Annotated in this window: 56 protein-coding genes, 1 tRNA gene and 1 pseudogene (2 of these 58 only partly in view); 20 read left to right on the forward strand and 38 right to left on the reverse strand. The window is 32.4% G+C overall.

Features of this window, described 5'->3' with window-relative positions:
- Positions 1-159 carry the 5' end (the start) of a glutamine synthetase III gene (locus Q0945_RS00885; protein WP_299429840.1) on the reverse strand. The gene continues 2,028 nt to the left of window position 1, outside the view, so the window shows 159 of its 2,187 coding nt (coding positions 1-159); its start codon is at positions 157-159; its stop codon lies off the left edge, out of view.
- Positions 160-364: 205 nt separating this feature from the next.
- Here Q0945_RS00885 and Q0945_RS00890 point away from each other — a divergent pair, with 205 nt between their 5' ends.
- The gene (locus tag Q0945_RS00890; RefSeq protein ID WP_299429842.1) at positions 365-1,387 is read left to right on the forward strand and encodes a glutamine synthetase beta-grasp domain-containing protein; all 1,023 of its coding nucleotides are present in this window, start codon (positions 365-367) and stop codon (positions 1,385-1,387) included.
- Between the two features lie 76 nt (positions 1,388-1,463).
- Here the strand turns inward: Q0945_RS00890 and Q0945_RS00895 are convergent, their stop codons facing one another.
- Complete coding sequence (locus Q0945_RS00895; protein WP_299429843.1) at positions 1,464-2,603, reverse strand: glycerophosphodiester phosphodiesterase; 1,140 nt, start codon at positions 2,601-2,603, stop codon at positions 1,464-1,466.
- 163 nt (positions 2,604-2,766) lie between these two features.
- Positions 2,767-3,708, reverse strand: coding sequence for a calcium/sodium antiporter (locus Q0945_RS00900; protein ID WP_299429844.1), 942 nt, complete (start codon positions 3,706-3,708; stop codon positions 2,767-2,769).
- Positions 3,709-4,412: 704 nt separating this feature from the next.
- Between Q0945_RS00900 and Q0945_RS00905 the strand changes: the two genes are divergently transcribed.
- A complete protein-coding gene (locus Q0945_RS00905) occupies positions 4,413-4,565 on the forward strand; it encodes an SsrA-binding protein (protein ID WP_299429846.1) in 153 nt (50 codons plus the stop codon).
- On the opposite strand, the gene Q0945_RS00910 is transcribed toward Q0945_RS00905, so the two are convergent.
- Both Q0945_RS00910 and Q0945_RS00915 read right to left on the reverse strand, forming a co-directional pair.
- Positions 4,562-5,074, reverse strand: coding sequence for an adenine phosphoribosyltransferase (locus tag Q0945_RS00910; protein WP_299429848.1), 513 nt, complete (start codon positions 5,072-5,074; stop codon positions 4,562-4,564). The genes Q0945_RS00905 and Q0945_RS00910 overlap by 4 nt on opposite strands.
- 3 nt (positions 5,075-5,077) lie before the next feature.
- Positions 5,078-6,073, reverse strand: coding sequence for a LacI family DNA-binding transcriptional regulator (locus tag Q0945_RS00915; RefSeq protein ID WP_299429850.1), 996 nt, complete (start codon positions 6,071-6,073; stop codon positions 5,078-5,080).
- A 233-nt stretch (positions 6,074-6,306) separates the two neighbouring features.
- On the opposite strand from Q0945_RS00915, the gene Q0945_RS00920 reads away from it, so the two are divergent.
- Together Q0945_RS00920 and Q0945_RS00925 are read left to right on the forward strand one after the other, a co-directional pair.
- Positions 6,307-6,380: transfer RNA gene (locus tag Q0945_RS00920), tRNA-Arg, on the forward strand.
- A gap of 234 nt (positions 6,381-6,614) precedes the next feature.
- Positions 6,615-7,865 carry a site-specific integrase gene (locus tag Q0945_RS00925; RefSeq protein WP_298501575.1) on the forward strand — a complete coding sequence of 417 codons (1,251 nt, stop codon included), beginning with the start codon at positions 6,615-6,617 and terminating at the stop codon, positions 7,863-7,865.
- 41 nt (positions 7,866-7,906) lie between these two features.
- Here the strand turns inward: Q0945_RS00925 and Q0945_RS00930 are convergent, their stop codons facing one another.
- The 7 genes from Q0945_RS00930 to Q0945_RS00965 form a co-directional block, all read right to left on the reverse strand.
- Entirely contained in the window at positions 7,907-8,707 is an 801-nt protein-coding gene (locus Q0945_RS00930) for a DUF4138 domain-containing protein (RefSeq protein ID WP_299429852.1), read from the reverse strand.
- Between the two features lie 35 nt (positions 8,708-8,742).
- A complete protein-coding gene (gene traM / locus Q0945_RS00935; RefSeq protein ID WP_299429854.1) occupies positions 8,743-9,729 on the reverse strand; it encodes a conjugative transposon protein TraM in 987 nt (328 codons plus the stop codon).
- Between the two features lie 31 nt (positions 9,730-9,760).
- Complete coding sequence (locus Q0945_RS00940) at positions 9,761-10,375, reverse strand: conjugal transfer protein TraK (RefSeq protein WP_299429856.1); 615 nt, start codon at positions 10,373-10,375, stop codon at positions 9,761-9,763.
- A gap of 43 nt (positions 10,376-10,418) precedes the next feature.
- Positions 10,419-11,261, reverse strand: a complete 843-nt coding sequence (locus Q0945_RS00945; protein ID WP_121068716.1) for a hypothetical protein — start codon at positions 11,259-11,261, stop codon at positions 10,419-10,421.
- A gap of 3 nt (positions 11,262-11,264) precedes the next feature.
- The gene (locus tag Q0945_RS00950; RefSeq protein ID WP_299429859.1) at positions 11,265-11,840 is read right to left on the reverse strand and encodes a conjugal transfer protein; all 576 of its coding nucleotides are present in this window, start codon (positions 11,838-11,840) and stop codon (positions 11,265-11,267) included.
- Between the two features lie 48 nt (positions 11,841-11,888).
- On the reverse strand, positions 11,889-14,294 hold the full coding sequence (locus Q0945_RS00955) for a TraG family conjugative transposon ATPase (RefSeq protein ID WP_299429861.1): 2,406 nt from the start codon (positions 14,292-14,294) through the stop codon (positions 11,889-11,891).
- Between the two features lie 366 nt (positions 14,295-14,660).
- Entirely contained in the window at positions 14,661-14,948 is a 288-nt protein-coding gene (locus Q0945_RS00965; protein ID WP_299429865.1) for a hypothetical protein, read from the reverse strand.
- 177 nt (positions 14,949-15,125) lie between these two features.
- Here Q0945_RS00965 and Q0945_RS00970 point away from each other — a divergent pair, with 177 nt between their 5' ends.
- Positions 15,126-15,758, forward strand: a complete 633-nt coding sequence (locus Q0945_RS00970; RefSeq protein WP_299429867.1) for an N-acetylmuramoyl-L-alanine amidase — start codon at positions 15,126-15,128, stop codon at positions 15,756-15,758.
- A 133-nt stretch (positions 15,759-15,891) separates the two neighbouring features.
- Here Q0945_RS00970 and Q0945_RS00975 read toward each other — a convergent pair whose 3' ends face one another.
- The 14 genes from Q0945_RS00975 to ssb all read right to left on the reverse strand — a co-directional run bounded on the left by Q0945_RS00975 (position 15,892) and on the right by ssb (position 28,431).
- Complete coding sequence (locus Q0945_RS00975; protein WP_299429869.1) at positions 15,892-17,580, reverse strand: hypothetical protein; 1,689 nt, start codon at positions 17,578-17,580, stop codon at positions 15,892-15,894.
- Complete coding sequence (locus Q0945_RS00980; protein ID WP_299429871.1) at positions 17,564-19,150, reverse strand: hypothetical protein; 1,587 nt, start codon at positions 19,148-19,150, stop codon at positions 17,564-17,566. The genes Q0945_RS00975 and Q0945_RS00980 overlap by 17 nt, the downstream gene beginning before the upstream one ends.
- Positions 19,151-19,223: 73 nt before the next feature.
- Positions 19,224-19,931: a hypothetical protein gene (locus Q0945_RS00985; RefSeq protein WP_299429873.1), complete on the reverse strand. Its 708-nt coding sequence runs from the start codon at positions 19,929-19,931 to the stop codon at positions 19,224-19,226.
- Positions 19,928-20,992: an MBL fold metallo-hydrolase gene (locus tag Q0945_RS00990; RefSeq protein ID WP_299429875.1), complete on the reverse strand. Its 1,065-nt coding sequence runs from the start codon at positions 20,990-20,992 to the stop codon at positions 19,928-19,930. Before Q0945_RS00990 ends, Q0945_RS00985 begins: the two co-directional genes overlap by 4 nt.
- A gap of 97 nt (positions 20,993-21,089) precedes the next feature.
- Entirely contained in the window at positions 21,090-21,740 is a 651-nt protein-coding gene (locus Q0945_RS00995) for an ATPase (RefSeq protein WP_299429877.1), read from the reverse strand.
- 57 nt (positions 21,741-21,797) lie between these two features.
- Positions 21,798-22,295 (reverse strand): hypothetical protein, encoded by a 498-nt coding sequence (locus Q0945_RS01000; protein WP_366135582.1) that lies wholly within the window; start codon positions 22,293-22,295, stop codon positions 21,798-21,800.
- A gap of 150 nt (positions 22,296-22,445) precedes the next feature.
- Positions 22,446-22,724 carry a helix-turn-helix domain-containing protein gene (locus Q0945_RS01005; RefSeq protein WP_282117154.1) on the reverse strand — a complete coding sequence of 93 codons (279 nt, stop codon included), beginning with the start codon at positions 22,722-22,724 and terminating at the stop codon, positions 22,446-22,448.
- Positions 22,725-22,975: 251 nt separating this feature from the next.
- Positions 22,976-23,701: an RteC domain-containing protein gene (locus Q0945_RS01010; protein ID WP_299429881.1), complete on the reverse strand. Its 726-nt coding sequence runs from the start codon at positions 23,699-23,701 to the stop codon at positions 22,976-22,978.
- Positions 23,702-23,908: 207 nt separating this feature from the next.
- Complete coding sequence (locus tag Q0945_RS01015; protein WP_299429883.1) at positions 23,909-25,351, reverse strand: type IV secretion system DNA-binding domain-containing protein; 1,443 nt, start codon at positions 25,349-25,351, stop codon at positions 23,909-23,911.
- Positions 25,348-26,376, reverse strand: coding sequence for a MobB family relaxase (mobB, locus tag Q0945_RS01020; RefSeq protein ID WP_299429885.1), 1,029 nt, complete (start codon positions 26,374-26,376; stop codon positions 25,348-25,350). Before mobB ends, Q0945_RS01015 begins: the two co-directional genes overlap by 4 nt.
- A 1-nt stretch (position 26,377) precedes the next feature.
- Positions 26,378-26,905: a BfmA/BtgA family mobilization protein gene (locus Q0945_RS01025; protein ID WP_298501577.1), complete on the reverse strand. Its 528-nt coding sequence runs from the start codon at positions 26,903-26,905 to the stop codon at positions 26,378-26,380.
- Positions 26,906-27,361: 456 nt separating this feature from the next.
- Positions 27,362-27,559 (reverse strand): hypothetical protein, encoded by a 198-nt coding sequence (locus Q0945_RS01030; RefSeq protein WP_299429888.1) that lies wholly within the window; start codon positions 27,557-27,559, stop codon positions 27,362-27,364.
- 11 nt (positions 27,560-27,570) lie between these two features.
- Positions 27,571-28,020: a JAB domain-containing protein gene (locus Q0945_RS01035; RefSeq protein WP_299429890.1), complete on the reverse strand. Its 450-nt coding sequence runs from the start codon at positions 28,018-28,020 to the stop codon at positions 27,571-27,573.
- A 75-nt stretch (positions 28,021-28,095) separates the two neighbouring features.
- Positions 28,096-28,431 carry a single-stranded DNA-binding protein gene (gene ssb, locus Q0945_RS01040; RefSeq protein WP_298501584.1) on the reverse strand — a complete coding sequence of 112 codons (336 nt, stop codon included), beginning with the start codon at positions 28,429-28,431 and terminating at the stop codon, positions 28,096-28,098.
- A 592-nt stretch (positions 28,432-29,023) separates the two neighbouring features.
- Here ssb and Q0945_RS01045 point away from each other — a divergent pair.
- From Q0945_RS01045 to Q0945_RS01075, 6 genes and pseudogenes are all read left to right on the forward strand, one after another.
- On the forward strand, positions 29,024-29,671 hold the full coding sequence (locus tag Q0945_RS01045; protein ID WP_298501586.1) for a hypothetical protein: 648 nt from the start codon (positions 29,024-29,026) through the stop codon (positions 29,669-29,671).
- Between the two features lie 11 nt (positions 29,672-29,682).
- Positions 29,683-30,918, forward strand: coding sequence for a DUF2235 domain-containing protein (locus Q0945_RS01050; RefSeq protein WP_299429892.1), 1,236 nt, complete (start codon positions 29,683-29,685; stop codon positions 30,916-30,918).
- A 61-nt stretch (positions 30,919-30,979) separates the two neighbouring features.
- Positions 30,980-31,639: a hypothetical protein gene (locus Q0945_RS01055; RefSeq protein ID WP_299429894.1), complete on the forward strand. Its 660-nt coding sequence runs from the start codon at positions 30,980-30,982 to the stop codon at positions 31,637-31,639.
- Between the two features lie 6 nt (positions 31,640-31,645).
- The gene (locus Q0945_RS01060) at positions 31,646-32,128 is read left to right on the forward strand and encodes a trypsin-like peptidase domain-containing protein (protein WP_299429896.1); all 483 of its coding nucleotides are present in this window, start codon (positions 31,646-31,648) and stop codon (positions 32,126-32,128) included.
- A gap of 14 nt (positions 32,129-32,142) precedes the next feature.
- Positions 32,143-32,655: pseudogene (locus tag Q0945_RS16095) on the forward strand (trypsin-like serine protease); the annotation flags it as partial.
- Positions 32,656-32,951: 296 nt separating this feature from the next.
- Positions 32,952-33,368, forward strand: a complete 417-nt coding sequence (locus Q0945_RS01075) for a hypothetical protein (RefSeq protein ID WP_299429898.1) — start codon at positions 32,952-32,954, stop codon at positions 33,366-33,368.
- A gap of 477 nt (positions 33,369-33,845) precedes the next feature.
- Here Q0945_RS01075 and Q0945_RS01080 read toward each other — a convergent pair whose 3' ends face one another.
- The 5 genes from Q0945_RS01080 to Q0945_RS01100 all read right to left on the reverse strand — a co-directional run bounded on the left by Q0945_RS01080 (position 33,846) and on the right by Q0945_RS01100 (position 38,403).
- Entirely contained in the window at positions 33,846-34,829 is a 984-nt protein-coding gene (locus Q0945_RS01080; protein ID WP_299429900.1) for a lipid A-modifier LpxR family protein, read from the reverse strand.
- Between the two features lie 38 nt (positions 34,830-34,867).
- Positions 34,868-36,016 carry an acyloxyacyl hydrolase gene (locus Q0945_RS01085; RefSeq protein ID WP_299429902.1) on the reverse strand — a complete coding sequence of 383 codons (1,149 nt, stop codon included), beginning with the start codon at positions 36,014-36,016 and terminating at the stop codon, positions 34,868-34,870.
- A 121-nt stretch (positions 36,017-36,137) separates the two neighbouring features.
- Complete coding sequence (locus tag Q0945_RS01090; RefSeq protein ID WP_299429904.1) at positions 36,138-36,584, reverse strand: META domain-containing protein; 447 nt, start codon at positions 36,582-36,584, stop codon at positions 36,138-36,140.
- A 34-nt stretch (positions 36,585-36,618) separates the two neighbouring features.
- Positions 36,619-37,764 carry a hypothetical protein gene (locus tag Q0945_RS01095; protein WP_299429906.1) on the reverse strand — a complete coding sequence of 382 codons (1,146 nt, stop codon included), beginning with the start codon at positions 37,762-37,764 and terminating at the stop codon, positions 36,619-36,621.
- Between the two features lie 96 nt (positions 37,765-37,860).
- A complete protein-coding gene (locus tag Q0945_RS01100; protein ID WP_299429908.1) occupies positions 37,861-38,403 on the reverse strand; it encodes a DUF4251 domain-containing protein in 543 nt (180 codons plus the stop codon).
- A 342-nt stretch (positions 38,404-38,745) separates the two neighbouring features.
- Between Q0945_RS01100 and Q0945_RS01105 the strand changes: the two genes are divergently transcribed.
- From Q0945_RS01105 to Q0945_RS01120, 4 genes are all read left to right on the forward strand, one after another.
- Positions 38,746-38,961: a hypothetical protein gene (locus tag Q0945_RS01105; RefSeq protein ID WP_299429910.1), complete on the forward strand. Its 216-nt coding sequence runs from the start codon at positions 38,746-38,748 to the stop codon at positions 38,959-38,961.
- Positions 38,962-38,986: 25 nt separating this feature from the next.
- Positions 38,987-39,613 carry a hypothetical protein gene (locus Q0945_RS01110; protein ID WP_299429912.1) on the forward strand — a complete coding sequence of 209 codons (627 nt, stop codon included), beginning with the start codon at positions 38,987-38,989 and terminating at the stop codon, positions 39,611-39,613.
- Positions 39,614-39,831: 218 nt separating this feature from the next.
- Positions 39,832-40,857: a histidine kinase gene (locus Q0945_RS01115; RefSeq protein WP_299429914.1), complete on the forward strand. Its 1,026-nt coding sequence runs from the start codon at positions 39,832-39,834 to the stop codon at positions 40,855-40,857.
- Positions 40,858-40,862: 5 nt separating this feature from the next.
- Entirely contained in the window at positions 40,863-41,624 is a 762-nt protein-coding gene (locus Q0945_RS01120; RefSeq protein ID WP_299429916.1) for a LytTR family DNA-binding domain-containing protein, read from the forward strand.
- Between the two features lie 4 nt (positions 41,625-41,628).
- On the opposite strand, the gene Q0945_RS01125 is transcribed toward Q0945_RS01120, so the two are convergent.
- Both Q0945_RS01125 and Q0945_RS01130 read right to left on the reverse strand, forming a co-directional pair.
- Positions 41,629-42,282, reverse strand: coding sequence for a hypothetical protein (locus Q0945_RS01125; RefSeq protein ID WP_299429918.1), 654 nt, complete (start codon positions 42,280-42,282; stop codon positions 41,629-41,631).
- Between the two features lie 40 nt (positions 42,283-42,322).
- Positions 42,323-43,159, reverse strand: coding sequence for an MBL fold metallo-hydrolase (locus tag Q0945_RS01130; protein ID WP_299429920.1), 837 nt, complete (start codon positions 43,157-43,159; stop codon positions 42,323-42,325).
- A gap of 120 nt (positions 43,160-43,279) precedes the next feature.
- On the opposite strand from Q0945_RS01130, the gene Q0945_RS01135 reads away from it, so the two are divergent.
- The 5 genes from Q0945_RS01135 (at position 43,280) to ccsA (ending at position 50,432) form a co-directional block, all read left to right on the forward strand.
- Positions 43,280-43,945 carry an outer membrane beta-barrel protein gene (locus Q0945_RS01135; RefSeq protein ID WP_299429922.1) on the forward strand — a complete coding sequence of 222 codons (666 nt, stop codon included), beginning with the start codon at positions 43,280-43,282 and terminating at the stop codon, positions 43,943-43,945.
- Positions 43,945-45,060: a BamA/TamA family outer membrane protein gene (locus tag Q0945_RS01140; protein WP_299429923.1), complete on the forward strand. Its 1,116-nt coding sequence runs from the start codon at positions 43,945-43,947 to the stop codon at positions 45,058-45,060. Before Q0945_RS01135 ends, Q0945_RS01140 begins: the two co-directional genes overlap by 1 nt.
- 76 nt (positions 45,061-45,136) lie before the next feature.
- A complete protein-coding gene (gene nrfH, locus Q0945_RS01145; protein WP_299429925.1) occupies positions 45,137-45,730 on the forward strand; it encodes a cytochrome c nitrite reductase small subunit in 594 nt (197 codons plus the stop codon).
- Positions 45,731-45,737: 7 nt separating this feature from the next.
- Positions 45,738-47,237, forward strand: a complete 1,500-nt coding sequence (gene nrfA, locus Q0945_RS01150; protein WP_298501635.1) for an ammonia-forming cytochrome c nitrite reductase — start codon at positions 45,738-45,740, stop codon at positions 47,235-47,237.
- A gap of 48 nt (positions 47,238-47,285) precedes the next feature.
- Positions 47,286-50,432, forward strand: a complete 3,147-nt coding sequence (ccsA, locus tag Q0945_RS01155) for a cytochrome c biogenesis protein CcsA (RefSeq protein ID WP_299429927.1) — start codon at positions 47,286-47,288, stop codon at positions 50,430-50,432.
- Positions 50,433-50,461: 29 nt separating this feature from the next.
- Here ccsA and Q0945_RS01160 read toward each other — a convergent pair whose 3' ends face one another.
- The 5 genes from Q0945_RS01160 to Q0945_RS01180 all read right to left on the reverse strand — a co-directional run.
- The gene (locus tag Q0945_RS01160; protein ID WP_299429929.1) at positions 50,462-50,623 is read right to left on the reverse strand and encodes a hypothetical protein; all 162 of its coding nucleotides are present in this window, start codon (positions 50,621-50,623) and stop codon (positions 50,462-50,464) included.
- A gap of 201 nt (positions 50,624-50,824) precedes the next feature.
- Positions 50,825-51,508 carry an ion channel gene (locus Q0945_RS01165; RefSeq protein WP_299429931.1) on the reverse strand — a complete coding sequence of 228 codons (684 nt, stop codon included), beginning with the start codon at positions 51,506-51,508 and terminating at the stop codon, positions 50,825-50,827.
- Between the two features lie 3 nt (positions 51,509-51,511).
- Positions 51,512-54,622 (reverse strand): efflux RND transporter permease subunit, encoded by a 3,111-nt coding sequence (locus Q0945_RS01170; RefSeq protein ID WP_299429933.1) that lies wholly within the window; start codon positions 54,620-54,622, stop codon positions 51,512-51,514.
- Positions 54,623-54,642: 20 nt separating this feature from the next.
- Entirely contained in the window at positions 54,643-55,728 is a 1,086-nt protein-coding gene (locus Q0945_RS01175; RefSeq protein WP_299429935.1) for an efflux RND transporter periplasmic adaptor subunit, read from the reverse strand.
- Between the two features lie 16 nt (positions 55,729-55,744).
- On the reverse strand, positions 55,745-57,671 hold the 3' portion of the coding sequence (locus Q0945_RS01180; protein WP_299429937.1) for a TolC family protein. It continues 416 nt past the right edge of the window; the window shows 1,927 of its 2,343 coding nt (coding positions 417-2,343); its start codon lies off the right edge, out of view — the gene reads right to left on this strand; its stop codon occupies positions 55,745-55,747.

A 57,671-nucleotide genomic window follows, 5' to 3' on the forward strand; every position in this document is an offset into this window, starting at 1 on the left:
TTGTACACTTTCCAAAGCGTCCTTTGTAAGGTACTGTAACATTTTCTCTGTATTAAAAACATTTACACAAAATAACTCTGAGCGCCTTCCTTTTTCTTCAATAATTCTACTCTCTCTTTGGGCACTTTCTGAAATTGCTTTAAAACGTATTTTAGACATAATTTCTTGTTCTAATAAATAATTCAAATTAAAAATATATCAAAATTACTATCAAAAATTAGATATTTAACAATTTCCCCCATAAAATTCAGGGCAAAAAGAAAAAATGAGACATTTTAACACATTAACCCCCTTTAAATTTAGAAGATAAACACAAAAAACATATTTTTGTTTGAATCTAAAAGAATTAATAATAAATAACATTATGGCCAAAATTAAATTAGAATACCTATGGTTAGATGGGTATTTCCCAACACAGAATTTAAGAAGTAAAACTAAAGTTGAAGAACATGAAGACTTCAAAGGAACTCTTGAGGAGCTTGATAATTGGTCTTTTGATGGATCATCTACTAGACAAGCGGAAGGAGGATCTTCTGACTGTTTATTGAAGCCAGTTGCTATTTACCCAGATCCTGCTCGTATTAATGGATACTTGGTAATGACTGAAGTTTTAAATGCAGATGGTACTGCTCACGTTTCTAACGGTAGAGCTACTATTGATGATGATGACAATGATTTCTGGTTTGGTTTTGAGCAAGAATATTTCATTATGGATACTAGAACACAATTACCTTTAGGATTCCCTGTAGGTGGTTATCCTGGACCACAAGGTATGTACTACTGCTCTGTTGGTGGAAAGAACACTTGGGGTAGAGATTTAGTAGAAGAGCACGCTAATTTATGTATTGATGCTGGTCTTAACTTTGAAGGTATTAACCAAGAAGTTGCTGCTGGTCAATGGGAATTCCAATTATTTGCAAAAGGAGCTAAAAAAGCTGGAGATGAAATTTGGATTGCTCGTTATTTACTAGACCGTTTAACGGAGCAATATGGTTACTATATTGAATACCACCCAAAACCTCTTGGAAAAGACATGGATTGGAATGGTTCTGGTATGCATGCTAACTTCTCTAATACCACTTTAAGAACTTGTGGTTCTAAAGAAACTTACGAGAAAATATGTGAAGCTTTTAGACCTGTAGTTAAAGAGCATATAGCTGTTTATGGTGAGTTTAATGACCAACGTTTAACTGGCCTACATGAAACTGCATCTATTAATGATTTTTCTTATGGAGTTTCTGACCGTGGTGCTTCTATTCGTATTCCTATTATTACAGTAGAAAAAGGATGGAAAGGTTGGTTAGAAGATAGAAGACCAGCTTCTAATGGTGATCCATACAAAATTGCAGGTAGAATTATTAAAACAGTTAAATCTGCTAACATATAATAAGTCAATTATTATTATTTTAAAAAAAGCTCCTTTATTAATAAAGGAGCTTTTTTAATTATTAAACGTTAACACTCTACTTCCAGGTAGACAAAGCTTTTACTGCCTCTCCTGTATAATCTGTAAAAACACCATCTACTCCAGCTTCAAAAAATAGATGATACTCACTTTCATGATTACCATTACTCCACTTTACATCTTCATTCCTAAAAGTATAAGGATGCACTTTTAAGTCATACTTATGAGCTAAATTAATAAAATCAGTTTCTGGTAAAACAGTAATATTTCCTTCAGCATCTTTTGCAAAAGAAATAATAAATGGCTTCCATGGACCAATACCATCTGCATAATTAGCGGTATAACGCATTCCTTCTTCTGTTGTAAAAAATTCATACGTTCTAGTATCTCCATTAGCATAAAAGTCATATGGCGCTGCATAAGAAATAAAATCTCCTGCTGGAACATTAAAATCTAATGAGCCATTTGTATTTACATTATAGGTAGATATTAGTTGTACTAATTTTACAGTAGATTTTGTATTTATATACTGTAAAGGAGCTACTTCAAAACACTGAACAAAAACTGGTGCTTGATAAGAATTCCACCCTGCTTTTTCTAACACTTCTAATAATGCATCTTCAAAATTATAACCTAACTGGCTATGAAAATAAGGGTGTTTCATTTCAGGATAAATACCTACAACTTTCCCAGATGTGGTTTTCCTAGATTTGGCTAAAGCTATTATCTCTTTTATGGTTGGTATAGAATACAAATTATCAAACTGATTAGATCTGTCCGATCTAGCCTGTTTAGCTTTTAAGGTTTTTATTTCTTCCAAAGTAAAATCAGAAACAAACCAATCTGTAATTTCTTTACCATCTAAATTTTTAGTGGTTTTTAAGTGCGCGTATTCTGGTAAATCTGCAACGTTTGTAGTTCCAGAGATAAAAGGCTCATGACGTGCAACTAAAGCCCCATCTTTAGTCATTACTAAATCTGGTTCAATAAAATCTGCTCCCAACTCAATGGCTTTAGCGTAAGCTTCTAAAGTGTGCTCTGGGTAGATAGATTGTGCTCCCCTGTGCGCAATTACTAAAGGTTTATCTTGTTTTTCTCCAGAAGGTCCTCCCCCAACAAAATCTTCCATTTTTTGACAAGAATTTAAACCCAACATAAGGGTTACAATTGATACAGATACTAATTTTAGGTTTTTCATAATAATCATAGTTTTAGATTACCATAAAAAAACAAAACCCATATTAATGAATTTATAAACTAATATTACGCAATTAACACTATTAGGTTTCTTTAATAAATTTTGGAAACCATAAGTTAACTTTACTCGAGAATCAAAATTTAAATACTCTGAAGTTATTTATTTAAGAGACTGTTAAATAAACAAAGGTTATATATATTCCTAAAAGTATTATCCCATCTCTCCAACCTAATCGCAAGCCTTTTGGAACAAAAACTAAAGGGAGGATAAGGAAAGAAATACCCAACATCCAGAAGATATCAAAATCTAACAACCCTTGGTCTACAACTGTAATTGGTGTTATAATAGAGGTAATACCCAATACTGCTAATAAATTAAAAATATTAGACCCTATTAAATTCCCTACTGAAATTGCTTTCTCCTTTTTTAATATTGCAATAATAGAAGCTGCTAACTCTGGAATACTTGTTCCTACAGAAACTACTGTTACACCTATTACACGTTCACTAACCCCATATAATGTTGCTAAACCAACTGCGCCATTTATTAATAATTCTGAACCTCCCCACAAGGCAACACCACCAATACCTAAAAACAGAACTACCTTATATAACTCTAAAGGGGTTTCATCTTCCTCATCAATATCTTCTTCAACAGCTTTCTTTTGAAAACGCAACAAATAAACTAAAAAAGCAAAAAGAAATACTACCATAATAATACCCTCATACTGCTCTATAACTCCATCCGTGTATATAAAACCAAAAAACAATAATGATGCTAGCATCATTACTGGCCAATCTGTAGTGTAAAAGGTCTTTTTAACATCTATTGCACCCAAAATTACTGTAACTCCTAAAACCAAACCTAAATTAGCAATATTAGAACCTACAACATTTCCTAAAGCTAAGTCTGGAGAACCATTTAATGCAGCTTTAATACTAACTATTAACTCTGGCGCAGAGGTAGCAAAAGATACTACGGTCATCCCAACTACAATTTTAGGAATATTTAATCTATAAGAAATTGCAACTGCAGATTTAAGCAACCAATCCCCTCCAGCAATTAATAAAGTTAATCCTAAAATTATATATAAAATATTCTGCATTTTTAAATTTTGTACAAATATAAGTGAAGATTTTGGCTTTAAAACATATCTTTTTAATCCTTTTGTTTTTTATAAAACTCCACTAATTTATCTACTACTATTAATGAAAATGAAAAAAGCAGGTTAAAAATTAACGAAAATACCCTTGCAATAAATAATTACATCAAAACACGTCCTACATTTATTACAATATGTAACCGTAATTGAAATATACAATTACACTTACGAACATTAGTCAAGAACAAGTATACAATATTAACACCTTAATCATCATATTAATTACATATATGTATTTAATTCTATCGATTTAACTAAAATTCCTTGTAAGTGAATATTTAATTTATATATATTGATTGAATAATCGATTATTAAAACCTTATTTATTAACCCTTTAAACCAAAAAAATATGATAACATTTGCAAAAATTTTATTAGTATTATTTCTTTCTATAATTATGTTTTTTGCTTAAGTAGTATCATATAGGCCTATATACAAAAGACTGCCAATGCGCAGTCTTTATTTTTTTAATTATCTTGATCATGGTATAAATAAATTTTTCTTGAATAACCCTAAGGGTATTTTTAAAACACTTTTATTTAATATTTTTACATGAAATAAACCTTAGTATCTTTATACACTTTAATTAAAATTAAAACTTTGGTAATTACCAAAGTTTATTATTTTATTTTAAAAAAAACATTTATATGAAACTTGCATTTTTTAAACTATTAGCTAAAATTAATAAGGCACTATTGCCTTCCTATTCTAAAAAACAGTTAGACCTTTCTAAAGCGTCTAAATTACAGATTGTAATTATTGGTTGGCGCTATTGGATTACTACAAATGCTTTAGGTTAATAATGCAAAAGGGAAGCTACTTCATATTTAGACAATTTTTTATTTCCTTGTAAAAAGTCTAACTCCAATAAGAAATTACACTGCACTACCTCTCCTCCTAATTTCTCAACTAATTTACAGACTGCCTCTGCTGTCCCTCCTGTTGCTAAAACATCGTCATGAACAAGCACTTTATCTCCTTTAGAAATAGCATCTTCATGAATTTCCAAAGTATCGGTTCCATACTCTAAGTCATAGCTTTCTTGTACAACTTTTGAAGGTAACTTACCTGGCTTACGAACTGGGACAAAACCTGCATTAAGCTCTCTTGCTAATAATGTTGCAAAAAAGAAACCTCTACTCTCTACACCTATAACTTTATCAATTCTTTTATTTTCTACAATTTTCAACAAACCACTTGTTGCAAACTTTAAAGCTTCTACACTACTTAACAAAGGTGTTATGTCTTTAAAAACTATTCCTTTTTTAGGAAAATCTGGAATGTCTTTTATAAACTTATATAAATTCATTATTTAACATATTCTTTTCCCAATACTATCCACGGATATTGCATGCACTCCTTCCGTATAATTCTCTAGCTGGTCTATTAATAACTCTGCCGTTTTCTCTCCTAAAAATTTTCCTCTTGGAGAAATAGGCTTTACACCTTTAATAGCTTCAAAAGCAGATTTTCTAATAGAAAAAGCATAAATAAAAAGTTCTCCTTTACTTAATAATTTTTGAGTATTCTTATGCATCAAAATAGTTTCTAACAAATATTGATTCATGACAATCAAAATAGACAAGCCGTCTTCTTTTACTTTTTTAATTACATCTCCAGCAAAAGACTCTTCTCCGTTAGCCTTAATAACAACATGGTTTTTTATTTTATGAACATTTTGCAAAGCCTCTATTATCCCATTCTTACGTCTATTTACATACATTGCATTAGAAAAAGACTCTACTACTAAAACATTTTTGTTTTCAGGAATCTTTAAATCGGAAACAGCATTATAAGCCTCTTTATAGTGATCTATACTAACTTTATTAAAAGCTAAATCTTCCGGAACTTTATTGGCTAGCACAACAGATATTCCCCTATTACGTGCACGTTCTATATGACTGTAATTTTCTGATGTTATAGTATCCTCTGTTAAAGAAACAATAATACCATCTACTCCCTTTTCTATTAAAATATCTACGTTATGTGCTTCTCGTTCTTTATTGTAATTAGATGTTGACAAGATAGCATTGTACCCTTTAGAATAAGCTACTTTCTCTATTCCAATAAATAATTTAGCGGAAAAACGGTCTAGTACGCTAGGTATAACAACTCCGATAGTCTTACTTTTTCCTTTTTTAAGACTTAAAGCAAGTGGGTTTGGCCTATAATTAGTTTTCAATGCTGCTTCTTTAACTCTATTTTTAGTAGCAGCACTAATTTCTAAACTATCATTTAATGCTTTTGAAATTGTTGAAACCGAAAGATTTAACAACTTAGAAAGGTCCTTAAGTGTAGTATTCTTCATCGTTTATCAAATTCGTAATTACTATATGACTAAATATTAATCTACTAAGGTAGTATTAGTTTAACAATGTCTCTAATAAAACCGTAGAAATACAAGTTATTTTGTTTATTAACAGAATAAGTATAACATAAGGTTCTTATTCTAAAAATAAAAAAACTAATATTTTACAACAGGTTCTTTTGTAATAAGTTTAAAAAGAAATATATTTGCAGCCCATTTTACGGGAACAATTAGGCCTCGTGGCGCAACTGAATAGCGCACTTGATTACGGCTCAAGAGGTTACAGGTTTGAATCCTGTCGAGGTCACTAAGAAAACTTACAAAAAGTTTCAAAACCGTGCAAATCCTATGATTTGCGCGGTTTCTTAGTTTTTGGGCCATCATTTAATTTGATTTGATTTGATGTAAAAAGGTCACAGACCGTCAACAAAAATTTAGACCGTCAACATTGTTGACGATTTGATTTGTGAACACACAAGCTACTCAGTATAGTTGATTTGACTTTCGTCTTACTAAATGTTTAATTTAAAAGACAACAACTATGAGAACATCAAACACATTTGCAATCCTTTTTTGGGCATACTCTACTCGTGCCAAAAATAACCTAACCGGTATGTACGCCAGAATTACAGTAAATGGAAAAAAAGTCAACATTAGCTTAAAACAGCAAGTTGATGTTAGGGTATGGGATTCAAAAAGACAGCGAGCAAAAGGGAACAGTGAAACGACAAGGGCTTTAAATTCTTATTTAGACCAAGTTCATGCACAGCTCGTGCAACTTTATCAAGATTTAAAATTTAAAGGGCAATTAATTACCGCTGAGTTAATCAAGGCTGAATATTTAGGTGAAAGTGATAATTCTAAAACTCTTCAAAACCTTCTTGAATATCACAACAAAAAAACTGAAAAAACATTAGCCGTCGGAACCTTGAGGAATTTTGGAGTAACTGAAGGATACCTTAACAAGTATTTAAACAATGTATTAAATACTTCAGATATTTTTTTGAAAGAACTCAACTACAAATTTATTTGCGATTTTGCTAATTTTCTAATTTGCTTTTGGCCTAAGGGACACCCCAAAGCAATGAGCAATAATACGGTTATGAAACATATTCAAAGGTTTCGAAAAATCATAACTCTTGGTTATCACATAGAATGGATAGACAAAGATCCCTTTGTTAGGTGGAAACCTACTTATGAAAAAAGAGAACGCCCGTTTTTAACTGAAAACGAATTATCCAATATCGAAACCTATAATTTCTTAATTGCAAGACTTGAAAGAGTACGGGACTTATTTGTTTTTAGCTGCTATACAGGTATTGCCTATGTTGACTTAATGAGCTTATCTAATGATAATATTATCAAAGGTATTGATGGCAATGATTGGATATTTACAAATCGTCAAAAAACCAAGTCTCCTGTAAAAATACCCTTGCTCGCTAAAGCTCGAATACTAATAGATAAGTATCACAACCATCCAATGACACAAATTACAGAAACATTGTTTCCAGTAATTACGAATGAAAAAGTAAATTTTTATCTCAAAGAGATTGCAAAAGCAGTTGGCCTAAAAAAAAATCTTACTTTCCATATGGCTAGACATACGTTTGCCACAACTGTAACCTTAAGTAATGGTGTTCCCATAGAGACCGTCTCTAAATTGTTAGGGCATTCAAAAATTGCATCTACACAAATATATGCAAGAGTAGTGGAGAGAAAAGTAAGTGAGGACATGCAGACACTAATGAATAAGATAAATATCCCCAACTTTCTTAAAGAAAAACAGAATTAGATATTTTGAAATGCTTCTGAGAGAATCAGAAGCATTTTTTTTCAAAGCTTAGAATTCAAAACCACCTTTCTACTCCCTTTTAACTCTTTCAACTCAATTTCTAATCGTTCATTCTCTCCCAAAACAAACTTAGGAAGCACATAAACAAACCTTTGGTATAAGCCTTTCATAACAGATTTTGGCATTTTATGCTTGTAGATAACCTCTTGTTGTAAACTTTGGTACGAAGATTTCCTTTTTGCATTTCCATTGGTTACGTAAATATTAAGATAGTCCACATCAAAATTTACTTCCGAACTGTTTTTGATTTCAATGGCCAGATATACTTCATCACCATCATAGACCATTTTTTGTAATTGCAACTGCATACCTTCTTTTCGTATCGTTGCTAAAGTCTCATACTTAGAATTAAGTACATAGGTGCAAGCTCTATAAAAATAATCCATTTTATCTTTTTCCAAATGGGTTACTTGCTTCTCTTTTACAATTGGTAAAACCTTTGGCACTTCGTTCCCAATACTTTCGTTTTCAAGAATAAAATAATGCAACCTTGGTAATTCTTCAGCGTACTTTAAAATATAAGAATATACCTTTCCATTATTTGTCACTGCAAGCAGATTACTTTCTATTCCAGGCTTTGCTTGGAGTAATCCAAAATACTGTTCTTTTTCACGATTGTAGGTAAATACAAAATGGGTAGCTCCAGTAATTCCTTGGCGAATAGGTTTAGGAAAAAAAAGAGCTACATTCTTTTTATCATTAGCATAAATAGTATCTAATAATTGTTGTGCCTGTATGTATCCTGAACAGACCATTAATAATAAGAGGATATATATTTTCATAGAAGTGTGTTTTAATGAGTGCTTTTTAAAAGCCTTTAATACTTGGGCATTATGGGCTTTCCAAAAAGTTGGCTCAATGTTGGTTTCGGGGTTCTTAAAATGAGCTGGTAATTATCGGTTACAGTAACTTTTACATTTCGGTGGTTCCGCTGGAATATCTTTCTAACACCACTAACTTGTGGCACACCGGTAATATTTATTTCATCTACCAAATCTCCAATAACTTCATTGGTTGCTTCTGCTCTAAAACTATTTTCTACATAAATACCCTCGCTCCCATCCTGCAAGTCAAAAGCTTTAAGCTTTACTGGCTTATGATTTATATTTTCAATGATTATCATAGTTCGGTTTGCTTTAAAACTTACAAAACCATAGATAGGTGCGTTTTTTTCTACCAAAATATTATTGATATAAGCAGCTTTAGTCAGTCGCATTTGCAAGCGGTAATTGTTCTTTATGGTTTGCTTCCCATCTACACGCACATAAATATAGGCGTCCGTATTTTGGGTATGCATTGCTTGGTTCGCGATAGGGTGTGAAGCAAAAAAGAGCTGATGTTCCAAACTGCGTTCTTTGGCGGCGACATTCGTTTCGCTTTCTGCAATACCATCATTATCCGTGGTATCTTTTTCTATTATTTTAGGAGATCTAATAGGTTTTTGTTCCGATTGGCGATATCCTCTATCGGTATAATTAATTCTGCCTTGGCTATAGATACTATCTACCATTCGCATCTTTTCTTTATCTAAAAAATCAACGTCATAGACTCCCATAGAATCTAGTAATCGCTCATCATATATACTAGGTGCATTATTCTCTCTTACTTCTTTTAATGCATCTAAGGCTTCTAATTTAGAATCATATTCCTCTTGTGCCTCTTCCAGTTTTGGGACTGGTATTTTGTTGCCTTCGATAGTTGGCTCTTCCTCTTCTCCCAGAATCATTGTGGTATAGGCGCCAATAAAAAGAACCACACATAATAAGACTAGCCCAAAGACTATTTTATTTTTTTCTATTTTCATAATCATCCTTTTCTTAAATGCCTTTTAACTTCTACTCTCCGTTAGAGATTTTCTTTAGTTTGTTTTCAAAATAATTGGTAATCAAAAGCCCATGGGTATTATTAGGAAAGTTCCTATCTACATGCATTATATTACCAGAAGTGGTTAATTCATAGGTATCTGTTATAGACCCTCTATTAATTTCAAAAATGGTAGTACTTTCAAAGCGATATGGCTCTTGCGTAATATCTATTTTTGAATCTATACGCAACACCTTTTGTATCAAAGAATACTGCAATATGCGGTTGTATACACCGTCTGCTTTCTTTTGTTGGTACAAAGCATCTACGGAACTGTCTCCTAACCACAGAGCCTTTTCTAAATGCTTTTCATAATTACTAGCATCGATATGATAAAAATAGGTATGAAAAAGCTCTAGATGTGCCAGTAATTCTACTTCTAAATTTTCGTGTTGCGAAACCAGCTGTAAAGGAATTACACTGCCATCTGTATTTACCACAAAGGCATTGTTAACAGTTTCCTTGTGCAACTTAACAACCATCAAAATAGAAACAATACTGGTAAGTACTGCTCCTATTACTACTGTTAAAACGATAAGTCGATTTTGTTGTAGAATAGTATATATATTTTTATAAGGTGTTTTCATATTGGTTTTACTCTTTTAATTATTTCATGTTCATAGGGAATATTTATCCGCCTGAAAAAAGTTTAAAGACGAAAGAGGTGGCTCTCCTATAGAGTTTAAATTTTAATAGCACTATAAACCCTATAGAGCCAAATTGTAGTAATGGTGCAAAAAAGTTACTTCCCCAATCGGTACCAAAAAGACTACTCCAAAAATTAGTATTGATTTCTGTATAGAGATTATTGACAAATACATTTACCAGAAAAAAGGCGGGTACCAACATATACACTCCTGCATAGAGTTTAAAGAAATTATACGCTAGGCTTCTAAATTTCTCAAATACGGCAAGACTAATCACCAAAGGAAAAAATGCCTGCATTATGCCTAATAAAAAATAGCGTTCTGCTAGAAACAATGGATAGATAAATAGATCTAGCAACCATAGAAACATAGCTACGATAAAGGACAACATTTTAAGACCATACAATGGGGTTACCAAGGCTTCATAAAGCATAGCCATTGCTTTTTTGGCGGCTTCCAAAGCACCCACATCCTGCTCTAAATCTACATCTTGTAGTTGTAACGGGAGGAGTGCTGGAGCCGTATCTCTATATTGCCCTTCAATAGCTACCAGTATAGTATCAAAAACAGTCAATACCTGGGTAGAAAAAATAACTAGAATAATTACCGCAAAATTCTTAGCTAATTCTGCTGGGGTTAATCCCCAAGTATACCCTTCATTGTTCGCTACACCTTCATTGTATTTTTTTAAAATATTAATTAGAAAGAACAGAATAGCAAGGGTTTTCATTCCTGTCATAGTGTATTGCGAAAAATCACTATTCTTAATCGTAGTAAATACCGCATCTACATATTCTAATCCTATACTTAAAGCTAGACCCGACATCCGTTAGTAATTTGCTTTTCTGCTGTTGATAATCGACTGCATTTCTCTAAAAGAAATAATCTCTCTATAACGTCTGGTCTTTGCTTCTATTTCTGCCACCATTTCTTTAGATTCTAACTCTTTTGCTTTTAATACTTCTGCACGCTCAGCATCGGTCATTTTAAGGCTGCCATTGGAGAGTATCTGGTCTATATACTCCATACCTTCCATAGAGTTTTCTATAATAGCATTGAAGGACTCGGATATCCTATTTACTTCATGGGGTTTTATATAGGGCGAATTAAAAATCTCACGTAAATCCACCTGCACCATATCAAATAATTTTTGATTGTTACTTGCCAATTCCTTCACTGCCTTCAACTGTTTTATAACATTATTAACCTTGTCTACATTTTCCTTTTGTTGTTTTAAAAATTTTACTGTTTTTAATAATTGTGAGGTCTGTTTCCCGGATTCTAACAGGGATTTAATAAAGCTTATAAAATTCGTGTTATCATACACCGGCACCCCCTGGGCCGTAGCACGGCCAGGCAATAAAAGGATTAATGTCAAAGTCAGTACTATTCCTAATGTTTTCATTTTCTGTTTCATAATTTTTAGATTTTAACAGGCATTGCCTGGATTTAATTAATAATTCTTTTTTATAAATTCATTGATAGCGGTATCCATATTTTGAGTTTCCTCATAAATGGCCATTATGGCCTCGCTTTCTTTACCGTCGGTTAGGTATGCAGCATACACTTCGTTTGGAACTTCTAATCGGAAAATGTTGCTTTCCTTTCCTATTTTGATAAACATCTCCGTGTATTTTCGTTCTCCAGTAAGATTATTTCGGATGGATTTTAATTGATTTAAATCGTGACTAGACAGGCTAAGCCTATTTTTTAATTCTTCGTAGCCTTTTTCATTATTCAGACTATAAATCACTTGGGTATTTTCTAGAATACTTGCCGAAGTAGCATTATTAGGGAGTTGATTAATCGATTGTAGAATAATACCGATAGCTCCGTTTTGTTTTCGTATCGCTTGATAGTAGAATTCTACACTTTCCAATACATTGTCGAATTTCAATTGCTTGGCGAACTCATCAAAAAGTATGATGCCTTTTTCTGCTTTGTTGCGCCAAATGGTTCGTTGTATGGCAGACTTAATTAGCTTTAACATTACTGAAAGGATTTCCTTATTATCCTTTACTTCATCCAGTTCAAAAACGATCATCCGCTTGTCTTCTATTTTATACGTCTGATCTTCACTTACATGGAATAGAAAACTGTATAGTCCATTATCCACATACTCCGAAAGGATGTGTAGAAAATTGTAGACACTGAAATGCGTTTCTCTTACTTTGATTTCCTCCATAAGGATATCCTTTTTCGTATCTACAAATTGATATAAAGTAGCTAAGGAATGTCCTGTTCTAACGGTAGCATAATAATGTAATAGCACTTTTTTAACGGCTACTTCTTCGGCTTTTGTAGTTTCTTTTCCAGAAGCCAACAGCTCTAGTATAAATACAGCTAAATCTTCTAATCGTTCTGGCGTTAAGTCGCTTTCATTAGAAATATAGAACGGATTAATTCCCAAGTTTTTTCCCTGTTCGTAACGTAGAATAATATGATCATCTGGATAGAGCTTGGCAAACTTGGAATAGGAGCCTCCTAAATCGATAATCACTAACCGGACGCCATCCTCAAAGTATTGGCGCAGTATATTATTGGCTAAAAAAGATTTTCCTTCTCCTGTTGGAGCGAAAATGGCAAAATTCCTGGCCTTGATACGCTTTTTCTTTTCATCCCAAACATCTTTGAGTACTGGAATATTATGCTGCCGGTCATTAAATAAGATACCTGTTGCATCCGATTTATAATTGGTGTTATTAATATACAGGCACAAGGCATGTTTTAAATCCGTTACATACAAATCTTCATTAGAGAAGTTGGAAGAAAAACAGCAATAGGAGTTCAGAAAATAATGCTTCCGCTCCTCCCCTTTTGGGTAGTAAGGAACAATATCCAATTCCTTAAATTCTGTCTTTATTTTGGAGGCAATAGCACTTAGCTCTCGGGCTTCCCGAGACCAGAAAATAATATTAAGGTGTCCTCTGATAATTCTTGCATTATCATCTTCATTGATTTTAGAAACAATGTCTTCAATCTTCTTTAGAATGACTTTGTTCTGCGTTCCAAAATTGGAGCTCTTGTTCAGCTCCTCAATTTTCTTATCTAGTAACTTGCGCCATTTGTGTTTATCATCTAGATAGATGATTTGATTAAGGATATGGTTTTCATTCAGATTCAATCCTAATCCGTCCATAAAGCCTTTATGGAATACAAAATCATCGGAAGTGAATTTATCATTGGTTTTACTACTCTGTACTACATCACCAAAACAAAGTTCGCTATTGACGGCTAGAACATCAAAATGGTTGTTTCCAATTTCAATATTCTCTTTTTTTAGTTGTATATCCGTATCAAAACCTTCATTAAATCCATTAAAGTAGGCATCGCATACATTTAGTATTTCACTCTTGTTTAATGGCTTTAGTGCCATTTTACGGCTATTATTGACAAAAGAAACAGTATCCTTTACAGATGCGATAAACTCTTGAACATTCGTATCTAATTCTTTAGAAATACCTTTCTCTACTTTCCGAAATGGATTGGTAAACTTAGCCGCATTCAAAGCTTTGTTATTTGGCAAAACAAAATAGAGGAAGCTGGAATGTACTAGGTATTCTCGTCCTTTAAAATAGCTACTTGTAGCCCTTTGTAAAAAAGTATTATTAGATAATTTATCTGCCGAATATTTGTCTTTTTTGTAAATATCTTGTTTATGGATAACTGTACTTGTGGGTAAGGATTTAAAAGCCTGAAACCACGAACCGTGCATATCTTCAAAGTCTTTTTCGGATAGACTGTAGATTTCGGGGAAATCTACTTTATAACCAAGAACAACATTGCCGTTATTAGCGAATATTATATTGTCTTGTATATCTATTATCGGATGGTATGCTGATAGATTTAGTTTTTTCATATAGAGTAATAGTTTTAGTTATTTGAGAACCGAATGACCTTTTAAAATACCTGCGATGCAGGCTTTTTTATTACTAATGGTTTGCGGAAACACCCTTTTAAAATGCAATAGCGAAGGGTTCTTGGTAAAATGTGTTAATGCTATATATAAGACTCCATTAAGTACGAAAACACAAATAATGACTAGAAAACTAAAAGAGAAAATGATGAACAATAGGGAACCAATTACGCATGTCATCATTAAAGCAAACAGCGATATGGGCAAACCCATAATTACCGCTCGTTTTCTAATATTTTTATATACTTCATATTTTTTCATACAGCATCATTTTTCATAATACATTCATACTTAATGTCGCTTAGCGACTTAGACTACGATGCCGATTAGGTAGGTGAAAATCCCTACTACTGCACCTGCAATAAGTACAAATACCAATACACGAGTGATACCTTTTTTTAAATCTGCATTTTCACCAAAAAAATGTCCTGCATTGAATAGAAAACCTATTAAAAAAATGATTCCTAGAATTATAGGAAATATGGCTCTTATAGTATCTGAAACATCGGTAACAGAATCTTCAATACCTCCAATTTGTGCAAAAATGGAGTTGGTTATAAATAATAAAAGTGCGCTTAGATAGATTGATTTTTTCATGCTCAAATAGTTTAAATTTTAATACATTTTCGTTGTAATAAAAATACATTATATTTGAATTTAAAAATCTGATTATCAATATTTTACATAAATAATATTATTTGAATTGCTTTGATTTTAAAGGAGAATAAAACGAATCAAATTTTATTAAAAATCCCCAATAAAATTCTCTCGATTATGAAAATACCTTGGAAAAAGATGCTCCAAAACGTCAGCTTTATGCTTTTGTTACTCAAAATGTGTTTCCTTTTTGGGCAACAAAAAGTGATTGTTATAGATCCTGGACATGGCGGAAAAGATTCTGGTGCATTAGGGATACATGGACTTCAAGAAAAAGAAGTGGTTTTAGATATCGCTAAAGAGATGATTAGACTGAATAAAACTCTTTTAGAGGATAATTTTGATATCTACTTAACCCGATATAAAGACACTTTAATTTCTTTATCCGATAGAACGCAATTGGCCAAAAGATTGCATACAGATGTATTTGTGTCTTTACATTGTAATGCTTCCCCAACCTATTCTAAAGGAATAGAAGTTTACGTCCATACTACAGATAATTTGTATTCCAAGGAGTCTATTGCTTTAGGATTATCCATACTCCAGGAAAGCACGGAAAAATTAGGCTTTAAAAAACGAGGGGTAAAATTTGCCAATTTCCAGGTACTTCGGGAAACAGTTTCTGTTTTTCCTGCGGTACTTGTGGAAATGGGGTTTATTACCAATGTAGATGAAGCCGACTATTTTTTGAAACCTAAAAACAGTAAGGCAATGGCCTTGGCAATTTTACTAGGGATTACTAATTATTAAAATACGGCATTATGAAAGAATTTTTTGTTGAGATTGTGAGGAGTTTGAGGGAAATTACTTTAGCTTTTTTCCATTTTATTAAAAAATTTAGTTCTTTTATCAAACAACTTTTATAGAAAAACCTCTTAATTTGTTAAGTGTCTGGATACATTTTATTACTCGTTTCAATGAACCTTCTCCAAAAGAATGGGAATGGTAGTTCACGATGATACAGACTCGTAATTGTAAAAATAAAATCATAACCGACTTTAATGGAATCAAATTCTTTTTCTGATGAGAAAAGTTCGACTTCTTCTTTCATCTCTTTTTTATAATCTTCTAATAAATCATATAGTGTAATTGAATGTTTTACTTTACCCGATTCCCTACTATATCCGTTGTTCAAATAAAATTCTTCTGTTTCCGATTTCGGAAACCAAATTTGAAGATTTAGTTTTTTGTCAAAAAGTTCTAGAATTTTTTTCAAATCCTCATATGCTTCATTGCTATTTAATATAGCACACCAGTCAGCAAGAAACGTAAGAAGCATACTTGATTTTTCATCTTGCTTTTTAGTACCTATATAATAATCTACTAAACTTTCATAATTTTCTCTGAATAAAGGAAAGAACCCCTTTAATATTTTTGCATCATGAATTCCTACAACTAATGTCCTTAGCCATTTTATACATTCATCTTTTTTCCCTGTTAGATAGAGAAATCTCATTGCTGGTTCAATATCAATTATATGATTATCATAAAGAGGGTAGTGAGATGGAGGGTTTGTCTTAATTAAAGAAACCAAAGCTTCAGATATAGTGATTACTGACCTCTCATAAACTGTTGCAAGTTCTTGAGTTTTTGGATTCAAATGATATTGATAATGTCTAATTTCGGTTAAACCAATATTAGCAAGTATTCCTATCTCTTCCCAAACGGTCAAACTATATTCAATTTGATTTTTCGAATAACGTTGTAAACTATGTTCAACGAAATAATAATTATTAACTTTATTGAAATATGCAATGCCTATTTCACGTCTTATAGAATGAAGGTTGTAAAACTCTAAATAAACATATTTTTCCTTAAAATGGTCTTGACTATTTAGCCATTCAAATGATTTTAAGATGGTTTTATCAGCAGCATATATGGCTGACTTAATATAACCATTATCTTCTGCCCATTTAAAAACGATACTAAGGCATATTTGTAATAGTTTTAATCTCTTGAGTACAGGTTTTTTTGTTTTAAGCGGTTTATCTAGAATTAGATTTACGAGCTTTTTATAATGATTTAAGTCATAATCTTTAAGTTCCAAAAAAGCTAATGTCTTCTTTAAAAGCGAACGCATTTCGGAATTAAAGAGTCTTTCAGAAAGAAGATTTTCTGAAACCATTTTGGATATATCGTCAATACCCCAAAAATCGAACTCAAGACCTTCTTCTTTAAATTTTTCGGTATACTGAGCCCAACTAATTTGTATAGTTTGCTCAAGGACACCGTTTGTAGCAACGACAATTACTTTTGGAAGCTTTTTTTGACGAGCAGTTAATGATGTGTTTATGTAAGCTTCCCTTATTTCATTTAGGGATTGTCGAACACTATTTTGTCCAGAGTCCCAAACAGAACGAGCAATATTTCCTTGCTTTACAGTTATAAGAAATAATTTTTCGACTTTATCCTTATCTTTTCCAATGGCTGCTATATCCACGCCATATTGTCTACCCTTTTGCGGTTTAGATATAGGAGTAATACCCTTACTATTGAGAATATCAATCAGTAATGTGTCAAGTTCACCATCTTCTTTTAATAATGCTAAGTATTCGCTAGTTAGAAAGTTCATCACGTTTCATATTTTGCCACATTAATCTAAGCTTCTCTTGACCTATTTCGTCAATAGATTGAACACGAGCTACCTCAAAACTGCTTCTGAAACTTTGCATTTCAGATTCCTGAGAGTATTCCCCTTTGTGCTTTGAAAAAAAGGATTTACCGGCTCTAAGATTTACATTTGTTAGCATATCCAAAAAGGAATCTCTTTTATTTTCAGAAGTATCCATTAGTTTTTGTATTTGAACGTTTTGTTGTTTTAGAAAGTACTGCATTCGTTTATCAGAAGGCTCAAACTCGTTTACCAACTCTAAATCAGAAACTTGCTGATAATATTGTTCCGAAGCATCGATTATTTGGTCGATAACAGACTTAATGACTTTGTTCGCTGATTTTCTTTTCTTCTTTAAAATCTCTGTGACAGAGTAATAATTTATTATTAAGTATTTTACAAATAATGTTGCAATATGGTTTCTTACACGTTCACTATTATATTTTACCTCTAAAATACTGAAAAGCATCTCTGAGGCATATTTTCTGTCTAGAATATGACCTACAATCATATATACTATATAAACGGAATCTACATCTGAAAAATCTTTTAGTGATTCTTTGTCAAGTCCAATACTATCTACTTTAGAGCTTAAGTTACTTATTACGAATGGTAAAGCAAATTTGTACAAATTATTATCAGAATTCAACCAATCCAAAAACAACTTTTCGATAACTTTGGGGTGATTGAAATAAAGTTCTTGTACTATACCTTCTAAAACTGAAATTCCTTTGAGATTATTATTATTAATCCAATTATTAATAAACTCCTCTATAACATCAGGATGTGAAACTGTTATGCTTTTTAACCTATATTGTATTGTACTATAAATACCTTTGTATTTAGCATCAGTATAAGTTAATAAATTCAAGCAGTTTTGAAAGTAATCTTTATCCTCATCAAGCTTAAATTCCTCGTTTATAGACCTAGCTACTTCATTTTGAACATCTATATTTTTTAGTGATAACAACTTTATAATGATTCCTTTTGCGCCATCTATTTTATTTAAGTACTTATTATAAAATCTTGTTATAATTCCTAAGCTTTTTTTAGAATTCCTCTCTGCAACATTCTTTATACTATCTTGAATTTTATTTAAAAATATTAGTTCTTCTTTTGGGTCTTTTATCACAACTTGATAAGCTGCACTAATCCCTAAATGAGTCTCATCTTCACTAGAGCTATTAATAAGTGATAAAATTTTATCTTGATATGGATAATCTGTTTTGCTTTCAGATAGACCACCAAATATTGCAGTATTAAATTCAAAAATACCCGGATTTCCCTCTTCTTCAATCATATGCAATATCTCGATTGCATCTTCAGGTTTTTTACAGGTATACTTTCTAAGTGATTCATAAATTGAATAGCTCGCAATATCATTCTTAATTCTATTAGATATTAGTGGTAATAGTTCAATAAACTCTTTTTTATCTGGTATATCAAAATCTCTACAATACGCATGAAAATCTTGCCAGAATTCAAAATATTCAGGATTTTCTTTCAAGCGTTTTAAAAATAAACTAGGCATTGTTTGACTTTGGTTAAATAAAAAATGAATGTATATATAAATACGTTAATAGTTCTTTTTTTTGTCAAAAATATTATGTTGTATCATAAGACTCAACTAGTCTTTTAGCATAAGCAAAAGCAACTGTTTTAATCCACGATTTTTTTATTATAAAAATCCAAAAAACTAATAGAATTCCTAAAAGGGATAGTGAAATAATTGCGCCTGATGTTAGGTTAAACATCTTAATATTTGAATAATATTCCGATAATAAAATAATTAAAACACCAACCGTAATAAATATTATGGCAGGTACTTTTAAAGCCCATAAATTTCTACGAAACCCATAATTGATATTTTCATTAAATAGTAACTTATACTTCGCTGTGTCTCTAGTTAAACTTCTTAATTTATGACACCATGTTTCATAAATGTTATCTGCTTTTTCTGGGTTCTTACGCTCTAAGCTTTTCATATTTTCAAAACCAATTCCTGTAGAATCAGCCATTTTAGTATGAATATCTTTTTTTAAATATTTAGTCAGAGACTTATCTGAAAAACGCAAAATTTGAGTACTCGGAGCTCCTCCCCATTCATTCCAAAGCCTCTTTTCAGATTTCTTTCCTTTGTCTCGACCTAACTGACCTAGAACAAAAGTTAAAATAGTTGTCAGACCTAATCCTCCGATAAGACTATAAATATTTTGGTAATCAATTGAAAAGTATAATCCAACAATGATTATTGGCAATAAAGTTATTACACTTGGATATACTCTTGCTTTTAACTCATATCTATTTATCATTCTTGAACTTTGCTTTGAAAAGTGAAGGGAAGTGCTGTACCATAACCATTACGAGTATTACAATTTAAATGATGATTCAAAATATTACCCTCAGTCGTATAAACATTTGCACCTCTTCGTATATACGCATTAGTTACCTTATAACTAGGATGTTTCGGTGCTCCCTTTGATGCTGAGACAAATGCATATTCCGTTTTTATCTCATCTAATATTGAAGGGGAAATATTTCTATGACTTCCATGATGTGGAACTTGCTTCCAATTAACTCTTGAAATATCTATACCATAAACTTTAGAATACTCTATGACTTTCTTCAATGCTGGAATGCCTGAATCTCCTGTAAATAAAAACTTCTTATTATCAAAATTTAATAAGTTAACAACACTAGAATTATTTTCTGAGGAAGTGTCCCCAGATTCGTCTAATGTTTCAATATCAAAAGTTTCTTCAATCCAACTTAAAACTGTAGATTTTGCTGAAGCAAAAGTTCTTTCAAGACCCCCGACTAAGCCTTCCATTTTTTGTTCTGGTGTTTTAGCTGAATTTACAAGTAATTCCTCATAATACTTTTCAGTAGGCCCAAGAACTTGAATAGTCCCATTTAAAAAACTAATACCAGCAAAAGGCTCTTCAATCGGTATGTTTTTTTTATTAGCTATTTGTTCTAGTTCATATGCATAACGATATGCCTTTCTCATCCTTTCTTTAAGACTCTCGTCTGTAATTCGTCCATCATGAAATAAATCACGAATTCTGTCAGAATGATTCCATGGTAAATGCATCCATAATTTACCTACAGACATTTCTTCTAGTATCACTCGTAATCCTGACGTATGGTCACTATCTGGATGTGTCGAGATAACTAAATCAACATAGTTCATCCCATATTGATTTTTAATTAGTTCTACTAGTTTTTTTCCAGAGTCTTTACTACCTCCATCAATAACTACGATGTATTGATCTTTTTCTTTATTACTAAAGTCCCCAAAACGCATAGCTAATGCATCTCCACTTTTCTCTCCATCACCAACGGGAAGCATATCTATTTCTAATTGATTCATAATTAAATTAGTTTGCGATATTTCTACTACTTATTCAAAAACCTCTCCAATATTAAATTACTGACAAGCTGACACTTACAAATAAGTAATCAAAATACTACCTCTTATCCCCACAACCCTTATCAAAGGCTACCAAATTAAATAACTGCCGCATTCGAGAGCGTACCCGAATACCATAACGCTCCTCTAATTCCTGAGCATTAAGGTTAGTTGTAGCGTGGGTTTTTACCCTTCGACTGCGCTCAGGGTGACAAAATAAATCATAACGAGAAAGTAGAATCTCCCCCATGACATTACAATCTTTTCCGTAGTGTCTACCCATAGGCTCTACGCCTAAATCATCAAAACAAAAGAATTGCCCATCTCCATAGTCTTCAATCGTTTTATAACCGATATGATTAAACCCAAAAGCAATGTTTCTAGTCGGAATGATTTTATACGGTTTTTGATGCGGTACAATATGACGTAGTAATTTCATTAAACTGGTCTTACCACAACCAACAGGGCCTGTTAGTAGAATTCCCTTAGTAATATCTATACCTAGCTTTTTGCAATTGGTTTCGTCTTGAATAAAGTAATTGCAGAGTTTAAAAAGAATCTCTCGGTCTTCATCTATAATTTTAAAATCTTTACCAAATAACAATTTCCCTTTAGCATCCAAGTAAATAAGCATTTTATCGAAATTGTAAAGTACCCTAGTTCCATTGAACTCTCCCAAGGAATACGTACTATTTCCTTCAACAATCATATGTGGTTTTAATAGTTTTTTCATAATATAAAAACCTCCGGGTTATGAATCCGACGCTCACAGAGGCTCATCGTAATTTTTATCTGAACTGGTCTTTAAGTTGTCCTGATATGGAACAGTTACATTTTGTTTTTCTTCAGTTTTAGAATGCTGAGAATTTAATTTTTTATAATTTTCGTGTTTGTTTAAGTTTTTATTGTTTTCTATAGTTTGTATATGTTTGTTAATAGATACCAATGCTTGTCCATTACTTGTCTCAATATTGGTACGACTTAGGTACAGAGCTTGTTCGGTACTTGTCCCAAAATGGAACATCTTAATTCTACTCCCTTTAAATGGATTGTGAGAAGGTGTGTATAGTAAATATTCCCAATGACTTAATTCCTTTATACATCTATGGTAGGTAGACTTAGAACCAATCTTTGAAATTTCCATTACTTCTGCCCTATTCACATAGAATTCTTCTTTAAAAAAGTTAGTATTCCAAATTTGAAATAACCCCACATACAAACTTATATGTGTTGGATTTAAGCGACTATCTTTAGAGAATTGCATGAAGACATTGTTCAGGTGTTTAATATAATTTACGTCTTCCATAATCTATTGGAAATTTGATCCCAACGCGCCGGCTGGCTCCTTCTCTAATACAGTCCACAGGACTGTTTCTTTACACTCGACCCTATAATTTACATCTTCCAAAGTGCTTTAGAATTTGTTGTGAACTCTGTTCTTTTCTAACACCTGCATAATTTCTTGATACTCATAATACAACACCCCTCCTACTTTGGTATATGGTAATGTTCCATTAATTCGTAGATTTTGCAAAGTGCCTGGAGATATTCCTAATAAGTCTCTCACCTCTGGAGATTTTAGCCATTTCTTCTTTGCATGACTCGGTTGGCTATCTAATAATTGTTTTATATCCTCTAGCAGTGCCATTTTAAACTCTCGAAGATCTTCGGTGGTAATAATTGTTGCTCCCATATTTGTAAAACTGTTTTAAAAAACAAAGCCGCCAAGGTTCATCCGTTTAATGACGACTTTGCTTCGATTTGACTTTCGTTTTACAAAATTGGTGGATATTAGGGATAATTAATCAGAGTAACCACCGAGTTCGGTTATTTTTTAACACTAATAAAATTTGAATCTATTTATATTCTTTTGAGAGCTTTTTTTATAATAATTTAGAATCTTATAGGAATAAAAAGTAAACACAAAGCCATAACCGAGTTCGGTTAAAATTCATCTTTTTGAAAACCATCTTCTTGGTCCATTTTATCTAACAATTTCTGAGTAGCTTCTTCTAAAAATTTTACACGAGAACCTTTTCGTGCTTTTATCTCGTTATAGGTTCTAGAGAAATTTCCTTTCCTAATATTTAAAAATTTAGTAAAAAAATCAAAAACTTGGTTGTTACTTGTATTTCCATTATTGATATATCCCATAGCTTGACAGGCATATAATAATTCTACCAGAGCAGAATAAGGCCCTGTCCAACTTAATTTACTTTTTTTAGTAATTGCATCTCCTTTTTGTATTTCTTCTTTTTTATGTTCGAGGTACTTTATAAAAATTGCAAGTCCTTTGATTCTTGCCCATGTTTCATCGTGCGAAGTATTAAATGTGGCATCCTTAAAATAAGGATAACTTTTCACTATGGGAATATGGTTTAGATGTTTTCTAGTAAAATAATGTGCATCAAAATGTGTATATCCTTCTTCCATATACAATAGAAATTCGGTATGCCTGCCAAATAGGGTATTTACTTTATTAATTTGTTTATTTATAAATTCCAGTTTTGGAGATACGCCAATCTTAGGCATACGCAATTCGCAAGAGCGTACCTCTATATAGTAAATTAAATACTTCATAGGAACCACCTTGATAGTTTTAAAGAATAGGATTTCTGATTGGTTATTCTTAAATCCTTTTTCTTGCACCTCCTTTTTTAACGCTCTCAAAGTTTGTATACAATGTATACTGGCTACATTGGATTCCTTTAAAAAAGGAAGCTTTCTACTTTGTATTTTCTTTAGCTTTGCATTAAAATCCAACAATATATTTTGGTAAGCCATATGTACACTTAGAGGATGTATTCAGAAATAATTATTTCTAAAAATCACATCAACGAAAGTTAATTCTCTCAATGGAAGTCGTTTAATAAGACACTACCTTACAATTATTTTTTTGGCTTCTCTATAAATTTTTTCAAAATTTAATTGTATGTCCTCCGATGAATATCCCTTTTTAGTATTAGGCAGTTCCTTTATTATGTGCTGTAATTTAAAATTTAACCACTTATCTCTTCCATCGGCAAATGCTATAAATTCTCCTTGCTTTAATCTAAAAAAAATATCTGCCCTGCGTTTCGATACTTCCTTCTCCCCTTTGGTAATTCGAGTATCGAAATTGAGATTAAACCCTTTATTGACACTTGTGGTTTTCCTCTTTACCAACTCAAAAAAACGTTCGTAATACTTCGCCGTATCTGGGTCATTTACTTTTCCAAAGAATTGATAGGAAAGATTACTCAAAATTGCTTTACTTGCTTTTTCTCCATAGAGCATATCATTCTGAATCTTGTCTTGCATTACATACACTGTGGCAATATCATAGCTTCGCAAGGTAGCAGGAATACGATGCATATTCAATAGCTTTATTGTGGGAGCCTCTTCCATTAAAACAAAAGAAGATTCTCGTTTCCGAACACTCATTTGTTTAATAACGGTATGCATAATCATAGCAATAACAGGCGAATATGCAGATTCATATTGTGGATTATTTACGATAGAAATTACCGCTTTATTTTCAGAATTATTAATATCCAACGGTACTCCATCTGCGGATAACACTAGGAACAATTTTTGTGTGCTAATTTTTTTAAAGGCATTCGCTAAAGTACTTTTAACTCCTGCCGTTTGCTTCTCGGATTCTATTCCATTGATAAAAGCACTCGCCATTGCTTTAGCGGTTAAATCGGAACTTAAAAAAGCAACAAGTTTCTTTGTATTCATGGACTGAAACAAGGCTATTAGATGCGGTAACGTACAGTATTCCTGATATGCTGTTTTTAATTTCCAAATTAAACCACTTAATAAGCCCTCTACAGCATCTGCAAAGAATTTACTGCTTCCTGAAGCTTCCGAAAGATTCTGTTCCAGTAAATTTTCAAGTAATACTTTAGACACCTCATTTACACTTTCTTCATTAGGCAAATACCTAGGCGCAATTGGATTTACCCGAAAATGAATTTCATCAAATGAAATTGTATAAAATTGAATCTCCTTATTTCTAAAAAGTGGGTATGCCATTTCTGTAAGCTCAAAATCTTTATAATCGTGTATAATACCACAGAATTCATTTTTGCTAAAATGCTGCATAAAGTTATAAATGACACTTTCGGTTTTTCCACTTCCAGCGGAACCAATTATGGACGCGCCTCTTTTTACATTTTCAATTTTGAATTGCCCATGTTTGAGTTTAAAATGTACTCGATATTTTTTATCCGAAATTCCAGATTGCTCTTCATGAAAAAACACATAGACAAAAATTAAAATGACTAATAGCGGTATAACTATATAAAGAATAATATGTGGTAAAGACCAACTCATATACCAATAGAACTCGATTGTATGGCTTTGCCTACTCCTCGTTTTATAGCCTTAATTGCTTTTAAAGCCAACTGCACCTTATGGGTTGGTATATTCATTAAAGGCACTCCAGATGCAGCAAGCATTTTATAGGCAATGGCTTTTTCGTTTACTGGAAGCCCTGAAAGAATGGAAAAGTATACTTTAGGATTTTTAAGAAACAGTTTCCTAGGTGGATAAGTCTCGACATAATTTCGTTTGTATTGAAATAGGCTATCAAAAGTCTTTTCTGAACTTTTAAAGAATTCATCCCTATTAAATCCTCGTTTCACCATTTTTCCATGCATGCTTAATTCGGAAGCTTTATGCTTGCTACCTGGGGACAGGCTATGCCTGTTTGTTATATCTTTCCTACTCACAATAATATGGATGTGACTTTGGTTGCCATCCTTTTGCATGCCTTGAACAATCCGCTTTCCGTTTTGCTGGTGTGGAGCTTCCTTTTCCAATCTGGCGATTTTGCTTTCTATTTTTTTGATATCCCCAATAGATACGCCTTGTCTTATCTCTCTTTGTGTGTTTTTAAGCTGCAATATTTTTGTAGCATACGGTTGGTTTTCTTGTATTTGCTTATCCGTTCCTTTATAAGTGCGCACTTGTTCTATTTTAGCATAGTATTTAATATCCTCTACTGTTACAGCTCGTCTTTCTATCTCGCGGTTAAAAGCTTTGGCATATTCCTTCATTAACTCCCGTGTATATGCTTTTAAATCTTTTTTAGAATCTTGTAAATGTTGGAGTTCCCTTCGGCTTGGATTAATGGTGATGGAATAGAACTTTGGTTCTGTTTTCTTTAGTTTTGCCGTGTTACCATCTATTTCTTTTATGACTTCTGCAGCTGTAATTTCTTCTCCATATTGATTAAAAAAATGTTCGTAATCCCCTATCGCCTTTTCTTCGTTTTCTTTTTCTAGATAGGCAACAAAATCTCCTGCACTCTGTGCATAGTTTCCGCCTGTTTTATGTGGTGATATAGTAATATACATGCTATATTTTTTTCTTTAATGCCTCCAATGTTGTCCTGTCCATTTCCACTTTAAAATATCCACTTCCAAAGTTGCTCTTTACATACTGTATTTTATTTAGGATATGCTGCATATCCTGTTGTAGTGCAGTGTAGTTTTCTTTTACTTTAAAATATTCCTTCCGGTAATAATCGAGTTCTTCATTTTCTGTAATTACGTTTGGAGTTTCAAAATCAAAACTCTCTTCTTCCTTTTCAAGATTGGTGGTTTCTTCAAATAAAGTTTGCAGCATGGCAGTGGTAGGTTTGGTCTGGTGTTTTTCAATATTTTTTACGATAGCTATAAGTGCATTGATTCGCTTTTTTGTACCGTCATTCTTTACCCCCAAATCGTCATTGGGATGCAGGCTATTCCAATGAAAAAAGTTAAGCATGGCTTCCAAAGCTTCCGTATTAGATTTGGATATCTCTTTCGAAAACTTCCTAAATCTAAGCGCTACTTTTTTCTTGACATTAATAGCCGAAAAATGATATTTTGAAAATTCTCCCATTCTTTTTGCTGTAAAAAATCACCTGTTTATAGAGGCTTTGCAGCTGTTTGCTGCAAACTCTAAAATCTTGATATTTACTAAATATTGTATTTATTTGATTACCAATACCTTACAAATAAAATATAAACATAACATCGCTCTGCGTGTTACCCTCTTGCTTCTCCTTTTCGTTCGCCCAAAGCGAACAAAAGCTCCGAACAATCGGACTAAAAAAGCCTGTTTTAAGCTTGTCAAAAGATTCGTTGCTTTTTCTTATTAATCTTGTTGTATAAATGTATCCAATTGCAATGCAAAATGGAAACGTGCATTAGTCTCTAATACGCTGTTTTTAAACCATTGTATATGATTTTAAAGTTTGACTTAAAATAGAACGTCAGGTTAGGAAATATCCGCCTACATTTTTCAATAAAAAAAGACCTTTGAAAATCAAAAGTCTTAACACTTACTTGTACTGGTTCAAATGTTGAAAACATAGGTATATGCATATAAATTTTTGACGGCTTCCTCATATAAAATAGTTTCATATTCCAAATGGTTTTCTTTAGCATATATTTTTAAATCCGTACCAAATTTATTTTCAATTTCTTCTTTAGAAACGGATAGCAAATGTTGTTGGGTTTCTTCATCGAGATTGTTATAATTTAAGTATATCATAATCTAAAAAATTATAATAGGCAATTATCTGCAAAACTGTAGTATTCCTCATTTGGGGTAATAATCAAATGGTCTAAAACTTTAATATCAAAAAGAGTTGCTGCCTTTTTTATTTTCTCCGTAATTCTTTTATCCGCTTCACTAGGAAGTAACTTTCCTGACGGATGGTTATGCGCTAAAATAATTGCAACGGATAGTGTTTTTAATACTACGGCAAATAATATGCGTAGGTCTACCATAGTTCCCGTTATTCCACCCTGAGAGACTTGAAAAATCCCTTTCACCTTATTACTATTATTGAGTAGCATAACTTTAAAAGTTTCATGCAGTTCAATGGTGTTTTTATTCCAATTTTCAAATAATAGTGCATTAGCATCCTGCGATGAATTTATCTTTTTCCAAAATGGTGATTTTACACGCTCTTTGTAACTAATCTGGATTTCGTTAACTTTATCTTTCATTGTTCTTTTCTTTAGAGATTAATAATGAAAAAGAGGGCTGAACTTTTGTGGGTGATGCCCTCTTTCTTTTTTGGTTTACTTACTACCTAAAAGCAATATTTCGTTGGCTTCCACTTCGGTAACATAGCGTTGATTGCCTTCTTCGGTTTCATAGGTTCTAGTTCTTAGTTTTCCAACAATTCCGATCTCCTTACCCTTGTTTACATACTTTTCGATAATTTCAGCAACCTTTCCCCAAGCTACAACAGTATGCCAATTGGTGTCGGTCTGTTTTTCCCCTTTGTTATCTTTGTAATTCTCATTGGTAGCTAATGAAAAACGAGCTACTTTTTTTCCGTTTTCTAAATTTGTAACCGTGGGTTCTTGTCCAACGTTTCCGATTAACTGTACATGATTTTTAATAGTACTCATAATTATTGATTTAAAGATTAATATTCCTTTGTTTTAAAAGTGATTTACTTAGTATATCCAGAGTGTTTTCCTTTTTCCAGCAGTGCTGGTTTTGTTAGTTTTAGTTCCACTTCCTTTTTGGATATTTTGAGATGATTTCATAGTTCGATATTTTGATTTACTTTCCATAGAGCCTTCGTTGTTACCTTTTTTTGATGCCCTGTGTAATTCAATATTCAGATTTGATAAGACGTATAAAAAAGAGACCCGCTTAATAGCGGGCCTGATTTATGCCGTTGTTCAAAACGGAATGTTGTTGTTTTGCGGTCAAAAAAAAGTGATAATGGAGGTTCAGTAAGTGAATTAAAAGACTAGGTGAAGTTTAAAATGGAAGGGAGTGGGGCTGTATATAAAAAAGCCAACTTGAATATATACAAAAAACGAAAAAGTATTATTCCTTCTACATAATACAACAGAATACTTCAATAAAGAATTTAAGTTAAGAAACAATAAATTTCACATCTCGCATAATTATTTTATTTATTTTTATCAAAAACTAATGGTCGCTATTTCTATGTATAAATATGAAACATTTGACAAAGTAACATAGCCCATGAATTTACAGATTATATATAACCCACAATATTTTATGAAAGTTACAAGTAGTATCCTTTTAGGTTTTTTATTGTTTTTATTTTTAGGTTGCTCTTCTTCCACCAAATTAATGGACTCATGGAAATCTAGCAATTTCAATAGCCTATCAAATGCCAAAATTCTAGTAATTAGTGAACACTCTGAAATGTCCGTAAGAGAATTATATGAATCCTCTATTGCAAACAAACTCCGTTCACAAAATATTAATGCTATTGAAGCTCACTTGCAATTTCCTACTTTGAAAAAAGCTGAAACACCAGAAGCTATAGATAAAATATTGAACCAATTTAAAGAAGCTAAAATATCTGCCATTATTTTAACCTCTTTAAAACAAACCATTGAAACTTCAAATATGTCATTATCTTCCAAAAAAGAAGTTCCAGAGACTTATTCAGAAAAAGCAAGTTTTTCATCAGTCAGCCATCAAAAAAATAATCAAGCGATTGCCAACTCTAAAACATATGTACTTGAAGCCATTACCTATAATCTTGCCTTAGAAAAAGACAAACAATTAGTTAACGTATGTCTTGTAGATGTTACTGACCCCAGTTCTGGAGACAAAATATTGAAAAGTTTCACTAAAATTATTGGAGCACAATTTCAATAAAACAATTGTACATGGAATTATTGAATTCAAGACTATCTTACAAAATTATCAGAGGTATAACATTTTACTCAACGCTACTTTTTTTTATTAGTTGTGGCAGTAAAAAAGCAATTGTTCATCAACCAGTTTCGTTAGAAATTGCTCCAAAAAAACTGGCTCTTTTTATGGATGGCACCACCAATAATGAACGCAACCATACAAACGTTTCTAAACTTTACAATTTAGTTTCTTTACAAAACAACCCAAATATTGGCGCAGCTTATTTAAGAGGTGTTGGTAATGGAGCAGATTTTATTGGAATTATTACTGGCTCTGGCATTAAAGGAGAAGTTTGTAATGCGTATTTATATCTAACTGAACACTATAATCACGAACGTCAAGACGAGATTTATTTGTTTGGATTTAGCCGTGGAGCTTATGCTGCCCGAATTTTAGCAGGAATGATACATTCGGCTGGTATTGTTGATGTAAGTAATATTCCCGAGGATAAAAGATTAAAATTTATTAAAAAAATATATAACGCGCATAAGGGAGACAAAACACTACAAGAAAGAAGGAATGATGTTTATAAAGTAACCAAACAGCAACTAGACCATGACTCTTACGAAATAGAATTCATGGGGCTTTGGGATACTGTAGCATCATTAGGAATACCAGATTATAAAGACGATTATTATGTAGAAAAAACTAAATATAATGACCAACTATGTAACGTAAAAAAAGCGGTACAGGCATTATCATTAAATGACAACAGAGGTTCTGTGTTTACACCTTCCCTATTAACTCACGAATATTTAGTTCGCGACTGCAACAGTATTAATCCAAAAAATATCGCTGATGAAGTTTGGTTCTTCGGTGCTCACTCTGATGTTGGTGGAGGAGCTTTTAATACCAATATAAGTGGTGTTTCTCTAAATTGGATGATTGCACAACTACAAGAAAATAAAATACTGCCAGATGGTGTTAAAGTTTATGAAAATCGTTTTGATATTACCAACAACCCAAGGAAAGGCTTTTTAAAACTCTTTTACCCTAAAAAAGGTCGTAAACTTGTTTTTTTTAGCTCTAAAAATGGTTATAAGAAAGAAAAACTAAAAATACATCGTTCTGTATTAGATAGAATGGAGAGCTCACTACAAACTTATGAGATTAATCTTATTAAGTTATTTGGAGAGTGTTTTAGAAAAAACGAAAAAGGTGGCTATACTTATTCAGAGAATTCAGAGTGTTTTCAAGTTGTAAATTAGTATTTACAATTACTTAAATTAAAAAGATTAATCTTAATTTCGTATTTTAAAATAAAGAAAAATGACGATTAAATACCCTTTTGCAATACTTCTATTAAGCATTCTACTTTTTTCCGGATGCTCTGGGATGAAATTATCCAACTCCTATAAATCAGATAGTTTTGAAAACTTAAACAAAAAGAAAGTTTTAGTGATTTCTAGAACACCCTTGGAAGACATTAGACAAGAATATGAATTAGAAATAGTTGCTAAATTAAAGAGCAAGGGAATTAATGCCGTTGCTAGCCATATAGCTTTTCCTAATTTAAAACGAATTGACAATAAAACTTCAAAGAGAATTTCTGAAGTTATTAGTCAATTTAGAAAAGAAGGATTCGACCATTTATTATTAACCTCACTTAAAGATGTTCAAGAGCAAGAAGTATTACAAAAACAAGGAGGTTATAGTTCCCTAAATGAGTATTACGGCAATAAATATATCACTTTAAAAGGTTATTATGATGATTTAAATGCTGCACCAAGGCTACCCGCCAGAGAAATAGAAGAAACAACCAACAGCATTCTTCTTACTACCTATATTTTGGAAGCCGTAACCTATAATTTATCTCTAGAAGAAGAAAAGAGATTGTTATCTGTAACTACAGCAGAAGTTACCAATCCAGATTCCGGCAAAGAGGTTAGAAGAGCTTTCGCTACAATTCTGGCTAGTGAATTAAAATAAAAAACTATGCGCCATTTTGTTTTTACGTTAACTTTACTAGCTTCTATAGCTGTAAAGTCTCAAGATTTATCTTCACTTTATGACAAAGTAAACCCGTCCGTTGTTGTCATTTTTACAGAAGAAAAAGCAATCAAACAGGTTGGCAATTATAGTAAAATGGTAAAATCAGAAGGGATAGGTTCTGGTTTTTTAATTTCTAACAACCAAATTTTAACAGCAGCTCATGTAGTTGATGTTGCCGAAAGTGTTTTGGTTAGGTTTACAGATGGCGAAACCATTAAAGCAACAGTAACTTCTAGTTTTAAAGACCCAGACATAGCCCTGATTACGTTAGCCCTTCCTAAAAAAAATGCAAAACCTGTTGTATTAGGAGATTCTGACATGGCTAAAGTTGGAGAAAGAATTTTTGTAGTTGGAGCACCCTTTGGATTAGCACATTCCCTTTCTTCAGGTTATATAAGTGGTAGAATAAAAAATATGGAGCGCTAAATCCTTTTACAAATAGTGAGTATTTACAAACAGATGCCGCTATTAACACTGGTAATTCCGGTGGGCCAATGTTTAATTTAAAAGGCGAAGTTATTGGAATTGTAAGTCATATCAAATCAATTACAGGAGGATTTCAAGGTATTGGCTTTGCTGCTAGCTCCAATATTGCAAAAGAACTCCTTTTAGACAAAAATATTCCATGGTCTGGCGCAGAAGTTTTACCTCTTTCTGAAAGTGCCTCTAAAGTACTTAATGTCCCGCAAAAGAATGGATTGTTGGTACAGCGAGTTGTTAATTCTTCTCCATATGGAAAATTAGGTTTAAAAGGCGGCACAGTAAAAGCTACCATAGATAAAAATGATATTTTATTAGGAGGCGACATCATTTTAGCCATCAATGGCATTCGTTTTGAAATGACAGATGAAACTTTAAAAAAATTAGGTGATTATGCTGCTTCAGTTAAACCTGAAGACCCTATTGTTCTGGAAGTACTTAGAGAAGGTAAAATAATATCATTGAGAAATTAATAACGTCTAGCTCATTAATCTTCGTAACTATACAATTTACTGTCCCTAAACTAAATAAATACTTCTACTTATTATACTCCTCCCAGTTTTCTTGTCTTTTTTTAGACGAGTTATCACCTATTGATTTACATGTTTTTCTAGCATAATTGTATAAAGCAAACCGGTATCTATATCAAAAAACACTTTAAATATATTTAAAGTTATTTCAAGTTACAATTTAGGCGATTCACTTAAAATGGCACAACTTAAAATGCAAAATGCCAATATATTTGATTAGAAATTAAAAATAAAATAAGATGAAAAATTTTAAGTATTTACTAATTATGATTATTGTCTTTACCATATCATCATGTAGTAAGGATACCTACAACGACCACGACTACCATTTAGAACGTATAAATGTAATAAGTGCGGAACTCCCCGATGAACTTATTTATGGAAGAACATATGAAATTAAGGTTAATATAGAATTACCAAATAGTTGCTATTTCTATTATAATCAATATGACTACATCTATGACGAAAACACAAGACTCATTTACCCTATAGTACATGTTGATGATGACATTTCTTGTAATCAAAAAATTACAGAAACTACATTTTTTATACCATTACAAGTGTTACAGAAAGAATCTTATATTTTCAAATTTTATCAAGGCAAAGATTCTGATGGAAAAGATACCTTCTTAACTCTTGAAGTACCTGTTATTTAAAGACCTCAATAGAAATAAAAAATTTATTACAAAGTTTAATACATTTTAAAGATTTTTTTACCTCAATAAATAAGAATATAGTTAGTTTTTCATATGGTTGGTTAGTTTAAACCGCTCTACCTTTAAAAGGACTGAGCGGTTTTTTTTGTTTTTGTAATGATACTGTGAAAAATTAAAGATTAGTTCAATTATGAACTTCCAAGCAAATAAGTATAACCACTTTCCTTTTCATACAAATTCCTGCCATATCATTTATCATATTATAACTGAAACTAACAGAAAGCTCTTCTTTGTTGGGGTTTTAATCACTTCTATGTTTACATGGCGTAGTTAATCTCCATTTTTAAGTTCAACTGTCAAATGAAAACCATCTAAATTCATTTTTTAAACCCCATCTCTCTATTAAGAGCAAGTTTTTAAGTAGAATAATTTATCATTATAAAATACTACTATCTACAATGGACTTCTTTTATATTTTCATAATTTATATTTAAAGATTACTCTGGCATATACATGTCTTTCATTAGACAAAACTTGTCCGAAAGTAAAATAATGCTCTATACCAAAAGAAAATCTATTAGCAGAAAAATAAGTATTTAGGGTTATTACGGTATGTAACATATTTAAACTATCCACAGCATACTCAAAATTTCTTTGAAATAAACTTCCTTGAGCTGTACCATTGAAAAAACTTACGGAACTACTAATGGTAGATTGAAAAAACAATTCAATATTCGAAGAATTTGATAAGAGACTAGTGTCCGTTCCTACAGATTGTGATAATTCATTAAATTTCCCAAATCTAAGCCCTAAAGTAGGTGTAGCATCTATATATAAGTTCCCTAATCTGACATCTAAAAGCCCATAAATATCTATCCATTTTTGTTCTGGAATAAAATCATAGGCATAGGTGAAATTTAGGTTTACTACTGGCTGATTCGGCACCTGATATTTCCATTCTTCAAAAACAGGATCATCTGTTACTTTATTATGAAACCATCCCTGAAAATCTCCAGCTAAAGATGAAGGCCCCATTATTCCAAGTATTGTTCCTCCTTTAAAAAATGAACGATTAAATGCATACGTTACATTAAATGTAGTCAATAACAATCCAGCGTAGGGTCTGTCGAAAGATATATTATCTGATAGAATCTCTATTGGCGTTATTACCTTATTAGTAGGAGTATATCCTTCTATACGCAGTCCTATATCAAAAAAGTAATTCTCCTTTTTTGAAAAATATTTTTGAAGTCCAAACAGTTTTTCTTTTTTAAACTTTAAGTTTAATCCAACACCGTAGCTATAAAATCGGTCGGAATTTTGCCAAATTACATAGGCATCATTTGCCGAGGAAAATGAAATTTCACTTTTAAATTTGCTTGGTTTTTGTCCTAAACACACTATATTCCAAAAAAGAAAAAACACACACAAAACTCGAAAGTTTGCTATAGTAAAATTCATTTTTTTCTTTTGTTGTCTTTGAGAGGAATTTTATTGTTTTACCATTTAAAGGGTTTAACCCCGAATCCAAATTCTAGATAATCTGCAGCACCTCCATCAAGTGTCTTTAGACCAAACTGCGCAAAGATTGTTTTATTGATGTTATAGCGGATGGCAGGTCTCATAAAATAGGCCCCCTTTCCTAAATCGTCGGTAATATAGGTACCAATCTGGGCTTTTATGACCATTTTCCAAAAATTAAAATCATAACCAGCATGTATTCCAATTGCCGTACGGTCTCCTGCATTTTTAAATTCTTGAAGCGTATTATCATAAAAAAAATCTAAACCAGTACTAATACCATGTATTTCATTAAATCTATGCTCATAATCTAAAACTCCTGTAAAAACTCCAAACTGTCTATCCGTTCCTCCATCTTCCGAAGTTTGTTTTCCTCCTCCTGCAAAATACAGTGCAATAGAATTATCATTGATTTTAGTCATTTCTCTTTTCTCGGGGGACTTAAATCTTGCTTGCAATAGGTTACTAGAATAAGGGTCATTGTCAACAATACGTTGAGCTGCATTATAATTATATTTTATCCCAAGGTTGATACCAAATAAATTTAATCCTAAATTGGGTTGATAACTACTACCATTACTAAAATGTGTAAAATCAAACCCATAAGTCAAATCTAATTCTCTTGTAAAACGGTATTCAAAGCCAAGATCTAAACCAAAATAAACAGCTGCTCTGGCACCAAATGCATCGTTTACTGGGTTTTCTTCCGCATTATATTCTTGTAAATTATATGTTATTCCTAAGGAAGGTTCTATACTAAATGTATTTCGTCTATTTGGATTACCTATTGGAAAATCTACAAATCCATATATAGCACTTGGGTTACCAAACACTTGGGCATTACCCAAAAATCCGGAATATAAACCAATACCATACGTAGGATATTTATAATAACTCGCCCAACTTTCTGAATCACTAGATTGCCATCCAATTTTTACATTAATAGCTCCATAACCCGCATCTAAAAAACCAGCTTCACTTAAAGCCGTTCCTGTATACAGATAACTACCATAATTAGATTTTACTTCAATCGTCCTAAATTTATTAGAATACGTCAAATTAGTCTCCTCTTGAGCTTTTAGAACCGTAAAAAAACAAAACAGACATAGAGTTATATATTTAGTCATCCTTTTAATTATTAAAAATTTACAAAGTGTTTTTTTATTTCTCCATTACAGCTCAAAAAATACTATTCTTTTAGCCTAAAAACAAGATAATGACTATTAAAATAGATTCACTTACACCTCTTTAATTTTTTTGGACGTTTTTAAAGCGCATCATTACTATACCATCCATCATTAAGTTTAACCGTCCTAAATGATCTATTGTATAGGCATTGATTTTTTTTATTGAAGTTAAAAATACTCTTTCACCGTTTCCACAGAACATCATGGTTGTTGGTCCTGGCATACCAAATGTAATTTCCTTACCCGATAAAGTGTAATCTGCGGAATAGCCATTACAACTATTGCTACCTTCTACTTTACTCGTAGTTTCATTAAAGGTTATCATTGGTTTTTTATCTGGATACATACCCGAAAAAGCTATTCTTGGTCCAGAAATAAACTCCAATTCCCAAGTAGCATTAAAAAGGTTCTCATTTATTTTTCCATTTAATGATGAGCAAGCACTAGCAATTACACACAATACAAGTAAGGAAAAGAATATTATTGTTTTTAAAACTTTAGATTTCATAACACTTGTTTTTTCATAGTTTATTTAATCATTTTTATGCATTTTTCTTAAACTTTGCTTTCGCCAAGTAATATCCAGCAAGGAATGGAATTCCAAAAAATAAAGCTATAAGAATAATAGAACAGAGAACTATAATCCAACTAACTTCCTTAATAATATTACTCACACCTCTAGCGCCCTCATTAATCATTTGTTTTCCCGAAGCATTTATATCCTTAATTAGCAATTCTCTTTGTTCGTCTATATAGATTTGCATACGAATTCGTTCTTCACTTAATTGACCAATAGAAGAATCTAACCCATTATTAAGATTATTAATAAGTGGCATCAATTCATTTCTTAGATTAGCACTTACTTCGCCTGCAAGTTCTGGTGATTTTTCTGCTACCAGAGCAAGTCTATCTAATAGTAAACTTAGGGAGTCTACTCTAGATAAAAATTCTTCCGACGGATTTGCATCTCCCCATTTTAACGCTAGACGCTGTTTTTCCCACTCTAATTGTTGCCCAATCTGTTCTTTTGCAATCCCAATTCGATCCCCTATATCACTCAGAGCTTCCGCTCCAGAACCTAGAGTTTTTACATATGAAGTATCTGCCACACCTAGATGCTGAGACAATGGAGATAAAATATTAGATCTTGGAAAATTAAATGAAGTAACTGGATTCTCTTTGGTAAACTTTGTAACAAAAGCATTCAATACCATATAACGTTCTTGATTAAGTAATGATTTTGCTATACCTGAAATTTGCTTTTCCAGAGCTAAACTCTCAACTTCTAACAAATGATATTCATTACCTAAGTATTCTTTTCCAAAATCAGACTTTATAACATCCACAAATTGCTTACATAAAACCCAAGTATCAACTAAAGATAATTCTGGCACCGATTGGAATGCTGTTTTTCCGGATGCAGCAATCAAACCCATTTTAAAATCTATAATATTTAATTTGGTTTGAACATCGACAGTAGAACTAATCAGACTATCTGAAACTTTTATTATTCTAGTAGCAAATTCGTTCTGAAAAGCTCTAACTGCAATTCTTGTATTTAATTCACTCTTAGGTAAAGGAATGTCATTCGACTCTACCGAAAGCTTCATTAAAGAACAACTGGATACAAGAATCAAAGTCAGAGCTACATAAAAACTCTTTAAAATGTTTTTTTTAAATATATACATAAGACTACGCTTTATTAAGATTGCTCCCTCCTATTCATGGAAACAAACCACCCAATTAATTAAAATTATTCAATGCATTACAACCGTTATTACTAACTACTTAGGAATACTAAAATCATTTATTTCCTCATTAATTCTATATAATTTACCTGAATAATTTATGGTTGTTCTATATATAGACCCTACCATAATATTTGCTTCTCCATTTTTAAAAACTAGAACTTCAAACTCTAATCTTTCACCTAAATTAACACTAGAAAATTTTAGTCTTATTCTTTTCTTTATATCATCATATTCAATTTTTAAAGTTTCTGCTAGGCTTTTAAATTTAATTCCACCCCCATCTCTATAGCCATTAGATGAGTATAATACTCCAAAATATGGAAGTATTGTATTTACACTATCCTTTTTCAAATTTAAATAGTAACCTTCCCCAACAATACTTAAAGAAGACCCTGTATTAATAGTAACACGATTTACAAAAAAAAGAAAAGACTTAGATTCTATAATCTGTTTTACTTTCAAGTATTCTCTTTTTGCTTTTTCCTCCCTAATGATTTTTTTTTCAACTCTTGTTTGTCCCCAAACACCACTGAAAGTGAGTATTAACATCAAGATAAATATAATTTCCTTTTGCATGATTGTAATGTTTAAAATGATTAAAACTTTTTTTATGTGTTAGTACAAATCCTAACTAACTACACTACTAAGATCATTTAACATCACATTTTAAAATGTCCTTTTTATAGTGAAACGACCAAAATGGTATTCGGAATGACCAAATATGTTTATAGAATGTATTATTGTAATTATATAATACTAAAGACTGGTATTACACATATAGTTTGTTTTGAAATCTTAAAAACAGTTTCACTATAAAACCTAGGCGTTTCACCCCTCATTTTAGGCGGTTGAATTAAACTCTACTTAAAATTGACTTCTGAAGACAATACCTTTGAATAGAATTTAAAAATAACAATCATGAAAAAATACAATTTAAAAATAAGCGAAGGTCATATAACTGGTTTCGGGATTGGACCTATTACAAATGAAAACACATTAATAAAATTTGTTTTAAGAATTAGTGAGAAAATAAATATAAGGGTAAGAAATGTATTGAAAAATTATAAAAATTTCTTTAAAAACAGAAACTCAAGGAAAATGTATATCGTAGAAAAGAAATCGGTTTACTTATAAAAAAAATCCATAAAAATTAGATGTCATGAAAAATTTAAAAATAATATTCGGTATTGGAATTATAGTATCTCTTTTATTTGGTTGTTCTTCTGTAAGAATAACAGATTCTTGGAGAGGTAGCAAAACTTTAAATATTAAGAAAAAAAATATTTTAGTTGTTAGCAAAACAGAAGACAGAGCTACACAAATACGGTTTGAAAAAGATATGGTATTGAATCTTAACAAAAACGGACTTACTTCCATAGAAAGCCATATTAAGTTTCCGAACAGTGACCCAACTGAAAAAGTTGAAAAAAATAAAGAAAAAGAGATCATTAAAAATCTTCGAAATAATAATATTGATATAATTATAATATCGCATTTGGTGGATTCCAGAAAGTATAAAAATACCATAACTACAAATGAAAACATATATCCTTTTCCTTATAGATATAGAAGTTTTTATGATTACGCTAATCAATTTCATCAAGAGCAGAGTACTATAGAAATGGAAGGTACTACTTATATACTAGAGACCCTAGTTTATGATATAACCCAACAAACTCAGGACCAATTAATTTCAATTATTACTTCTGAGGTAGATAACCCAAACAATCTGAGCACCACATCTAATGAATTCTCCAAAAGCATTATAAAAGATTTAATGAAATAAGTTTTGTTTAGTTTTTTTGATTGTTAATATAATGAAGAGAGATGATGCTGTAAATAACTGTCGAAGAATCCCCCCCGAGCTTCGGCAGTTATCTTTTTCTAATAACACCTATAATAAAACCTAACTAAGTTTTAAATGCCATGAACTTTTTAATAAAACAAAATTCTTTACATTCGTATGTAGCACTTAAAAAAGTGTTCATTAAAATTTGTGAAATTTTGAGGTTTAAAAAAGTAAAAAAATCCGTTATTCTTTTCATAGCTCTTTTAGTGGCTTTATTAATTACCTTGCCTAGAGTATTATCTCTTTACAATATAACAGAAGAACTTACTGACTCCTTTACAGCCGCTAGTATAAATGACATTATTTTTAGGTTTATTTTTGCTTCAGTTCTTTTTTGGATAATTCTACAGTTTAACACCAATTGGAAATATATTTACCAAACAAGCTCCAAGTTAATTAGAATTACTGCTACCATAGCTTTAAATGCCATAATATTTGGTTTTTCAATTGTAATATTTAACTACAGCTATGCCCTTCTAGTAAATCATGAAATTTCTAAAAATGAACTTGGGCTTATTCATTTTGTCTATTTAATTATAATATTGGTACTCATATTTGTTTCTGGTGTTTTACGATATCAGTTAATACACAAAGAAGATATCATTGAAAAAGAACAACTTAAACAAGAAATACTACAAAATGAGCTGACTGCTCTTAAAAACCAAATAAACCCACATTTTCTATTTAACTCCTTAAATTCATTAACCTCATTGGTCAGAGATAATAAAGAAGCTACTATTTTTATAAACAAACTATCTTATTTATATAGATATATTTTACAAAGTAGCAATCAGGACTTAAGTACAATTAAAGAGGAGCTTACCTTTTTAGAAAGTTATGTTTATCTAATAAAAATGAGATATCGTAATCGTTTTTCTATCACTATTAAAATAGATGAAAAATTATTGCTTATCAAAATCCCTATACTTGCTTTACAATTATTAGTAGAAAATTGTGTAAAGCATAATGAAATATCTGAAGAATTACCATTACTAGTAAAAATCGTAGCAACAAAATATTATTTAATAGTAGAAAATAGAATTCAACCGAAACGCGCCCCTGTAGATAGTACTGGTAATGGTTTAAATAATTTAAACAAGCGTAATCTAATGCTTAAAGGAAAACGTATTGTAATTACAAATACAAATAATACCTTTACTGTAAAGCTTCCATTAAAATAATGTCCATGAAAGTTGTAATTGTAGAAGATGAAATAACAGCTAGTGATAATCTAAAACATTTATTGAACACTATAAATGTTGATATTGAGGTTCTTCAAATACTAGATACTGTAAAATCTTGTATAGCATATTTCTCTAAACCAATAGACGCCTCTTTGGTTTTTATGGATATTCATTTAGCAGATGGGCTAAGTTTTGAAATTTTTGATCATGTAGAAATAAATATTCCTATAATATTTACGACAGCATATGACGAATACGCTTTAAAAGCTTTTACTGTAAATAGTATTGATTATATTTTAAAGCCTATACAACAAAAAGAACTCTCTAAAGCTATTATTAAATTCGAGAACCTTACTAATATCGAACGCACTACTAAGCCGGATATTACTGCTTTGTTACATCTATTGCAAGAACAAAAGAAGACTTACAAATCTAATTACTTAATTTCACATCGCGATGAATTAATCCCTATAAAAACGAGTGATATTGCTTATTTTTATATTGATACGGGAATTATTAAGTTAGTAACTTTTGCTCATAAAGTTTATAACATAGATAAAAAATTAGAAACCTTAGAAAAAGAGTTGAATCCTGAGATGTTTGATCGAGCCAATAGACAATACATTATAAACAGAAATGCTATAACCAAAATAGCGCATTATTTTGGTGGTAAACTTATTGTTAATTTAAACCCCAAGGCCACTGAACGAATTATTATTAGCAAAGGCAAAGCAAGAGAATTTAAAGACTGGATGAACTCTTAAAAATTTATTCTGAAACTATAATTTCATCCTTTATTAATTGATCTACCATTATTTTTGTAAAACTCTCAGATGCATTTTTTAATGAATATGGTTCTAAAAGTGTAGATTGTCCTGTCCATACCATAGTCTCTTTTCCTTTATACAAATCTCCTTTTACATCATATAAAATTGCCTCGATAAGAAAAGATTTTGACGTTGTATAATAACCTGGAGTATCTATTGTTTGATAACTCCGTACAATATACTTCCCTACTCGGTAATAAGACGGAATATGTAAAGCTTCTCCAGGCACATAACGATCTTTTTCTTTAGAATCTATCAAAGCCATTGTTATCACTCCATCTAAGTTATTTTCTTTAATAATTTTTATATAATCCTCAGCTGTTTTATTTTTATCTGCTCCTAGAGGAAACATTTTTATCCCCTCTACAGCATTTATCCCTTGTTTTTTTAAAAGCTTAACCGCATCTTGCTCAAAGGTATTTTTTGCCAAAAGATCATTACTAATACCAATTATTGCAATTTTAGAATATTTTTTTTCTTTATACGTATCCTTAGTCCATGTAGAGCTCATTTTGGCAGGTCCGCATCCCAGTAAAAAACTAACAACTAAGAAGATCCTAAAGCTCATCATTGTTTTAAAAAATTGCTTTTTCATAGTACTCTCCTTTTTAAAAAAATAAAGATAATATTTTTAATTAAATTTTAATTTCTTCCCCTTCTCTTGCGAAATAACATTTTTTGAAAATGGCCTGACATTTTTTTTCTTCTTCTAAAATAAAAGCATCATTATGATCTGGATCATGGTGCGTCATATATAACTTTTTCACACCAGCCAATTTGGCTACTTCTATCGCTTGCCCCCAACTACTATGTCCCCATCCTCTATATTTAGGGAGTTCCTCCGGTGTATATTGTGCTTCATGGATTAAAACATCCGCCCCTTTAGCAAAATCAATCACTTTTTGATCTAGAGTATCGCCATGTTCTATATCTGTACAATAAACTAAAACTTTTCCATTTACTTCCAAACGATAACCATGAGCTCCACCAGGATGAGAATGTGCATTTGACAGTAATTTCCCCGTACTTCCAGTTCGGAACATTTCTTCATTACTTTTTTTTAAATGGAATATAAACTCAGCCCCCATATTTTCTAAACTAACAGGAAAATACGTACTCTTCATTTGATTAGTGAATATGGATTTAAGATCTGTAATTTTTAATTCATCACCTAAAGCAATAATATCAATTTTCTTAGAAGAATCATACGCGGGAGCAAAAAAAGGAAATCCTTGAACATGATCCCAATGAAAATGAGAAAATGCAATTACTATCTTACTTTCTTCTTTAAAAGACCTCTTCATCAATTCTTTTCCTAAATTCCGAATTCCAGTACCAGCATCGAAGATTAAAACATCTCCAATTTTACTGTCATCCATAACTACAACACAAGTGGTATTACCTCCAAATTCTTGAAAACCTTTTTCACACACAGGTATTGAACCTCTCGTACCATAAAATTTTATAATCATGAATTCAATTTTTTAGAATCGGATTTTAGCCTAAGATAAAGATTTATTCTTCATTCCCATTAAGTCATTTTTACGAGTCTAGATATTTGTCTATTTTTATCTATATTTCAAATAAATTTCATGAGAATTTTATATTTGTTTTTTTTACTATTTTCATTTGGGATTCTTTTTCTTAGAGCTCAAAATAATTATATTCCCTCCGACTCTATTGCAACTCCATTTCGTGAAGGGAGGTGGTTAACAGGATTAGCAGGAACTATTAGCTCAAACACTAACAAAACAAAATCTTCTGATAAAAAGACCATTACCAATGAATTCGGATTAAATTTTTCCACAGGAAAATTTATAAAAGGAAGATGGCTTCTTGGTGGTAGATTAAATCTCAATAGAGCAAGTTCTTCTAATAATGTTGATCGAACTACAGAATCATTATATGTAGGACCATTTTCTTCTTATTATTTAAGTAAAAACAACAGAGGGTCTCTATTTACTACTTTATCTATGGGTTATGTTCGTTATAGAGAAGAAACGAGTTTTAATGATTTAGCCAGCCCTATTACCGAACTTGCTGAAGGTGGTGGGTTTGGAACTTTATTTGGACTTGGATATTCTTATGTAATTAATGATCAAATTGCTTTTGATATTGGTTTTGATTTAAATATTTTTTTGGTAGATATTAGTCAAGAACAACGACCATCAGGAACAACTGCTTCCGAAAACTTAACGGTTAGTAATACCGCTTTTACTTTTGGATTTAATGTTATTTTAGACGATTTCTTTTTTTAATGAGAAAACTACAACTATTTATATTTCTTTTAACAATTCTACCAATAGCTTTATCTGGGCAAGGAAGAGAAGAAGGTTTTGTACGTACGGACACACTAGGAAAAACAAAAAAAATAAAAATCATTGGTTTACCTATAGCATTTTATACCCCAGAGACAGAATTTGGTATTGGCGGTGGTGGCCAAATTTTTCTATTAAACAAAACAAATCAATATAATCAGCGTCTTTCTAATATTTTATTTAGTGGTATTTATACTACTGCTGGTCAAATCATGTTTAACGCTACACCCCAAATCTATTTAGGGAAAGGAGATTATTTTATTGATGCAGATTACTTATTTGAAATATACCCAAATTCTTTTTGGGGTATTGGACCAGAAACTCCAGAAAATAATTTAGAGAACTATAATCAAACAACTCATAAATTTAAATTAAGTTTTTTAAAAAGACTCCCCCCAGATCTAAATTTTGGTTTTACTTATAACTTTGCTAATCACCAAGTAACCGAAGTAGAAGAAGATGGGATACTAGATTCTGGAACTATTTTGGGTTCAAGTCGTACCGTTATTAGTGGATTAGGAGCCGAATTCAATTTAGACACTCGAAATAACACCTCTTCACCAACAAATGGGCAGTTATTTGAAATAGGTGCACATTTCTCAAGTCAAATTCTAGGTGCAACTCATAGCTTCAATAAATTCACATTAGATTTACGAAACTATGAACCTTTAAATAAACGCAGCACTCTAGCAACTCAAGTCTACATCGAAAATAATTATGGGAACGTTCCTTTTCAGGGAATGGCATTTTTTGGAGGAAGTAATAGTGCGAGAGGATACTTCTATGGTCGTTTTTTAGATAAAAACATGTTTGTTATACAAGCCGAATATCGTTATAGATTAAAACCTAGATGGAAATTAGCTGTATTTGGCCTCGTAGGGAGCGTTGCCGGAGATGCCTCTGATCTTTTAAAATTTAACTCTGTAAAACCAGGTTACGGAGCAGGAGTACGATTTAAAGTTTTAAAAGACCAAAACACTTGGCTTAGACTTGACATAGGTAATGGTAAAGATGGTCAAAACGGAATCTATTTTGGGGTTAATGAAGCTTTTTAAAAACTAAATGAAAATATAATTAGATATATTTTCATTTTCCTTCAGAAAATAATATATTTAAGTAAATAATTTAAACGTGAAATTCAACTTCCTACCAAAAAAAGGCACTCCTCTGCGTTCTTTTGCTGTTTTTGCGATAGCGGCTGTTCTTGGCATTGGCTTTTTTTTGATGAAAGAAGGTGAAGTGGTTTCCTATTTGTCAGATGACCCGCAGGCTTGTGTAAATTGTCATGTAATGACGCCAGTTTATAATAGTTGGATGCACAGTTCACATCGTGAATGGGCTTCTTGTAATGGATGTCATGTGCCTCAAGATAATGTTGTAAATGCTTATTATTTTAAGGCTATGGATGGTCTATACCATGCTTCGATTTTTACGGCAAGAGCAGAACCTGAAGTTATTTTCATGCGCGAAGGTTCTCAGGAAGTAGTACAAAACAATTGTATTCGCTGCCATGTCCAACAAGTCACTCAAACGAAATACGATGGTTTTATAGATAACCATGCGAAAAACAGAACCGACCGCCAGTGTTGGAGCTGTCATAAAGAAATTCCCCATGGTAGAATCCATGGTATGTCAACCATAAAATATAATATTGCCCCTTTACCAACCGACCAAGAAGAAATGGTTATTCCCACTTGGTTAGAAAAAGAAATGGCATCTAAATAACATTCCTATGAAAAACAAAATTCTGTTTGTCGTAACCTTAGTAGTAGTATTTTTATTGGGTTTGCTTGCCTCAAGTATCATCAATAGAAAGAGCGAGGCAAAATACCAATATGTACCGCAGGTAGATATTAGTGAAAACGAACCTCGAAATGAAGAATGGGGAAAAAACTACCCTCGGGAGTATCAGTCGTTTTTACAGACTTCCGAAACTTCTTTTGCCTCTTATCAAGGCGGGTCTGCAATGCGTGATGTGCTTGAGGAAGACCCTAGATTGGTCTTATTGTTTGCTGGCTATGGTTTTTCCAAAGATTACAACCAAGGTCGTGGTCATTTTTATGCCATAGAAGATATTCAAAATACGTTGCGAACGGGTGGTCCTAAAGGCCCAGGCGATGGACCGATGCCTGCCACTTGTTGGACTTGTAAAAGTCCTGATGTTCCTCGTTTAATGAATGAAATAGGAATTTCGGAATTCTACGATGGAAAATGGGCGGATAAAGGTGCTGAAGTTGTAAACCCCATCGGCTGCGCCGATTGCCATGACCCTAACAATATGAAATTACGCATTACACGCCCAGCACTTGTAGAGGCGTTTGATGCTATGGGTAAGGATATTAACAAAGCAACCCATCAAGAAATGCGTTCTTTAGTTTGTGCCCAATGCCACGTTGAATATTATTTCGACAAGAAAAAACCCGGAGCTGAAGGCACGCCATATCTTACGTTCCCATGGAAGAATGGAATGACTGTGGAAGCCATGGAAGAGTATTACGACGAAATGGAATTTTCAGATTGGACGCACAAAATTAGTAAGGCACCTATGTTAAAAGCGCAACACCCAGGCTACGAAACCTATTTGACAGGTGTTCATGCCGACCGTGGTGTTTCTTGTGCAGATTGCCATATGCCTTATAAAAGTGAAGGTGGTCAGAAATTTACCGACCACCATTTGCAATCACCTTTAAATAATGTTGCGAATTCTTGTCAAGTCTGTCACAGACAGGAAGCCGATAAATTGCGTGCCAATGTATATGAACGTCAGCAAAAGGCAACCGAAAACAGACTGAAATTAGAAGACTTATTAGTTAAGTCTCATATTGAAGCAGGAAAAGCATGGGAGTTAGGCGCCACCGAAGAACAAATGAAACTAATACTAACTGATATTCGTCATGCGCAATGGCGTTGGGATTATGCTGCTGCTTCTCATGGAGCATCATTCCACTCTCCTGTGGAAACAGCACGAGTATTGGGTGGCGGACTTAATATAGCACAAGAAGCTAGAGTAAAATTAGCTCGTTTGTTGGCTACCCTAGGTTTTAATCAAGAAGTGCCAATGCCAGATATTGCTTCTAAAGAAAAGGCACAGGCTTTTATAGGTTTAGATATGGAAAAACTTATTAAAGAAAAAGAGGAGTTTAAAACCAATTTATTACCCAAATGGCTAGAGGAAGCCAAAGCCCGTGAGGATAAAATGGATTCCAAAGAAGTAAGCATGACCAATAAGTAGTCGATTTTAAACCTTATTCTTTAAAGGCTTTTAAGCCGAACATTTTTCATGAAAATATTCTATCGCATTTTTTCCTCGCCAGTATTGGCACTTGTTTTATTGTTGGTTTTTGCCATAGCCATGGGTACCGCAACTTTTATAGAAAATGACTTTGGCACCGCCACAGCTTGGATAAAAGTCTACGACTCCAGTTGGTTTGAGTTGGTAATGTTCGGGCTCGGGCTTTGCTTTGTGGCCAATATTTATAAATACAAACTTTGGCGCAAGGAAAAATGGGCCATACTCCTTTTTCATATTGCTTTTATCGTAATTCTTATTGGTGCAGGTATTACAAGGTATGATTCCTATGGAGGTATCATGCGCATTAGAGAAGGGGCATCTTCAAGTACAATCATTTCCGATAAGAATTATTTGCAAGTCCACCTATCCAATGGAAAGCAAACAAAACATTTGGAAAGAGAACTTTACTTTTCTCCCTTGAATGATAATGATTTTTCTATTCAAACGGATTTGGATGCCACTCCAATTACCATTTCGCATAAGCAATTTGTAGCAGATGCTATTCCCGAAATTGTTGATGACCCTGAAAAAGGAGTTCCATTACTGCAATTAGTAGTTACCTCAGGAAATGGTAGGGAAACATTGTTCCTGAAAAAAGGAGAAATTGAAGAAATTGGAAGTCACAAACATAAAATAGGTTTTGAGGCAGCGGGAAAAGATGTTATCAATCTTATAGAAAAAGAGGGTGAATTTCAGCTATTGGCGCCACATCAGCTAGATTTTTTTATAATGGCCGACCAAACGGCGGGTATTATTAAAGGGGACACCTTACAACCCATGACTTTGCGAACCTTATACCGCTCAGGTGATTTGTCTTTTGTGCCTCTATCTTTTCACGAATCAGGCAGAATCGACATTATAAGCTCGGCGGAAAAACCAAAAGATAATGATAAGGTAAAGGATGATGCTCTGATATTGAACGTACAGGTAAAAGATAGAACCGAAGAAGTGACTTTACTCTATCGTGACGGTTTTTTACCTACCACCCATGAAGTTAATGTAAGTGGCACGAATGTAAGTTTATCGTATGGAGCCAAACCTATTGAGACCCCATTTTCAGTACAGTTAAATGATTTTCAATTGGAACGCTATCCAGGTTCTGAGAGTCCGTCTGCATATGCGAGTGAGGTTACTGTGTTAGATGCAGATACAAAAATGCCTTTCCGAATTTTCATGAATAATGTTTTGGATTATGGCGGATTTCGATTTTACCAAGCTAGTTACGATACCGATGAAAAAGGAACTGTTTTATCTGTAAACCATGATGTTTTAGGTACCAATGTAACCTATGCTGGTTATTTTCTAATGATGATTGGAATGTTCTTTACGCTTTTTGGAAAAAGTTCTCATTTTATGGCTATCAACAAGAAGCTGAAAAAATTAAAAACAAAAAAGGTAATCACAGCCTTATTCTTGATTGGGGTAATGAACATAAGTCTTAAGGCACAAGAAACAAATGATACCATTTCAATTTCTGAATTGGTTGCCGAACAAGCCATTGATAAACAGCATGCGGCACTCTTTGGTCGTTTGATGGTTCAAGATTTAGATGGAAGAATAAAACCAATCAATACTTTAGCTTCTGAGTTTTTGCGAAAAGTTTCGCGTAAACCCTATTTCAAATACAAAGGAGCAAATGAAGAAATTCGGTTGGATGCTAATCAGGTATTTCTAGCAATGCATGTTTCTCCAGGAGCTTGGCAACAGATTCCCATCATAAAAATTGATACGGAAAAAGGCGGAAGTTTTTTCGAAGTCCTAAAGATTACCGATGAAGGTTTGATTTCCTTTGACGATTTAATAAATCCCACTGGTGATTATGTACTGACAAAAGTAGCGGAGAAAGCAAATGCCAAAAAGCCAGCGGAGCATAATGAATTTGATAAAGAAGTACTCAAGGTAGACGAGCGCTTTAATATTTTGTTCAATATTTTTTCGGGCAACTATTTAAAGATTTATCCCAACAGTCTTGATGAGAAGGATACATGGTATAGCTATACCCATCATTTTAAAGATTTCCCTACGGAGGACGCTCGTTTTGTTCAAACCATAACTCCTTCGTATTTTAATGATGTAGCGTCCAAAAAATGGGCAGCCGCTACTGAAAAATTATCGTATATAAACACCTACCAAAGTACCTTGGGAAAGGCTATTATTCCCAACAGTCAGCGAGTAGAAGCTGAGTTGTGGTATAATGAAATAAATCTTAATTTTTGGTTGTTCCAAGTATTTTTCACTTTTGGTTTTATACTGCTCGTATTGGCCTTGACTAAAATATTTGTACAAAAACGTTTTATAGATGCATTATGGAATGCTCTTGTTATCTTTTCCCTAATCAGCTTTCTAGTATTTACTGGAAATATTTTACTTCGTTGGTATGTAGCACAACATGCGCCTTGGAGCAATGGTTATGAAATGCTGGTTTTTGTAGCCTGGGTTTTAATGCTATGCGGATTAATGACCTTCCGAAAATCAGATTTCTCATTGCCTTTAGCAACACTTTTTACAGGTTCTTTGCTCTTTGTTAGTTACTTGGACTGGTTAAGTCCAGAGATTACAAACTTAATGCCTGTATTAAAATCCTTCTGGCTAAAAGTACATGTAGCGACCATTGTTAGTAGTTATGCTCCTTTGGCTTTATCTGCAATCTTAGGTTTTATGGTCTTGATTCTGATGATTATTGAAACCAAAAAATCCAAGGAAGCAATAACAATTCGTATAAAAGAACTCACTTATATTAACGAAATATCAATGACCATTGGTTTGTTCGTGTTGACTGTCGGAACCTTTCTAGGTGGTATTTGGGCCAACGAATCATGGGGCCGTTATTGGGCTTGGGATCCTAAAGAAACATGGGCTCTAATTTCCATAATTGTTTATGCGGTGGTATTGCACCTTCGTTTTGTTCCCGCCTTAAAAAGTAGATATATATTAAACGTTGCGAGCGTATTTGCTTTCGGTTCTATTATTATGACCTCCTTCGGCGTGAACTATTATTTATCCGGATTACATAGTTACGCAGCAGGAGACCCTGTACCAGTACCTAAGTTTATTTATGTTTTGATTGCTGTTGTAGTGCTTGTATCAATAGCTGCCTTTTTTAGGTTTCGGCTAAGAAATAAACTTATTGATTAATATTCATAAATATCAAGATTAGCACCTTCTTATATCATTTTAATAGACTTATCGGCAATATAAGAAACGTTTTGGTGTGCAAAACCCATCCCTTTTCCCATTCGATCTAACCAAGATTTTTGCTCATCACCTGTTATGGAATCATCTTTACATACCAATTGTGTCAAAGTATATAAATTCTGTAATTTCATTTTATTCGTTGGTATTATCACCAATGGATAGGTGATTTTCCATAATACTTTCATATTTAGAAGATAACATCCCTAATTTTATAGCAAGATAACTTAAAAATTCTTATCAGATTTAGTATCGTTACAATCAGTCATAGTTATTTTTACAAATGCAACGAATTCAATGCGATATTGATTCTGTTCTTTCTATACTAATTGACTTTAAGACTCGCTTTTAACGCCTTTTTGATTAATAAATTTTCCAACCACGACCGCAGTAATAACCACAAGATAAAATTGTCCTATTAAACCTATTAAAATTGCTGCCTTCTGCGCTAAAGGTGTTATTGGTAATATATCCCCATAACCTATAGACATCATCGTAATAAAGCTAAAATACATAAGTTGTTCTGTAAGGGCATTTGGCTGAACTCCTTGCATAGCCAATAGCCCCCCCTCAAAAGAATTTGGGTTGGTTAATTCTATACTCATACAAATAAAGAAACCTATAAGTCCAAGTGATATAAAACCGCTTATCAACCCATATATTATTGTTTTATTCACTTCTGGTGTTTGCCATACTTGCTTTATTATTTCGTAAGTAACAAACAAGTAAAAAGAAAAATAAATAGCAAATTGTATATAACTTACTAGAAGTGGCTTTTCATCATGTGTCTCTGCAAAACCAAATAAAAAACTACTTGCTATTAATAAAATTAAAAAAAACCAAAAAAGCTCTTTCCTTTTAGATATAAAAATGACGCCGGCTATAAGATTTAATAAAAAGGAAATTGGAGCAATTGTATCTTCAAATACTTGGCCAGGAATTAACAATGAGCCAAATAAAATAACTAGTTGGGTTACAAAGAAGAACTCAAAACGATATGAATATATTCTTTTGAACATTATTTAATCTAATAATTCATTATTAAATATATACCCTTTATAATCAACCTTATATAAAACGCTATAAAAAGCAGGAATAAATAATAAAGTTATTACAGTTCCAAACAATAGGCCTACCATGATAGTAACAGCCATGGGCTCCCACATTTCTCCTCCACCCAAATAAAGTGGTATTAAACCGAGTACTGTAGTAAAAGTAGCAAGTAATATTGGTCTAAAGCGTTGTAAACAAGCTGCAATAATAGCATCTTGTGGGTTTCGTTTAACTATGTCTTCTTCCATTTCTATCCGATCCACCAGAACTATAGCATTATTTATGACTATACCTGCTAAGGAAATTACCCCCAAAAAGGCCATAAATCCAAAAGGAACATTAAAAATAAGCAAGCCTAATACCATACCAATAACTCCTAAAGGTATGGTACAGACAATCATAACCGTTTTTCGGAAAGAATTAAATTGTATTATTAATAGCATTATAATGATAAAAGCGGATAATGGTAAATAACTCGCAACCGCACCCATATTCTCAGCAGTACTTTCTGCATCACCTCCAAGATTATAACTATAATCTGGTCCCCATGTAGCAGCTTGCTCCTCTAGCCAAGGTATAATTTCAGCAGTAATAGCAGACGCATTACCGCCTTCAGTCAGCTCACTAGAAACATTAATTGTTCTTGTAAGGTTCAATCTTTTAATTCTTGTATACTGCCATTTCGGAATTATAGAAGCCACCTGCAATAACGGTACACTTTTTCCAGAACTTTGTGCATAAATATTTAATGTCTCTAAAGATGCTAACGTTTGCTGTTTATCTTGATTACTTAACATTACTATAGGGATAGTTTTATCATTCTCCCGATATTCCCCGGTACTAAATCCATCTAGTACCGTCTGTAAAGATGTTGCTATATCCTGATTCGAAACTCCTGCTAATTGCGCTTTATTCTGATCAATATCAATTATAAACTTTTTACCTTTTGGCCCCCAATCATCCTTAATGTTTTTTGTACCAGAAATACCAAATAACTTAGTTTTAATGCTTTCTGATATTTCTGCTAATTTATTAGGGTCATCTCCAGAAACTTTAATTTCTATAGGAGTACCTCCACCTCCTGAACCTAAAAGACCAACTTTTATATCTGCATTTGGAAATGATGCGAAGCTAAAAGAGTCTAATTTTCTAACCATTTCATTATTTATCAAAAAATTAGAGGTGTTAATTAAGATGTGTGCATAATTGGAATTTGCTTCATCTGGGTTATAGCCTAAATCATAAGCAGATGGACCTTCTCCTATATATGCAGACCAATCTACAATTCCCTCTAAAGAATTTTCAGAAACCTGAAGTTCTCTTTTCATAAAAGCTTCAATAGCAGAGACCATTTCCTCGGTACGTTCTATTTTAGTTCCTTCAGGAAGGTTAATATCTGCAGTAATCATATTACGATCACTATCTGGAAAAAACACAAATGCCAATAAGCCAAAACCTAAAATTGATAAAACAAACATTCCGACAATAGCAAAAAGTACAGATCGTTTCCAGGATAAGGCTATTAATATTAAATCTTTGTATTTAGATTTTAAACCATTAATCAAGCGATCTAAAAAACCAACTTTTCCTTCCTCTTGTTTTTTTACTTTTAGAAAGAATACACAAAACAATGTAATAATGCTTAGAGAAATAATCCATGAAGACAAAAGTGCTATTGTTATTACCACAAAAATTGGCCCCATGATATCCCCCATGACGGATTCTGCCATATAAAAAGATAAGAACGCTGCAGAAGTTGTTAAAGTAGAAATTAAAAGAGGCGTAAACAACTCTGAACAAGAATCTATAGCTGCCTTTTTAACATCGGCACCATTTTCCATTTTTACCATGACTGATTCTGCTACCACAATACCATTATCCACCATCATTCCTAAGGCCATAATTAAAGCTGCAAGAGTTATCTGATTTAAACCCACATCAATTAAACCCATTATGAACAAAGTGGTAATAGTTACAATTGGAATTAAACTCGCAATAACCAAACCAGTTCTGAAGCCAAGGAATATAAGCATAACAGCTAAAACAATTCCTATGGATTGTAAAAGGTTACCAATAAAATCACTAATCTTTAAATCAATATAGGTGTCAATGGAGGCCAATCGTGATACTTCTAAACCGACAGGTAATTTCTCTTTCCATGTACTAAGTACAACATCTAATTCTTTTCCTAATTTTATAATATTTGCTCCATCTTTAAGAGATACATGCAAAGACAAAGCGTCTTTACCATTAATACTTACAATTTGAGTTGGAGGATTAATATAGCCTTTTCTAACATTTGTAATATCTTTTAAAGGAAGTACCCGCCCTCCTTCTCCAAGCGGAATCAACATCTCTTCGATATCGGAAATGTCGTTAAAATTTCCGGTTGGCTCTAATATAATTCGCTCATCTCCTACATTTATTTGTCCTCCAGAACTTAAAATATTAGTACTACTAATTAAACTTTGCAACCCATTGGCTGTTAAGCCATAACTTTTTAATTTAGTATTATCAAACTCTACAAATACACGTTCGGATTGATCGCCATTAATCTCCACTTTTGCAGCATCTGAAAGTTTAATTAAATCGTCTCTCATATCATCTGCATAATCTTTCATATCAGAAAATGAAAAACCATCACTTGTAAGGCCTACTGCTATACCAAAAACCTCTCCAATTCCATCATCTTTTAATTGTGGTTGCACTCCACTGGGTAATCCTTGTATATCATTAAGTTTTCTTCGTAATCTATCCCAAACCGCTTGTAAATCTTGAGGCCCTACTTGCATTACCAACTCTACCTGAACAACAGACAATCCAGTTCTTGATGTACTTGTTACTTTTTTTAATTCTGGTAATTCCTGAGCTACCTTTTCTATTCGATCCGTAACTAACTCCTCTACACGTTGTGGACTTGCACCTGGAAACGAAGAAACAATAGAAGCTACTCGAATAGTATATGGCGGCATACTATCTCTTGATAAGGTTTCATAACCAACCAATCCCATAAGCATAACTACTGCTAATACACTTAAAACAACACGGTTGTTTGTAATTGAAAATTGAGTAAGATTCATAATTATTTTCGTTTAAATGGTTATTGTAATCTTACTTTTTGTCCATCAAGAAGCGTTTGCAGGCCAGCTGTTGCAATTTTATCTCCATTTTTTACGCCACTTTTTATTTTAAAACCATCAGAAGTTAGTTCCCCTACTTCAATAGTTTGTTTTCTAACAGTTCCTATTTTATCGTCTTCTGTTTCTATTACAAAAACAAAATTGCCATCACCATCCTCTCCAACAGCTTTAACAGGGATAACTAAGGTATTGTCATTTAATTCTTCTCCTGTAGTAAAGTTAAAAATCACGTTTGCTGCCATACCTGGTTTTATATCTTTATTTGAAAGAATATCAATTTTAACAGGGTAGGTTGCTGAATTAGCATCAACTATTGGAGAAACTTCAAAAACATTACCTTTTAATTTTTCTCCTAAAGAAGAAATATTAACTTCAACTTCCATTCCTTGTTTAACCTTATTAATTACACTTTCTGGTAAACCTACCTCAATATTAATATCAGTGCCAGCATTTAAAACTGCTATTACTGAGCCAGAAGCAACATTTTCGTTTACACTCCCGTTCGTGGAAGCAATAGTTCCATCTTTTGGAGCATAAATGTACCCATAGCTAATTTGTGATTGCTGAATACTTTTATTACGCTTAGCAGACTCGTATTGATCTAAAGCACTCTCATAATTATTTTTAGCTGTTTCATAATCACTTAATGATTGACTACCTTTTTCATACAAATTTTTTATCCGGGTTAGAGCTGATTTTGAAGTTTTCATTGCAGAGTTTGCACTATTAAGAGCAGACACTGATTGTTCATAGGCAAGATTAGCTTGTACATTATCTAATTTTGCAATTAAATCACCTTTTTTTACCTGCTGTCCAACCTTTGCGTTAAAAGTGGTCATAATTCCATTACTTCTAAAACTCAATTCAATCTCATCCCCTGCTTTTGCGACTCCACTAAAAGACCTAATTTTTTGAGCATCGGAAGTACCTACTACCTGATAATTTACAGGTCTTAACACCTCTTCTTTCTTTTCTACTTGCTCCTTGCAAGAGTCAAAAAATAAAGTTAGCAAGAGAGTTAAAATAATGTGACTAAAATATTTCATAATTAAAGTTGGTTTTTTAATTTTTATTCAAAATAAATTCATTTGCCCTTTGCATAAATGCCTGATTGCTATCTTCTGTATTCATCAAAAAGAAATAACCAATAGCACGTTCCAACTGCATTGAAGCTAGTAAATAATTATAATTGGCTGTAGCACTAGCCAACTGTGATTGCAGATAATTTGTTTGTGCATCAATTAATTGAATTAATGGAATAGCTCCTTCTGCATAAGAACTTTGAGTAAGCCCTAGGCTTTCTTTTGCAGTAACTTCTGCGACTTTTGATATCTCAATATTAGCTATTTCATTAGTTAAGTCTAGCACCAATACATTAATATTATTTTCAATATTTAAATCTGTATTAGCTTTTTGAATATTTAGTTGATCCTCCTGAATCTTCGCAGTTTGTTTATTAATATTCCTCTGATTTTGCTGAAATATTGGTAAAGAAACATTAAGGCCTAAATTATATACTCCGTCTGGCGCAACAGGAGATCCTAAAACAGGCACTGAACCTTTTCCTGATTGCGAAATAGCTAAATTATAATTACCCTGTAGTGCCACAGTAGGAACAAATCTACCAGAAGAATTAAGACGATAGTTCCTTTGTATTGCTCTTAAATTATAATCAATATTCTTAAGTTCAGGAGCATTTAACTTTGCTTCTTTTATTAAAAATTCGATTAAAAAAGGTCTAAGTTTTGGGTTATCTAAAATATCTTTAAAATCATCATATTTATAATTAATAAATAATCCTTCAGAAATAGAAGCTTCTTCTACATCTATTTCTAAATTAATCGGATTATTCATTAATTGATTTATAGAGTAATAGGACTCACTCAATTGATTTCCTGCTTCAATTAAGGTCTGCATATTTTGGGCAAGTTCACTTCTAAAACGAAGCACGTCTGACTTACTCGATGCACCTGCCTGAAAATTTTGTTCCGATATTTCAAGATTCTTTTTAGTTACCTCTAAGTTTTGTCCCTGAATTTCTACATTAGTCTTTAGTATTAATGTATTAAAATAGGCGACTGATGCATTTAATAAAGCATCTAATTCTGCAGCATTAAAGGTTTCTTGTTGTGCCTTTTGGATATTATCTTGAATAGTAATTCCTGCACCCGCACTTTCCGAATATAAGACCTGTTGTAGACCAACGGTTCCAGAGGTTGAAAACTCTGGATTAGTTCCTCCTGAAATTTCTGCTACTCTTGGATCTAAATATGCCGCAGTTGCACTTGCTGAAACATCTGGAAGAAAATTACTTTTAGCAGTTTTAAGGTCTTGAGTGCTTAGGTCAACGTTCTTGCGTTCTACTTCAAGTCCTAAGTTTTTATTTACAACACCATTCATAATATCTACTATGGAATATGTGTTATCTGCAGAATATGAGCTATTTCCTCCCACAATATCAACAGTACCCAACATACTATAACGCAAAGGAAAATTAATCTGTTTTGCTGTGTTAAAATTTAAAGAAAGTCTATTATTATAATCCAATTTTAAGGGCAATTCTGAAGGATTTGTACCATTCACAACTGCCTCTACATTTAATGCTAATCGTCTAAAAAACTGGTCTAAGTTGGTAGCTGGCTGATTCGTTGCTAAAATTCCTTTTTCCACATCTAATTTACGGTTTGCAGAAAAAGAAGGTAATTCTTTATCGTTAATTATATTAACCATTTTTTTAAATGCATCATCGGTCAAAGCAAAACCACCAGCAAGATATACAGCATCTATACCCTCTAAAGAATTAGCTATATTGCCATCTTCAGGTATATTAATTAAAGAATAACTTGTTTTTTTATCTGCGAAATAATCATCAAAAAGTGCTCTAACTGGAAGTGCTTCAGGAAGATATTCATCTACTAAAATTCCTACCTTTTTAAACTCATAAATAGAATTAAAAGCTTCTAAATCTTTCTTATAAGATAAAGGAGCT

Source organism: uncultured Maribacter sp. (assembly GCF_947500405.1).
Lineage (GTDB): Bacteria > Bacteroidota > Bacteroidia > Flavobacteriales > Flavobacteriaceae > Maribacter_B.

Excerpts from the sequence above, each read along its gene's own strand:
- traM (WP_299429854.1), bottom strand. The coding sequence starts at position 9,729 with ATGAAAATAGAAAAAAATAAAATAGTCTTTGGGCTAGTCTTATTATGT.
- Q0945_RS01085 (WP_299429902.1), bottom strand. The coding sequence starts at position 36,016 with ATGACTAAATATATAACTCTATGTCTGTTTTGTTTTTTTACGGTTCTA.
- Q0945_RS00895 (WP_299429843.1), bottom strand. The coding sequence starts at position 2,603 with ATGAAAAACCTAAAATTAGTATCTGTATCAATTGTAACCCTTATGTTG.
- Q0945_RS00955 (WP_299429861.1), bottom strand. The coding sequence starts at position 14,294 with ATGAAAAAACTAAATCTATCAGCATACCATCCGATAATAGATATACAA.
- Q0945_RS01030 (WP_299429888.1), bottom strand. The coding sequence starts at position 27,559 with ATGATATACTTAAATTATAACAATCTCGATGAAGAAACCCAACAACAT.
- Q0945_RS01095 (WP_299429906.1), bottom strand. The coding sequence starts at position 37,764 with ATGTATATATTTAAAAAAAACATTTTAAAGAGTTTTTATGTAGCTCTG.
- Q0945_RS00945 (WP_121068716.1), bottom strand. The coding sequence starts at position 11,261 with ATGTCGGGTCTAGCTTTAAGTATAGGATTAGAATATGTAGATGCGGTA.
- Q0945_RS01105 (WP_299429910.1), top strand. The coding sequence starts at position 38,746 with ATGAAAAAATACAATTTAAAAATAAGCGAAGGTCATATAACTGGTTTC.
- Q0945_RS01045 (WP_298501586.1), top strand. The coding sequence starts at position 29,024 with ATGAATTTACAGATTATATATAACCCACAATATTTTATGAAAGTTACA.
- Q0945_RS00990 (WP_299429875.1), bottom strand. The coding sequence starts at position 20,992 with ATGAATCAATTAGAAATAGATATGCTTCCCGTTGGTGATGGAGAGAAA.
- Q0945_RS01165 (WP_299429931.1), bottom strand. The coding sequence starts at position 51,508 with ATGTTCAAAAGAATATATTCATATCGTTTTGAGTTCTTCTTTGTAACC.
- Q0945_RS01100 (WP_299429908.1), bottom strand. The coding sequence starts at position 38,403 with ATGCAAAAGGAAATTATATTTATCTTGATGTTAATACTCACTTTCAGT.
- Q0945_RS00930 (WP_299429852.1), bottom strand. The coding sequence starts at position 8,707 with ATGAAAATATATATCCTCTTATTATTAATGGTCTGTTCAGGATACATA.
- Q0945_RS00950 (WP_299429859.1), bottom strand. The coding sequence starts at position 11,840 with ATGAAAACATTAGGAATAGTACTGACTTTGACATTAATCCTTTTATTG.
- Q0945_RS00985 (WP_299429873.1), bottom strand. The coding sequence starts at position 19,931 with ATGATAAATAGATATGAGTTAAAAGCAAGAGTATATCCAAGTGTAATA.
- nrfA (WP_298501635.1), top strand. The coding sequence starts at position 45,738 with ATGAAAAACAAAATTCTGTTTGTCGTAACCTTAGTAGTAGTATTTTTA.
- Q0945_RS01015 (WP_299429883.1), bottom strand. The coding sequence starts at position 25,351 with ATGAGTTGGTCTTTACCACATATTATTCTTTATATAGTTATACCGCTA.
- Q0945_RS01055 (WP_299429894.1), top strand. The coding sequence starts at position 30,980 with ATGACGATTAAATACCCTTTTGCAATACTTCTATTAAGCATTCTACTT.
- Q0945_RS00905 (WP_299429846.1), top strand. The coding sequence starts at position 4,413 with ATGAAACTTGCATTTTTTAAACTATTAGCTAAAATTAATAAGGCACTA.
- Q0945_RS01170 (WP_299429933.1), bottom strand. The coding sequence starts at position 54,622 with ATGAATCTTACTCAATTTTCAATTACAAACAACCGTGTTGTTTTAAGT.
- Q0945_RS01160 (WP_299429929.1), bottom strand. The coding sequence starts at position 50,623 with ATGAAATTACAGAATTTATATACTTTGACACAATTGGTATGTAAAGAT.
- Q0945_RS00965 (WP_299429865.1), bottom strand. The coding sequence starts at position 14,948 with ATGAAAAAATCAATCTATCTAAGCGCACTTTTATTATTTATAACCAAC.
- Q0945_RS01000 (WP_366135582.1), bottom strand. The coding sequence starts at position 22,295 with ATGCAATTCTCTAAAGATAGTCGCTTAAATCCAACACATATAAGTTTG.
- Q0945_RS01025 (WP_298501577.1), bottom strand. The coding sequence starts at position 26,905 with ATGGGAGAATTTTCAAAATATCATTTTTCGGCTATTAATGTCAAGAAA.
- Q0945_RS00970 (WP_299429867.1), top strand. The coding sequence starts at position 15,126 with ATGAAAATACCTTGGAAAAAGATGCTCCAAAACGTCAGCTTTATGCTT.
- ssb (WP_298501584.1), bottom strand. The coding sequence starts at position 28,431 with ATGAGTACTATTAAAAATCATGTACAGTTAATCGGAAACGTTGGACAA.
- ccsA (WP_299429927.1), top strand. The coding sequence starts at position 47,286 with ATGAAAATATTCTATCGCATTTTTTCCTCGCCAGTATTGGCACTTGTT.
- mobB (WP_299429885.1), bottom strand. The coding sequence starts at position 26,376 with ATGTATATTACTATATCACCACATAAAACAGGCGGAAACTATGCACAG.
- Q0945_RS00940 (WP_299429856.1), bottom strand. The coding sequence starts at position 10,375 with ATGAAAACACCTTATAAAAATATATATACTATTCTACAACAAAATCGA.
- Q0945_RS01035 (WP_299429890.1), bottom strand. The coding sequence starts at position 28,020 with ATGAAAGATAAAGTTAACGAAATCCAGATTAGTTACAAAGAGCGTGTA.
- Q0945_RS00910 (WP_299429848.1), bottom strand. The coding sequence starts at position 5,074 with ATGAATTTATATAAGTTTATAAAAGACATTCCAGATTTTCCTAAAAAA.
- Q0945_RS01125 (WP_299429918.1), bottom strand. The coding sequence starts at position 42,282 with ATGAAAAAGCAATTTTTTAAAACAATGATGAGCTTTAGGATCTTCTTA.
- Q0945_RS00925 (WP_298501575.1), top strand. The coding sequence starts at position 6,615 with ATGAGAACATCAAACACATTTGCAATCCTTTTTTGGGCATACTCTACT.
- Q0945_RS00975 (WP_299429869.1), bottom strand. The coding sequence starts at position 17,580 with ATGAACTTTCTAACTAGCGAATACTTAGCATTATTAAAAGAAGATGGT.
- Q0945_RS01120 (WP_299429916.1), top strand. The coding sequence starts at position 40,863 with ATGAAAGTTGTAATTGTAGAAGATGAAATAACAGCTAGTGATAATCTA.
- Q0945_RS01130 (WP_299429920.1), bottom strand. The coding sequence starts at position 43,159 with ATGATTATAAAATTTTATGGTACGAGAGGTTCAATACCTGTGTGTGAA.
- Q0945_RS00995 (WP_299429877.1), bottom strand. The coding sequence starts at position 21,740 with ATGATTGTTGAAGGAAATAGTACGTATTCCTTGGGAGAGTTCAATGGA.
- Q0945_RS01075 (WP_299429898.1), top strand. The coding sequence starts at position 32,952 with ATGAAAAATTTTAAGTATTTACTAATTATGATTATTGTCTTTACCATA.
- Q0945_RS00900 (WP_299429844.1), bottom strand. The coding sequence starts at position 3,708 with ATGCAGAATATTTTATATATAATTTTAGGATTAACTTTATTAATTGCT.
- Q0945_RS01050 (WP_299429892.1), top strand. The coding sequence starts at position 29,683 with ATGGAATTATTGAATTCAAGACTATCTTACAAAATTATCAGAGGTATA.
- Q0945_RS00980 (WP_299429871.1), bottom strand. The coding sequence starts at position 19,150 with ATGCCTAGTTTATTTTTAAAACGCTTGAAAGAAAATCCTGAATATTTT.
- Q0945_RS01140 (WP_299429923.1), top strand. The coding sequence starts at position 43,945 with ATGAGAAAACTACAACTATTTATATTTCTTTTAACAATTCTACCAATA.
- Q0945_RS01005 (WP_282117154.1), bottom strand. The coding sequence starts at position 22,724 with ATGGGAGCAACAATTATTACCACCGAAGATCTTCGAGAGTTTAAAATG.
- Q0945_RS01080 (WP_299429900.1), bottom strand. The coding sequence starts at position 34,829 with ATGAATTTTACTATAGCAAACTTTCGAGTTTTGTGTGTGTTTTTTCTT.
- Q0945_RS01060 (WP_299429896.1), top strand. The coding sequence starts at position 31,646 with ATGCGCCATTTTGTTTTTACGTTAACTTTACTAGCTTCTATAGCTGTA.
- Q0945_RS01110 (WP_299429912.1), top strand. The coding sequence starts at position 38,987 with ATGAAAAATTTAAAAATAATATTCGGTATTGGAATTATAGTATCTCTT.
- Q0945_RS01090 (WP_299429904.1), bottom strand. The coding sequence starts at position 36,584 with ATGAAATCTAAAGTTTTAAAAACAATAATATTCTTTTCCTTACTTGTA.
- Q0945_RS01135 (WP_299429922.1), top strand. The coding sequence starts at position 43,280 with ATGAGAATTTTATATTTGTTTTTTTTACTATTTTCATTTGGGATTCTT.
- Q0945_RS00915 (WP_299429850.1), bottom strand. The coding sequence starts at position 6,073 with ATGAAGAATACTACACTTAAGGACCTTTCTAAGTTGTTAAATCTTTCG.
- Q0945_RS01175 (WP_299429935.1), bottom strand. The coding sequence starts at position 55,728 with ATGAAATATTTTAGTCACATTATTTTAACTCTCTTGCTAACTTTATTT.
- Q0945_RS00890 (WP_299429842.1), top strand. The coding sequence starts at position 365 with ATGGCCAAAATTAAATTAGAATACCTATGGTTAGATGGGTATTTCCCA.